The following is a 56,704-nucleotide window of genomic DNA, read 5'->3' on the forward strand; positions in this document are numbered from 1 at the left end:
GCGAGGACCTTCAGACGCTCGAGCACCGCGTCCTCCTCGCCGGGGAGCACGCGGACGTCGATGGTCGCCTCCGCGGTGTCCGGGATGACGTTGGCCTTGTAGCCGGCGGAGAGCATCGACGGGTTCGCGGTGGTGCGCAGCGTCGCCGCGATGAAGCGCGAGGCGGTGCCGGTCGCGAGCGCCAGCTCCTCCGGAGTGCTGCGCTGCGGGTCGTGGCCGAGGATGCGGGCGACCTCGCCGAGCAGCTCGCGGGTGGTGTCGGTGAGGCGGGTGGGCCACTCCTCGCTGCCGATGCGGGCGATCGCCTGGGCGAGGCGGGTGACGGCGTTCTCGCCGTTGATCTGCGAGCCGTGCCCGGCCGTGCCGCGGGCGCGCAGGGTGAGCCAGAGCAGCGCCTTCTCGCCGGTCTGCACGAGGTAGGCGCGCTTGCCGCCGAGCTCGATCGAGTAGCCGCCGACCTCGCTGATCGCCTCGGTCGCGCCGGCGAAGAGCTCGGGACGGGTCTTGACGAGGTGGCCGGAGCCGCGGACGCCGCCCGCCTCCTCGTCGGCGAAGAAGGCGATGACGAGGTCGCGCGAGGGCTTCCGGCCACCGCCGAGGATGTCGCCGAGGGAGGCGAGGATCATCGCGTCCATGTTCTTCATGTCGACCGCGCCGCGGCCCCAGAGCATGCCGTCCTTGATGACGCCGCCGAACGGATCGACGCTCCAGTTGTCCGCGATCGCCGGGACGACGTCGAGGTGCCCGTGCACGACGAGGGCGCCGCGCTCGCGGTCCTCCCCCGCCACCCGGGCGACGACGCTGGTGCGGCCGGGATCGGAGTCGATCAGCTCGGGCTCGAGGCCGAGGTCGCGCAGGCGGGCGGCGACGTACTCCGCCGCCTCGCGCTCGGGCTCGGCCTTGCCGTCGCCGTAGTTGCTGGTGTCGAAGCGGATGAGGTCCCGCGCGATGATCGCGGTCTCGTCGAGATCCGACTCGGAGGGGGCGGCGGCGCTGTCGGAGGACGTCATGCCCCCACGCTAGCGGGCGGGCTCGAGGCACCCCTCTCCCCCGGTGTCATCCGAGGCGTTCGAACCGTGCTAATGTCTTCTTCGGCCGCGGAAACGCAGGCCGGAAACAACACTCGTCCGGGTGGCGGAAATGGCAGACGCGCTAGCTTGAGGTGCTAGTGCCCGTATAGGGCGTGGGGGTTCAAGTCCCCCCTCGGACACACGCAGAACCCCTCGATCTCATGGAGATCGGGGGGTTCTTCTCGTTGGTGGCGGCGGATCGTGCATCCGTGACCGCGAGCGATGCGGTCAGAGGTCGAGAAGACCTTGAGCCGTGCTCCAGACGGTGTCGCTCGTCGCATCGTCCAGGTCGGTGTCGACGAGCCTCTCCAGCAGGAGTTCCGGGTCGATGAGACCGTGCCGGACCAGGGCGGAGACGAAGGACCGGTCCTTGTCCCGGTTCGCGACAAGCTTCGCCACGCACAGGTCGTGCGGGTCGAGGCACCAGCCGATCCGCCCGCGGGTGTTGTCGTTCTGCACTCGAAGGAGACGGCCCTCCCAGCCGCGAGGCAGGACCGCCGTCCTCCGGCCGACGCCGTCCAAGTGGAACCCGTGCGTGGCGTCGAACGAGGACAGCTCGCCGGCGACTCCGCTGAGTCTCGTCGCCAGCGTTTCACTGTCGGTGTCGTTCAGCGGGAGGACGTCGAGCTCGTTCGATGCCGTCGCCTCGACGGGCAGCTCCGACTCGCTCCAGGTGCCCAGCACCGACTGGGAGCCGATGATGATCACCTCGTCGGCCTGGATGATCTCCGTCGCTGCGCGGATCCCGTGCTCCAGCTCGGCCCGGTTCACGCGCTCGCCTCGAGCAGCGCCGATCGCTCCTCGTCGGGGATCAGCCCGGCGAGCGGTGACACGGAGCGCAGGTCGTGAGCGTGCTCCGTCTCCACGAGCAGGGCCTCGATCTGCGTGGAGAGAGGACTACGGAGCAGCTCTGCCCACTCGTCCAGCCACTCGTGCGCATCCCCGCGGACCTTGCCTCGCAGTTGCTCGAGCCGTGCTTCCGCCCGAGGACGGAAGTCCGGAGAGCGGTCGAGGAGTTCCAGCGCGGCGCGGTGGAGCTGGACGGAGCGAGTGGTCTCGCGACGCAGTGACCGATCACGGTCGCGACGATCCGCCTCGACCTCGGCCAAGACAGCCGCATGGGAGGGGAGGGCGCGCCTCAGGAGACGACGCGCGGCGAGCGCCGTCGTCCGGTCGGTCCGTCGCGCGAGCGCGGCGATGCTCAGACCGATCGGCACCGGTCCCTCGCTGACGAACGGCCACCGCTCATCGGGGACGTGATGAAGGATCACGGAAGTCGATGACGGGCCCGCTGCGGCGACCTCTTCTCGCAGCTGAGCCTTCAGCCGGACGGAGACGAGCAGCTCGAGGCGGCTGACGTCGCGCGGGCCCGCTCGGGGGTCCGATGCTCCGACGGGGAGCAGCTCCCGCTCCCCCCGCAGCTGGTCGACGAGTTCCGTGGGAAGCTCCAGGGACTCCGGCGGCAGAAGCTCGGCGGTCCACGAGCGCGTCACCGCCACAGGATCCTCCGCGCTCTCGAGCCGCTGGATCATCCGGGTGATGCGACTCCGCTCGGACCTCGTCAGGGCCGGGTCCACAGCACCCGAGAGCGCGGCGACGAGTCCCCACGCCATCCGGTCGCCGAGCGGGCGAGACACGCGCGGCGATGGGACGTCCTGATTACCCCTGATGACATGCACGCCTCCGACCTTCTCGGCCCGGATGCGCCCCTCAGCGATGAGCTGACGGATGCGCGCCGCACTGACGCCGCGCTCTCGCGCGACATCGGCGACGGACTTCAACTCTTGCTCGGTCATGGAACAAACTCTATCGATACCGCAAGGGAAGTGCACCGCTCGATTTCGGCGAACGCGAACACAGCAGTGCGGAGTCGAGCACCGAGGGTCCGCTCCCTTGACCTTCGACAGCGTCGCTCCTAGGCTCTCGCCGGGTGAGAAACCGAATGAAACAGTTTCTTTTTCTTTTGTGCAGGTCTCACCTCTCACCCGGCGTCGTGCCGGATGCCTCGAACGAACGGACGCACCATGACGACCACCTCCTTCACCTCCGGCTGGACGGTCCGGGCGCCGCGCGGGCCGTTCGCTGCCGTGCAGGGCGGGGTCGACGACTCCGTCGCGGTGACGCTGCCGCACGACGCGCTCCGCGACGCCGAGCGCTCGCCGGATGCGGTCTCCCAGGGCGGGACCGCCTACTACCCGGGCGGTGCCTACAGCTACGTCACGACGTTCGAGGTGCCGGCGGAGTGGGCGGGCAAGGTCGTACGGCTGGAAGTGCAGGGCGCGTACCGGCACGCGATGGTGTTCCTCAACGACGAGTTCGCGGGGAACCGCGCCGACGGCTTCGCGCGCTTCTTCGTGGAGTTGACCCCGTTCCTCCGCTTCGGCGAGACGAACACGCTGCGGATCGAGGTCCGCTCGGGCCAGGACTCTCGCTGGTACGCCGGCGCCGGTCTGCACCGGCCGGTGCTGCTGCACGTCGACGAGCCCGTGCACATCGAGCCGGACGGCGTGCGGATCACGACCGTGCGCGTCGAGGACGACCAGGCCGTCGTCGAGGTCGCGACGAGCATCGTCAACCGCGGGCTCACGACGTCGTCGCTCACAGTGTCGACCGAGCTCACCGGGCCGGCCGGCGACGTCGTGGAGAGCGCGACGACACCGGTCACCGTCGCCCCCGGCCGCACCGCCCTCGTGCGCCAGCGCCTCTACGTGCAGGAGCCCGCCCTCTGGAGCGTCGACTCCCCCGCCCTGCACAGCGCCCGCACGAGCATCGGCGTCGGCGACGAGGTGGTCACCGTGCACGGCATCCGGACCGTCACCATCGACCCGCGGAAGGGGCTGCGGATCAACGGCGAGAGCGTGCTGCTGCGCGGCGCCTGCATCCACAGCGACAACGGCGTCCTCGGCGCCGCCTCGATCGCCCGTGCGGAGGAGCGCCGGATCCAGCTGCTCAAGGAGGCCGGCTTCAACGCGATCCGCATGGCGCACAACCCCGCCTCGCCGTCGATGCTCGACGCCTGCGACCGCCTCGGCATGCTCGTGATGGACGAGGCCTTCGACATGTGGGTCCGCGGCAAGACGCACCACGACCACTCGCTCGACTTCGCGCAGTGGTGGCGGGCCGATCTGGAGTCGCTGGTCGCGAAGGACTACAACCACCCCAGCGTGATCCTCTACTCGATCGGCAACGAGATCGTCGAGGTCGGCACCCCGCACGGCGCAGTGCTGGCCCGGGATCTCGCCGAGCACGTGCGCGCGCTCGACCCGACCCGCCCCGTCACCAACGGCGTGAACCCGACGCTGGCGGTGCTCGACGAGCTGGACAGCATCCTCGCCTCGGAGCAGGGGCTGAACGAGCTGATGGGCGAGGCCGGTGCCGGGATGATGGCGGCGATCGGCTCCTCCGACGCCGTCACCCGCCGCACCGCGGAGTCGAGCGCGGCGGTCGACGTGCTCGGACTGAACTACGCCGACGGCCGCTATGCGAGCGACGCGGAGCTGTTCCCGCAGCGTGTGATCGTCGGGTCCGAGACGTTCCCCTCGCAGATCGGCGAGCTGTGGCCGAAGGTGCTGGCGAACCCGAACGTGATCGGCGACTTCACCTGGACCGGCTGGGACTACCTCGGCGAGGTCGGCATCGGCGCCACCTCCTACGCGGAGGACCCGACGGCGAACGGCGCGCTGGAGCGCGAGTACCCGTACCTGACGGCGTGGTGCGGCGATCTCGACATCACCGGGTGGCGGCGACCCGCCTCCTACTACCGCGAGATCGTCTTCGGGCTGCGCTCGGAGCCGGCGATCGCGGTCGTCCGACCGGAGCGGCACGGGCAGACGGTGACGATGCAGTCGCCCTGGGCGTGGAGCGACTCGGTCGACTCCTGGACATGGCCCGGCTTCGAGGGCTCCCCCGTGACCGTCGAGGTGGCGGCGGACGCGGACGAGGTGGCGCTGCTGGTCGACGGCATCGAGGTGGGGCGCTCGGCCGCCGGGGCGGTGCGGCCGATGCTGGCGTCGATCGAGACGGTCTACCGGCCGGGCACGCTGACCGCGATCGCGTACCGGTCCGGGAGCGAGACGGGGCGCAGCTCGCTCGTCTCGGCGTCCGGGTCTGCGGTGCTGACCGCGACGGCGGACCGGACGCAGCTGCGGGCGGACGACACCGACCTCGCATACATCGCAATCGAGCTGCGCGATGCGGGCGGCGTGCTGGTCACCGGCGCTGACCGCGTCGTCTCGGTCACCGTCGAGGGCGCGGGCGTGCTCGCGGGCTTCGGAAGCGGGGCACCCGCCACCACCGAGCGCTTCGACGCCGCATCGCGGACGACGTTCGACGGCCGCGCACTCGCCGTGGTCCGTCCGACCGGCTCGGGGCCGATCACGGTGCTCGTCTCCTCCGACGGACTCGACGACGTCCGGATCGAGCTCTCCGCGAGCTGAAGATCGCCAGCGCAGGCTCTTCCCTTGCGCGGGCGGCGCGTCCCGTGCTGATCGAGTAGCCCGCAGAGCGGGCGTATCAAGATCCACCCTCACCAGAAGCGGAGTCTGCAGACCCGCCGTGCTGAGGACGGTGGGTCTCGATACGCCCCTGCGGGGCTCCTCGACCAGCAGGGGCGCGTCAGGCGGCGACGACTCCGGCGGGCGACCAGCCGAGGGCCGGGGCGATCGACTCGGCGACGGTCCGCAGCAGGCGCGCGTTGTACTCGACGCCGAGCTGGTTGGGGACGGTGAGCAGGAGGGTGTCGGCCTCCTGGACGGCGACGTCGGCGGCGAGCTCCTCGGCGAGGCGGTCGGGCTCGCCGGTGTAGCTGCGGCCGAAGCGGGCGCGGACGCCCTCGAGGGAGGCGACCTGGTCGCGCTCGCCGCGGCCGCCGAAGTAGAGGCGGTCGAGGTCGGTCGTGATCGGGAGGACGCTGCGCGACACGGAGACGCGCGGCGACCGCTCCCAGCCGGCCTCCGCCCAGGCCGAGCGGTACTCGCGGATCTGCCGCGCCTGGAGCTCGTCGAAGGGGATGCCCTCCTCCTCGAGCAGGAGCGTGGAGGACTGCAGGTTCATGCCCTGCTCGGCCGCCCAGCGCGCCGTGGCGAAGCTGCCGGCGCCCCACCAGATGCGGTCCTCGAGGCCCGGGGAGCGGGGCTCGATCGCGAGCGGGCTCGACATCCCGGTGCGCGCGGGATCGGTCTCGGCGACGGCGGCGCCGGACAGCGCCTCGCGGAAGAGCTGGACCTTGCGGCGCGCGAGGTCCGCGTCGGTCGTGCCCTCCGAGGGGACGTAGCCGAACGCCTCGGAGCCGCGCAACGCGGTCTCGGGCGATCCCCGGCTCACGCCGAGCTCGAGCCGGCCGCCGGAGATGAGGTCGGTCGCGGCCGCCTCCTCCGCCATGTAGAGCGGGTTCTCGTAGCGCATGTCGATGACGCCGGTGCCGATCTCGATCCGGCGGGTGCGTGCGGCGATCGCGGCCAGGAGCGGGAACGGCGAGGCCAGCTGCGGAGCGAAGTGGTGGACGCGGACGTAGGCGCCGTCGATGCCGATCTCCTCGGCCGCCTCCGCGAGCTCGATGGTCTGCAGGAGGACGTCGCGCGCAGTGTGCGTCAGCGACCCCTCGACGGACTGGTAGTGGCCGAAGGAGAGGAAGCCGATGCGGGAGACCATGCCTGCTCCAGCGTCGGTGGCGCTCCGGCTATTCCCGGCGGCGGAGGACCCGGAGCGCGTCCGTCCGGCTCAGCTCGCCTCGAAGTCGGCGGAGACGGAGGCCGAGACCTCGATGTCCTCCGGCTTCAGCGTCAGCTCCTCCTGCCCCTTGAAGGCCATGGCGCGGCTCATCACGGCCGAGCCGCCCTCGATCCGGGTGTGCGGGCGCAGCCCCGGCTCGAAGAGCGTGAGCACGCGGGGCTCACCGAGGCCGAGGGCGGAGGCGTAGGCGGCGGCGCGCTCGCGGGCGTCGCGCACCGCGGCCACCCGCACCTCGCGCTCGGCGCTCGCGCGCCGGGCGGCGGTGACGTCCCAGTCGACCCCGGCGACGGTGATGCCGGGGGCCTCCGAGACGGAGGAGACCCAGCGCCCGAGGGCGTCGAAGTCCCGGTACTTGACCCGGACGCTCGCGGCGGCGACGTGGAACGGCTCGGTGACGTCGGAGTCCTTGAGGTACCGCTGGATCGTCGAGACGGAGACCTGATCGGCCGACCACCAGGTCGCCGCGCCGGACGCCTGCTCGGCGCGGGCCTCCTCGCGCACTCGCGCGTGCAGAGCCGTCACTTCGGCGAGCGCCTGGGAGCGCGAGCGCGACTCGCGGCGGATCTCGAGGCGGACGGTGCCGCGTTCGGCGGGGTGGAAGTGCTGGGCGATCCCGGCGACGGTGATGGTGACCATGGCCTCATGGTGCCCCATCGGGCTGCGTCGGAGGTGCGGGCCGGACCCCGGGGTCAGCGGTGCAGGCCGAGGGCGCCGCGGAGGCGGTCGGCGAGCGAGAGCTCGATCGCGAGGTTGCTGAGGAGCTGGTCGCGGTGGGCGCCGCGCGCGGGCGGGACGACGGCGCCGGTGCGCGGGTCGGTGGTGCCGCGCAGGGCGCGCTCGCAGTCGGCGATCGTCTTCTCGATCAGCTCGAGGCGGCGGGCCAGCCGGTCCGACTGGTAGTGCTCGCTCGAGATGGGTCCGTCGAAGGGGTGGCGGGTGGTGGGGGTCGTGAGGGTCGCGGTGGCGATTGCTGCTGCACTCATGCTGATCCGATCCGTCGGGGCGCGTGGTGGGCGCCGTTCGTGTGGGACACAGGACAGCACGGGCGTCCGCCACCGGCGAGATCGGTGACACGATGCGCGCAGTGCTGGCACGAATCGTGCAGATACCTGGCGCGATTCGTTTTCCATGGCGCGAATCGTCCTAGCGAGCGGCCGCCGCTCGTCGAGCTCTCAGTCGCGGAAGACGACCAGCTGCTCGTTGCCGACGATCGCGAGGGTCCGGACGAGGCGGGTGTAGCGCTCGACGAGCTCCTCGACGGCGGCGCCCTGGCCGACCAGCGCGGCGATGCTCTCGGCGGGGAAGAGCGAGACGATCTCCATCGCGACCGCCCGGCCGTGCTCGAAGGAGAGGGCACGGGCGTACTCCAGGGCACGGGTCAGCTGCGGGCGGTCTCCCTCGGAGGTGATCGCCGCGGGATCGGCGTCGGCGGCGTGCGCGAGGACGGCGACGAACACCCGGGCGATCTCGTCGACCCGCAGGGCCCTGACCAGCGTGAGGAGGCGCGAGGACACCCGCGACACCCCGCGTGCCAGAAGCTCGCCGCTGAGGGCGCGCACCTCGATCACGTCGCCGCCGACGAAGTCGCCGGAGACGCGCTTGATGCCGGACGCGAACAGGCTCGAGCCGGACGCGATGCTGCGCTCGGCCTCGAGGTTGATCTCGACCCGGCCGCGCGAGGTCGCGACGCCGGAGATCCAGCGCTGCTCGACCGCGGGGTGGGCGTGCACGGCGCGGACGAGGGTGCCCGGGCCGGGACCGTCGATGGCGCCGAGGATGACCTCGGGCGTGCGGGCACCGGCGATGCGGGTCGAGACGCCGTTGTGCGCGGCGAGCTCGGCGGCCTTGAGCTTGGAGCGGATGCCTCCGCGGCCCGTCCCGCCCTTCTGCACGCCGATGCCGCGCAGCTCCGTGATCCCGAGCTCGTCGAGGTGCACGCCCTCCGCGATGCTGCCGGCGAAGACGCCGGGGACGTCGGTGAGCAGCAGCAGCAGATCCGCGCCGAGGAGCATCGCGAGGCCGCCGGCGACGCCGTCGTTGTCGGAGCCGGCGGAGTCGATGGTGTCGTTGCCGTTGACGATCGGCACGACCCCCGCGTCCAGGGCGTGACGGATCGCCTCCGCGACGTGCGCCATCTGCCGGGGTGAGGCGAGATCGGACTCGCCGATCAGGATCTGCGCGACGAGCGAGCCGGAGAGCTCGGCCACCGAGCGGTAGAAGCCCATCAGCACGGTCTGGCCGACGGCGGCGGCGAGGCGCGGGCTGATCGGGGCGTCCTGCGAGCGGGCGAAGAGCGCGCGACCGGAGGAGACGGCGCCGGAGGAGACCAGGACGACGTCCCAGCCGAGGGCGCGGGCGCTGAACGCGCTCTCCAGGGCGCTGGCGAGGAGCACCGGGTCCGGCCCGGACTGCTTGGTGACCGAGCTCGAGCCCATCTTGACCACGAGGGTCCGCCGCGGCGCCGGGAGGGAGGCGGGGTTCTCGGCGGCGGCGTCGGGCAGGGCGTCGGACATGGCTCCCATGGTAGGGGCGCGCTCGCGACGGACCCGCCCGATTTCCCTAGTACTGGTCGGTTTTCGGCGTATCCTTCTCGCGGAGCCGACGAGGGCTCCCCTTCGGAAGGACGCCCCCATGACATCGACGTCATCCCCCGCCGGCGCACAGCTCGACCAGCAGGTCGACCGCCGCTATCTCGATCCCCTGCGCCCTGTCGCCGAGCGGGTCGAGATCCTCCTCGGCCAGATGACGCTCGAGGAGAAGGCCGGGCTGTTCTTCCAGACCATGGTCGTGATGGGCGAGGGCGGAGCGCTCGCCGAGGACGGCGCGTTCGGGCTGCCCTCGACCGCGACGATGGTCCTCGAGAAGCGGATGTCGCACTTCAATCTGCTCGGCGGCGGGACCGCCACGGCGCGCGAGCTCGCCGAGTGGCACAACCGCGTCCAGGAGATGGCCTCCTCGAGCCGGCTCGGGATCCCCGTGACGCTCTCCACCGATCCGCGCCACTCCTTCACCGACAACCCCGGCACCGGGGCGCAGGCCGAGGCGTTCTCGCAGTGGCCGGAGCCGCTCGGTCTCGCCGCGATCGGCGACGAGGACCTCGTCGAGCGCTTCGGCGACATCGCGCGCCAGGAGTACCTCGCCGTCGGCCTGCGCGTGGCGCTGCACCCGCAGATCGACCTGGCGACGGAGTCGCGCTGGGCGCGGCAGGTCGGCACCTTCGGCGAGGACGCCGAGCTCACCGGGCGGCTCGGCGCCGCCTACATCCGCGGCTTCCAGGGCGAGGCACTCGGGGCGCAGTCGGTCGCGACGATGACCAAGCACTTCCCCGGCGGCGGGCCGCAGAAGGACGGGGAGGACCCGCACTTCCCCTACGGCCGCGAGCAGGTCTACCCGGGCGGCAACGCCGAGTACCACCTGCAGCCCTTCGTGAAGGCCTTCGAGGCGGGCACGAGCCAGATCATGCCCTACTACGGCATGCCGGTCGGGACCGAGCACGAGGAGGTCGGCTTCGGCTTCAACCGCTCGGTGATCACGGGGCTGCTGCGCGAGCGGTTCGGCTTCGACGGCATCGTCTGCACGGACTGGGGGCTGCTCTCGGACTCGGACATCATGGGCGACCACCACGTCGCGCGCGCCTGGGGCGTGGAGCACCTGTCGGTGCCGGAGCGGATGGCGAAGGCCCTCGAGGCCGGTGTCGACCAGTTCGGCGGCGAGTCGATCCCGGAGACGCTGATCGCCCTGGTGGAGGACGGGACGGTCGCCGAGGAGCGGCTGGACGTGTCCGTGCGGCGGCTGCTGCGGGAGAAGTTCGTGCTCGGGCTGTTCGACTCGCGCTCGGTCGACGCGGCGGCGGCGGAGGCGGTGGTCGGCTCGGCGGAGTTCCGGTCGGCGGGCGAGGCGGCCCAGCGCGCGGCGATCACGGTGCTCGCGCACGACGGCGTCCTGCCGGCGCGGCGGGGCCTCCGGCTCTACGTCGAGGGGATCGATCCGGCGGTCGCCGGGGAGTACGGCGCCGTCGTCGACACGCCCGACGAGGCGGAGCTCGCGGTGCTCCGGCTGCAGGCGCCCTTCGAGCGGCGTGCGACGGCGTTCGAGAACGTCTTCCACGCGGGCTCGCTCGACTTCCCCGACGAGGTCCTCGAGCACGTGCGGACCGTGGCGGCGCAGGTGCCGACGGTCGTCGACGTCTTCCTGGACCGGCCGGCGATCCTCACTCCGCTGGTCGATTCCGCCGCGGCGCTGCTCGGCGACTTCGGCGCGTCGGGGGCGGCGGTGCTCGACGTGGTGTTCGGAGTGTCGGAGGCCCGTGGAACACTGCCGATGGACCTTCCGCGCTCGATGGCCGCGGCGGCGGCCCGGCGGCCGGACGTGCCGTTCGACACCGTGGATCCGCTGTTCCGCTTCGGTCACGGACTGCGCGTGACGGGGTCCGCGGCGGGGTAGAACGGCGGGCCCGGGGCTCCTCCACAGGGGGAGCTCCCGGGCCCTCTCCACCGGTCCGGCACCCGGCGCGGCGGATGTCGGTGGCGATTGACATACTCGAACACATGTTCGAACATGGGTTGATGAGCCCCCCTTCACAGCACCCCTCCCCGGGGGTCGCCGACACCGCGGAACCGCTGCTGCGGCAGCTCGCGTCGGTGAAGGAGCTGCAGTCGCGGATCCGCGACATGCAGGCGACGACGCTCGAGTCGAAGAGCCTGGCGACGCTGCCGGCGTTCGCCTCCGTGCTGCCCGGCGGCTCGCTCAAGCAGGGCGCCGCCTACTCGGTCGAGGGCTCGATGAGCCTGGCGATGGGGCTGCTGGCCGGTCCGTCGTCCGAGGGCTCCTGGTGCGGCGTCGTGGGCGTCCCCGAGTTCGGTGCCGAGGCGGCGGCGGGCCTCGGGATCGACCTCGAGCGGCTCGTGCTCGTGCCCTCCCCCGCCGAGCACTGGCTGACGGTCACCGCGGCCCTGGTCGACGTCCTCACCGTCGTGCTCACCCGCCCGCCCGCCTCCGTCTCCTCGGCCGACGTCTCCCGCCTGGGGGCGCGGCTGCGCCAGCGCGGGGCGGCGCTCGTCGTCCTCGGCGAGTGGCCGCAGGCGGAGGCGCGGCTCAGCATCCGCAGCAGCCGCTGGGAGGGGCTCGGTGCCGGGCACGGCTACCTGCGCACCCGCGAGGCGCTCGTCGACGTCGTCGGCCGCGCCGGGACGCGGGTGCGCACCGTGCGGATGAGCATGCCCGGCACCGGACGTCCCTTCGGCGTGCTCGGCGGGCCCTCGCGCCTGCAGGAGCGCACCCTGCACGAGCGGGCGGTGTGAGATGAGCCGTACTGCAGGCGCTCTCGAGCTGCGCCGCACGATCCTCGTCTGGTGCCCCGACTGGCCCCTGCTGGCCGCCGCGGCGGACGCGGGTCTCGACGCGGAGACCCCGCTCGCGCTCACCGAGAAGAGCCGGGTGTTCGCCTGCTCCCCCGGAGCGCGGGCCGAGGGTGTGCGGCGCGGGATGCGGATCCGGGAGGCGCAGTCGCGCTGCACCGGTCTCGCCGTCCTCCCCTACGACCCCGTGCTCGACCACCGCGCCTTCGAGCCGCTCGTCCAGGCGCTGGAGGAGATCACGCCGGGTGTGCAGCTGATCCGGCCCGGGCTCTGCGCGATCCGCGCCCGAGGGCCGCGCCGCTACTACGGCAGCGAGCAGTCGGCGGCCGAGGCGGTGCTGAGCCGGCTCGCCGAGCTGGGCGTGCCCCTGGCGCGCGCCGGGATCGCCGACGGCCTCTTCGCCTCCGAGCTCGCGGCCAAGCACTCCGGTACCGCGGTGGCGATCGTGCCGGCCGGCGAGAGCGCCGCCTTCCTGGCGCCCCTGCCGCTCGACGCGCTCGAGACCGAGGCGGTCGGGGCGGCGCGCACCCGCACGACAGGCAAGGGCGAGGACCTCATCGCGCTGCTGCGCCGACTGGGCGTGCGGACGCTCGGCGCCTTCGCGCAGCTGCCGCGCGACGACGTCTCCGCGCGCTTCGGCCCCGACGGCGCACGGGCGCACGTGCTGGCCTCGGGTGCCGAGACCGAGACGGTCGTCCCGCGGCTCCCTCCCGAGCGGCTCGACCGCGTTCTCGAGTTCGAGCCGCCGCTGGACCGGATCGACCAGGCGGCCTTCGCCTTCCGCGTCCCGGCGGAGGAGTTCGTCGCCGGGCTCACCCGGGCTCAGCTGGTGGCGACCGCGATCAGGATCGAGGTCGTCAGCGACCGGGGCGAGGTGTCCTCGCGCAGCTGGCTGCACCCGCGCTGGTTCACCCCCGGCGACGTCGTCGACCGCGTGCGCTGGCAGCTCCAGGGCAACGGTGCCATCGACGCCGGGCTCGGCTCGCCGATCGCGCGGCTGTCGGTCGAGCCGGAGGCGGTCGACGCGATCGGCAATCACGAGCAGGGCCTCTGGGGCACGGCGCCGGAGGAGCGGGTGCACCACGGCCTCAGCCGCGTGCAGAGCATGCTCGGGCACGAGGCCGTCGTGACCGCGTCGGTGGGCGGGGGCCGGTCGCTGCGCGACCGCCAGCACCTGATCCCCTGGGGGGACAGGGAGCCGGGCGACGCCCGGCCCCGCGGGCTGCCGTGGCCCGGGGCGCTGCCGCCGCCCCTGCCGCCCACGGTCTTCGCCGAGCCGGCGGCCGTCCTGGTGCGCGGGCCCCGCGGCGAGACGGTCTCGGTCGACGACCGCGGCTCCCTCACCTCCGTCCCCGCCTACTTCGCGCCCGGCTCCTCGCAGGCCCGCCTGCAGCCGGTGACGGGCTGGGCCGGCCCCTGGCCGATCGACGAGCGGTGGTGGGACGCCCGCACGGCCGTCCGCTACGACCGCTTCCAGGTCGTCGACTCCGACGGCGTCGCCTGGCTGCTGCTCTGCCTCGACGGCGAGTGGGCGGCCGAGGCCCGCTACGACTGACTCCCCCGGCCGCCGACGGCCGCGATCCGATCCTCCCGAGCACGACGACCGAAGGAGCCTCCGATGGGCTGGAACAACCCCCCGATCCCCTGGTCGGAGTTCGAGCGCCGCCTCTCCAGCACGACGCGGAGCGACGGCACGACCGTCCGCGGCGACGGCGGCGACAGCCCGGCGTGGTCGCACAAGCGCCCCGCCTACACCCCGGGCGCCGACGTCCGGCCGCCGGACGAGAAGGTGCCCTACGCCGAGCTGCACGCGCACTCGCACTTCAGCTTCCTCGACGGTGCCAGCAAGCCGGAGGACCTGATCGAGGAGGCCGTCCGCCTCGGCATCGACACCCTCGCCCTCACCGACCACGACGGGCTCTACGGGATCGTCCGCATGGCGGAGGCCGCCCAGGACCACGGCGTCCGCACCGCCTTCGGCGCCGAGCTCTCGCTCGGGCTCCGCGCCCCGCAGAACGGCGTCGCCGACCCGGAGGGCACGCACCTGCTGGTCCTCGCCCGCCGCGAGGAGGGCTACCACCGGCTCGCGCGCGCGATCACCACCGCCCAGCTGGCGGGGGCCGAGAAGGGCAAGCCGAGCTACGACCTCGAGGAGCTCGCCCGGGCCGCCGAGGGCCACTGGATCGTGCTGACCGGCTGCCGCAAGGGAGCCGTCCGCCAGGCCCTGGTCGCGAGCGGCGAGGCGGCGGCCGAGGAGGAGGTGCGCGAGCTCGTCGCCCTGTTCGGCGCCCGCAACGTCCTGGTCGAGCTCTTCGACCACGGCGATCCGCTCGCCTCCCTGCACAACGACCAGCTCGCCGGCATCGCCGAGCGACTGCAGCTGCGCCTCGTCGCCACCGGCAACGTGCACTACGCCCGGCCCGAGGACCGCCCGCTCCAGACCGCGCTGGCCGCGGTCCGCGCCCGGCGGAGCCTCGACGAGATGGACGGCTGGCTGCCCGCTGCCGGCGGCGCGCACCTGCGCTCGGGCACCGAGATGGCCGAGCGCTTCTCCCGCTACCCCGGCTCGGTCGAGAACACCGTGCTGGTCGCGGACGAGATCGCCTTCGAGCTCGGCCGGGTGCGCCCCCGGCTCCCCCGGCAGGACGTGCCCGAGGGGCACACCCCGATGAGCTGGCTGCGCCACCTGGTGCAGCTGGCGGTGCCGACGAAGTACCCGGGCGCCGACTCCGACGTGCACGAGCGCCTCGAGAAGGAGCTCGCGGTGATCGAGGCCAAGGACTTCCCCGGCTACTTCCTCATCGTCCACGACATCGTGCACTTCGCGAAGGGCCGCGGGATCCTCTGCCAGGGCCGGGGCTCGGCCGCCAACTCGGCGGTCTGCTACGTCCTCGGCATCACCGCGGTCGACTCGATCTTCTACGGACTGCCCTTCGAGCGGTTCCTCTCCAGCATCCGCGACGAGGAGCCCGACATCGACGTCGACTTCGACTCCGAGCGGCGCGAGGAGGTCATCCAGCACGTCTACGAGAAGTACGGCCGGCTGAACGCGGCGCAGGTCGCGAACGTCATCACCTACCGGCCGAAGTTCGCCGTCCGCGACATGGCGAAGGCGCTGGGCTACAGCGCCGGGCAGCAGGACGGCTGGTCGAAGCAGATCGAGCACTGGGGCTCGATCACCGAGAGCCCCGAGCACGACATCCCCGACGACGTGGTCGCGCTGACCAAGAAGGTGCTCGGCACGCCCCGGCACCTGGGCATCCACTCCGGCGGCATGGTGCTCACCGACCGCCCGGTCGGCGAGGTCTGCCCGATCGAGCCCGCCCGGATGGAGAAGCGCACCGTCCTGCAGTGGGACAAGGACGACTGCGCCTGGATGGGCCTGGTCAAGTTCGACCTGCTCGGGCTGGGGATGCTCGCCGCCCTGCAGTACACCTTCGACCTCGTGGCCGAGCACGTCGGCGAGAAGTGGGACCTCTCGACGATCCCGCGCGAGGAGAAGGGCGTCTACGACCAGCTCTGCCGGGCCGACTCCATCGGAGTGTTCCAGGTCGAGAGCCGCGCGCAGATGGGCACCTTGCCGAGACTCCAGCCGCGGCGCTTCTACGACCTCGTGATCGAGGTCGCCCTGATCCGCCCCGGTCCGATCCAGGGCGGCGCGGTGCACCCCTACATCCGGCGCAAGCTCGGCGAGGAGCCGGTCACCTATCAGCACCCGCTCCTCGTCACACCGCTCAAGCGCACCCTCGGCGTGCCCCTGTTCCAGGAGCAGCTGATGCAGGTCGCAGTGGCGGTCGGCGACTGCAACGCGGAGGACGCCGATCTGCTGCGGCGCGCGATGGGCTCCAAGCGCGGCACCGAGAAGATCGAGTCGCTCCGCGAGCGGCTCTACGCGGGCATGGCGCGCAACGGGATCACCGACGAGGTCGCCGACGACATCTACCGCCGGATCCAGGCCTTCGCCAACTTCGGCTTCGCCGAGAGCCACGCGATCAGCTTCGCCCTGCTGGTCTACGCCAGCGCCTGGCTGCGCCTGCACTATCCCGCCGCCTTCACCGCGGCGCTGCTGCGGGCCCAGCCGATGGGCTTCTACGCCCCGCACACGCTGGTCGCCGACGCCCGCCGTCACGGCGTCCGCGTCGAGTCGCCCGACGTCAACCGCTCGCTCCCGCACCCCGGCCTCGAGGCGCTGGACGGCGCACCGTCGAGGCGCCGGGGCGGGGCGCCGCACGGGCAGGACTCCTGCCTCTCCGCCGAGCAGGCCCCGACGGGCCTCTTCGACCGGTCCCAGCACTTCGACACCGACGACCACCGCCGGGACGCCGGTTTCGTGATCCGCCTGGGCCTCGCCGGGATCAAGGGCATCGGCACCGCGCTGGCCGAGCACATCGTCGCCGAGCGGGAGCGCGGCGGGCCCTACGCGAGCATGGCCGACCTCTCGCGCCGCGTGGGCCTGAACGCGACCCAGCTCGAGGCGCTCGGCGCCGCGGGCTCGTTCGACTCCCTCGGTCTCCAGCGCCGGCAGGCCCTCTGGGAGGCGGGATCCGCGGCCGCGGACCGCCAGGAGTTCCTCCCCGACTCGATCGTCGCCGTCCAGCCGCCGCTGCTGCCGATGCTCTCGGCGCAGGAGCGGGTCGTCTTCGACTTCTGGGCCACCGGGATCTCGCCGGACGACCACCCGCTCCGGCACCTGCGCGAGAGCCTCACCCGGCGGGGAGCGCGCTCCACGGCCGATCTCCCCGGCACGCCCTCGGGTACCCGTATCGAGGTCGGCGGGGTCGTGATCCACCGCCAACGCCCCTCCACAGCCGCCGGTGTGACCTTCATGAACCTCGAGGACGAGCACGGGATCCTCAACGTCATCTGCTCCGTCGGAGTATGGAACCGCTACCGCCGCACCGCGCGCGAGGCTCCTGCACTTCTCATCCGCGGGATGCTCGAGCGCTCCGAAGAAGGGGTGACGAACCTCCTCGCCGACCGGTTCGAAGCGCTGTCGGTCAGCGCCCGGACCACCGCCCGCAACTTCCGATGACCGCCCGTCGGACCTCGACCGCCCCAGCACCGCGAGCGCTCCCGCGCCCGCACCACCCGCGAGAAAGCGACACCATGACGAACACGGACCACGCCCTCCACCCCTCGGCGCTCGACGTGCCGCTGCGCGACGACCGGGACCTGCGCGAGCGCGTCTCCTCGCTGATCGGGCCCGCCTACCGCCGCGCGCTCTGGCCGATCCTGCTCGACCGGGCCGGCTACCAGCTGCCGATCCTCTACCCGGTGGACGGCCTGCCCGTGCACCCCGACGAGGAGAAGACCGAGCGCATCGTCGCGACCCTCGCCAAGGCGGTCGCGCACCACGACGTCGGCTCGCTCGCGTTCGCACTCGAGCGCCCTGGGCGGGCGTTCCTCGGCGAGACCGACCGGGTGCTCGCCCGCCAGCTCAGCGCGGCCTGCCACCGGCGGGCGATGCCGCTGCGCGCCCTGCTGCTCGTGCACGACGACGGCGTGCGGATCATCGCCGACGCGGAGCACTCCGTGCCGGCCCGCTGACAGGTCTCCGGTGGGCAGCGGCGTGCGCGGGCGATGGACGGGGACTCAGGAGCGCGCCGACCCGACTCGACTCGGGACGGCGCGCGACCGACGCCTACTCGGCGTCGCTGAGCGTGATCAGCAGCGAGGACGCGCCGAGGTCGACCTCGGTGTCGCCCGGCGACACGGCGTACTCGCCCACGGCGAGGAGCGACTCCGCCACCTCGGGCAGCGGGACACGCGCCGACGCCTCGCCGACATTGATCGCGATCGTCACCCGGCCGCGGCCGAGGGTGAGCCAGCGCTCGTCCTCGTCGAGCTCGACGCGCACCGAGCCGAACCGCGGGTCGGTCAGCTCGGGGAAGCGACGGCGCAGCACCGCCAGCTCGCGGTAGACGGCGAGGATGCGCGCACCGCGCCCCTCCTCCGCCTCGGACCAGTCGAGCTTGGAGCGCTCGAAGGTCTCGGGGTCCTGCGGGTCGGGCACGACCTCCGGGTCCCAGCCCATCTTCGCGAACTCCTCGATGCGGCCCTTCGCCGTCGCCTCGCCCAGGTCCTTCTCGGGGTGCGAGGTGAAGAACTGCCACGGGGTCGACGCCGCCCACTCCTCGCCCATGAAGAGCATCGGGGTGAAGGGGCCGAGCAGCGTCAGCGCGGCGGCGATCGCGAGGCGTCCCTCGTCGAGGGTCGCGGTCAGCCGGTCGCCGATCGCGCGGTTGCCGATCTGGTCGTGGTTCTGGCTGCAGACCACGAGGCGCCACGTGGGCATCCGCTCGGTGTCGACGGGGCGCCCGTGGTGCCGGCCGCGGAACGTCGAGAGGGTGCTGTCGTGGAAGAAGCCGTGGGTGAGCACCTTGCCGAGCGCGCCGAGCGGCGCGAAGTCCTCGTAGTAGCCGGTCGTCTCACCGGTCAGGGCGACGTGCACGGCGTGGTGGAAGTCGTCGCTCCACTGCGCGTCGAGCCCGTAGCCGCCCGCCTCGCGCGGGGTGATCAGCTTCGGGTCGTTGAGGTCCGACTCCGCGATCAGCGTCAGCGGGCGCCCGACATCGGCCGAGAGCACGGCCACCTCGGCGGCCATCTCCTCGAGCACGTGCACGGCGCGCTCGTCCGAGAGCGCGTGCACCGCATCGAGGCGCAGAGCGTCCACGTGGTAGTCGCGCAACCACATCAGCGCGTTGTCGAGGATGTAGCCCCGGACGACGTCCGAGCCCTCCCCGTCGAGGTTGATCGAGCTGCCCCAGGTGTTGGCCTTCTCGTTCTTGAGGTACGGGCCGAACTCGGGGAGGTAGTTGCCGCTCGGGCCGAGGTGGTTGTACACCACGTCCTGCACGATGCCCAGGCCCGCGCGGTGCGCGGCGTCGACGAAGCGCTGATACGCCTCCGGTCCGCCGTACGCCTCCGAGACGGCGTACCAGAGGACGCCGTCGTAGCCCCAGTTGTGCGTGCCGTTCACCGCGTTGACCGGGAGGATCTCGATGAAGTCGACGCCGATCGAGCGCAGGTGCTCGAGCCGGCCGGCGGCCGCGTCGAGGGTGCCCTCCGGGGTGAAGGTGCCGATGTGCAGCTCGTAGATCACGGCACCGGCCAGCTGGCGACCCGTCCAGGCCTGGTCGGCCCACTCGAACGCGCTCGGGTCGTAGCTGCGCGAGAGCTCGTGCACTCCCCCGGGCTGGCGACGCGAGCGCGGGTCCGGGAACGGCCCCTTCCCGTCGACCAGGTAGCCGTAGTCGACCTCGCCCGTTCCGGCGACCGACCCGGAGACCCGCCACCAGCCCTCGTCGCCGAAGCGGGCCATCGCGACCGTTGCTCCCGCCCCGAGGGCGAGCTCGACGGAGGAGGCCTCGGGCGCCCACACGTCGAAGCGCTCGGGTCCGGAGACGGGAAGGGCGTAGCGGTAGGGCGTCGTGCTGATCACGGGGTTCTCCAGGGTCGTTCGAACGGGGTCGGCAGGAAGGGACTCGCCGGGTCAGGCGACCGGCGCGAGCAGGGCGACCGGGTAGCCGCCGCCGAGGATCTCCGACACGGCGGTCGGTCCGCCGGCGAAGGTGCGGCCGGTGAGGACGTCCTCGACCGGGCGCCCGGGCAGGACGATCAGGGTCTCGCCCCAGCCGCCCTCGGCCGCGAGGCGCGCGGGCAGGCGGGTGGCGACCGTCAGCGCACCGCCGCGGTCGAAGGCGATCACGTGCTCGGCCGCGGGGCCGATGGCGGGGACGGCGGCGTAGCGCGTGAACAGCTCCGGCCGGTCGCGGCGCAGGCGCAGGGCCCGCGAGGTCACGAGCAGCTTGGCCGCGCCCTCCGCGTCGATCTCGGGCAGCCAGCCGCTGTCGATCCTCTCCAGCAGGGCTCGGCGCTCGGCGAAGTCGACCGGGCGGCGGTTGTCGGGGTCGACGAGCGACGTCTCCCACAGCTCGCTGCCCTGATAGACGTCCGGGATGCCGGGTGCGGTGAGCTGGACGGCCTTGGCCGAGAGGCTGTTCGACCAGCCGTCGGCCGAGACGCGCGCCACGGTGTCCTCGATCAGACGGCGCACGGCCGCGTCGTCGAAGGCGGCGTCGACGGCAGCGTGCATCCGCTTCTCGAACGCCTCGTCCGGGGCGGTCCACTTCGTCGAGCTGCCGGCCTCGCGCGACGCCTTTTCGGCGTAGGCGTGCAGGCGCTCGCGCGACGCGGGCCATGATCCGACGATCGCCTCCCACAACAGGTGCTCCACCGGTCCGTCGCCGAAGCCGACCAGCCCGTGCAGCTCGCGGAGCGTCTCGGCCCAGGCCTCGGCGTCCTCCGCAAGGGCGGTGATGCGCGCGCGGGTGTCCTCGCCGCGCTTGGTGTCGTGCGTCGACAGCGTGGTGAGCGACGCGGGGAACGACGCCTGGCGGACGCCCTGGCGGCGGTGGAACTCCTCCAGGTCGATCGCGAACTCGTCCGGGTCGGCGCCGACCTCGTTGAGCGAGGTGAGGCGGCTGTAGCGGTAGAACGCCGTGTCCTCGACGCCCTTCGCCATCACCATGCCGGAGGTCTGCTGGAAGCGGACCGACACCGGAGTGCCGGTCTCCTCGAGCAGCGCCGCGACCTCGTCGATCGTCGCGGCGATCTCGGGGCGGCGGTGCCGCGCGTCGAGCCGCGCGTGCTCGAGGTGCTCGGCGCCGTAGGGCAGGTAGCTGCGGTAGACCGGGAAGGTCGCGAGCAGCTCGGCGATCGCGTCGTCCGCGCCGTCGACCTGCGGGATCAGGCGGGCCAGGCGGAGCACCTCGGAGCGGAGGATGCCGTCGGCGATGCCGCGCTTGGTGTCGTGGATCAGGTCGGCCCAGTCCACCGGCTCGCCGCCGTCGCCGAGCTCCGCGTCCAGGCCCTCGAGCACCGGGCGGGCGTCGGGGTCGACGAGGATGCGGTCGATGTCCGCGAGCGCGTCGTAGCCGGTGGTGCCCACGGTCGCCCAGTGCGCCGGCAGCTGCTCGTCACCCTCGAGGATCTTCTCGACCCACACCGGGGCGCCGTCGATGGCGCGAGCGAGGTCGTCCAGGTAGCCGCCCGGATCGGCCAGTCCGTCCGGGTGGTCGACGCGCAGGCCGTCGGCGAGGCCCTCGGTGAACCAGCGGACGATCTCGCGGTGCGAGGCCTCGAAGACCTCGGGCCGCTCGACCGTGATCGCGGCGAGGGTGTTCACCGCGAAGAAGCGGCGGTAGTTGAGCTCGGCGTCGGCGCGGCGCCAGTTGACCAGCTCGTAGCTCTGCCGGGCGTGAACGGTCCGGCCGGAGTCGCCGGGCTCGGCGGTGCCGGGCGCGATCGGCAGCCGGTTCTCGTAGTAGTGCAGCTCGTCGCCCACCACCTCGAGCGCATCGAGCTCGCTGTCGCTGTCGCCTTCGGAGGCCCCGTCGCCGAGGATCGGCACGCGCAGCTTGCCCGCACCCGCCGCCCAGTCGATGTCGAACGCCTCCGCGTAGCGGGAGTCCCGCCCGTGCTTCAACAGGTCCCACCACCAGGCGTTCTCCGCCGGAGTGGCGACGCCCATGTGGTTCGGCACGATGTCGATGAGGACGCCGAGGCCCTCCTTCTTCGCGGCCGCGGAGGCGTGGGCGAGGCCCTCGCCGCCGCCGCGGGCCGGGTCGACCTGCGAGTGGTCGACGACGTCGTAGCCGTGGTCCGAGCCGGGCTCGGCGGTCAGCAGCGGCGAGAAGTACAGCCAGTCGGCGCCGAGGGACCGCACGTAGTCGGCCACCTCGGCGGCCTCGTCGAGATCGAAGCCGGAGCGGATCTGGAGTCGGTAGGTGGAGGCGGGCAGTCGCAACGTCAGGCTCCTGTCGAGGGGGCGGTCGCGGAGTCGGTCGACTCCTCGTGGGGGCTGGTGTGGCCCGTGGTGGTGATGATCGGGATCGCCGAGGTGGCGGCGAGCGAGGCCAGCGAGGCGGCGACCGAGTGATCGACCTCGGGCTCGGGTGCGCTGTGCTCCTGGAGGATCACGAGCGACTTCGCCTGCACGGTGAGGATCGCGCCGGCGGGCCGCGGGACCGAATCGGCCTCCGCTCCGGCGGTGTCGACCAGGACGGCCCACTCGACCGCGTACTCGTCGGCCGGGATCGTGAACTCCACGTCGACATCGTCGGCGTTGAAGTACAGCAGGAAGCTGTCGTCGACGACCGGCTGGCCGCGCTCGTCGCGCTCGCGGATCCCGTTGCCGTTGAGGTAGATGCCGACCGACCGGTCCAGGCCCGAGTCCCAGTCTGACGGCGTCATCTCGGTGCCGTCGGCCTTGAACCAGACGATGTCGGGCAGCGGCTCGCCCGTGCCGCGCAGCACGGGGCGCCCGTCGAAGAAGCGGCCGCGGCGGAAGGTCGGGTGCTCGGCGCGGAGGCGGATCAGCGCCGCCGTGAACTCCACCAGCGGCCGGTCCGCCTTCTCCCAGTCGATCCAGGTCAGCTCGCTGTCCTGGGCGTAGGTGTTGTTGTTGCCGTTCTGCGTGCGGCCGAGCTCGTCGCCGTGCAGGATCATCGGCACGCCCTGCGAGATCAGCATCGTCGCCAGGAAGTTGCGCTGCTGGCGGGCGCGGAGGCCGAGCACCGTCGGGTCGTCGGTCGGGCCCTCGGCGCCGTGGTTCCAGGAGCGGTTGTGCGACTCGCCGTCGTTGCCGTCCTCGCCGTTCGCGTCGTTGTGCTTCTCGTTGTACGAGACCAGGTCGCGGAGGGTGAAGCCGTCGTGCGCGGTGACGAAGTTGATCGACGCGACCGGGTAGCGGCCGGAGCGGGCGTAGAGGTCGGCCGAGCCGGTCAGGCGCGAGGCGAACTCGCCCAGGGTCGAGGGCTCGCCGCGCCAGAAGTCGCGGACGGTGTCGCGGTACTTGCCGTTCCACTCCGTCCACTGCGGCGGGAAGTTGCCGACCTGGTAGCCGCCGGGGCCGACGTCCCAGGGCTCGGCGATCAGCTTGACCTGCGAGACCACCGGGTCCTGCTGGACGAGCTCGAAGAAGGTGGAGAGCCGGTCGACGTCGTAGAACTCGCGGGCCAGCGCCGAGGCGAGGTCGAAGCGGAAGCCGTCGACGCGCATCTCGGTCACCCAGTAGCGCAGCGAGTCCATGATCAGCTGCAGCGAGTGCGGGTGGCGCACGTTGAGGGTGTTGCCGGTGCCGGTGTAGTCCATGTAGTAGCGCTTGTCGTCGTCGACCAGGCGGTAGTACGCCTCGTTGTCGATGCCGCGGAACGACAGCGTCGGGCCGAGGTGATTGCCCTCGGCGGTGTGGTTGTAGACGACGTCGAGGATGACCTCGATGCCGGCGGCGTGCAGGGCCTTCACCATGCTCTTGAACTCCTGGACCTGCTGGCCCAGATCGCCCGTGGCGCCGTAGGTGTTCTGCGGCGCGAAGAAGCCGATCGTGTTGTAGCCCCAGTAGTTCGAGAGGCCCTTCTCCATCAGCGTCGAGTCGTTGACGAACTGGTGCACCGGCATCAGCTCGAGGGCGGTGATGCCGAGGTGCTTGAGGTGCGCGATCACGGCGGGGTGCGCGACGCCGGCGTAGGTGCCGCGCAGCTCCTCCGGCACGTCGGGGTGGCTCTTCGTGAGCCCCTTCACGTGCGCCTCGTAGATGACGGTGCTGTCGTACGAGGTGCGCGGACGGCGGTCACCGGCCCAGTCGAAGAACGGGTTGATGACGACGCCCATCATCATGTGCGGCGCCGAGTCCTCGTCGTTGGTCGAGTCCGGGTCGCCGAAGGTGTACGAGAAGAGCGACTGATCCCAGTCGATCTCGCCCGAGACGGCCTTCGCGTAGGGGTCCAGCAGCAGCTTGTTCGGGTTGCAGCGGTGTCCGCCGGCCGGGTCGTACGCGCCGTGGACGCGGTAGCCGTAGCGCTGGCCGGGCTGGACCTGCGGAAGGTAGCAGTGCCAGACGTACGCGTCCGACTCCAGCACCTCGACGCGCGTCTCGGTGCCGTCCTCCTCGAAGAGGCACAGCTCGACACGCTCGGCGGCCTCGCTGAAGAGGGCGAAGTTCGTGCCGCTTCCATCGAAGGTGGCGCCCAAGGGGTAGGCGGTTCCGGGCCAGGTCTCCACGAGACTCCTCTGAGTTCTGGTCTCGGGCGATCCGGGGGAGGCCGACGGGCGGTCTGCGGATGCCCGACGTCGGGGGTGATGGTCCGTCACCTTCGCGACGGACCGACTGCCCAGCTTAGCGAGAGGCTCCTCCCGCGCTTCCGGGGAGGCCACGCTCAGACAGTACGGACCTCGCTGTTCCGCGGCGAGGGCTGGACCGGATACCGCTCGTCCAGTAGTGCACGCCGCCTCAGTGCGAGCCGATCCGCTTCTCAGTGCGAGCCGATCCGCTTCCGCAGCAGATCGATCCGCGCCTGCAGCTGGGTCACGCTCGCCTGCGCCACCGCCGGGCCGCCGCAGAGCCGGCGCAGCTCGGTGTGCACCTGGCCGTGGGTCTCCCCCGTGTTGCGGGCCCAGAGCCCGACGAGCGAGTTCAGGAGGCTGCGCTGCTCCTTGAGCGTGCGGTAGAGCGGCGCGGGGATCTCGCTCTCCTTCGCCTCCACCGGGGCCTGAGCGCCGGCGCGACCGCCCGCGCGCTTCGCCTGGCGCTGCTGGCGGTGCTGCAGCAGCTCGCGCACCTGCTCGGGCTCGAGCAGTCCGGGGAGGCCGATGAAGTCGAGCTCCTCCTCGCTCTCGACCTCCACCTCCATGCCGAACTCCGCGCCCTCGTACATCACGCGGTCGAAGGTGGCGGCCGAGCCGAGCGACTCGAACCGGCCCTCCTCGAGCAGGTCGGAGGAGGCCTTGCTCTCGCGCTCGGCGTCGGCCATCAGGTCGGCCTCGGGGTACTCCTCATCGTCCGAGACGCGCCGGTCGAGCGCGTGGTCGCGCTGCTGCTCCATCGAGCCGGCGAGCGCGAGCAGCCCCGGCACGTTCGGCAGGAAGATCGACGCGGTCTCGCCGCGGCGCCGGGCCCGGACGAAGCGCCCGATCGCCTGCGCGAAGAACAGCGGCGTCGAGGCCGAGGTGGCGTACACGCCCACGGCGAGGCGCGGCACGTCGACGCCCTCGGACACCATCCGCACGGCGACCATCCACCGGCTGTCGCCCTTCGAGTACTCCTCGATCCGGTCGCTCGCCTCCTTCTCGTCGGAGAGGACGACGGTGACGGGCTCGCCGCTGATCTCGCGGAGCATCGCGGCATAGGCGCGCGCCGCGTAGTGGTCGGTCGCGATGACGAGACCGCCCGCGTCGGGGATCCCGCGGCGCACCTCGGTCAGCCGCGTGTTCGCGGCGCGCAGGACCGACGGGATCCACTCCCCCTTGGGGTCGAGCGCCGTGCGCCAGGCCTGCGAGGTGATGTCCTTGGTGTTGCCCTCGCCGAGCCGCGCCTCCATCTCGTCGCCGGCCTTCGACTTCCAGCGCATCTGGCCCGCGTAGACCATGAATAGCACCGGCCGGACGACGCCGTCGGCGAGCGCGCGGCCGTAGCCGTAGGCGTAGTCGGTCAGCGAGGTGCGGATGCCCTCCTGGTCGGGCAGGTAGCTGACGAACGGGATCGGCGCGGTGTCCGAGCGGAACGGCGTCCCGGTGAGCGAGAGGCGGCGGGCGGCCGGCTCGAAGGCCTCGCGGATCGCGTCGCCCCAGCTCAGCGCGTCGCCACCGTGGTGCACCTCGTCGAGGATGACCAGCGAGCGGCCGGAGAGGGTCAGCTCGCGGTGCAGCTCGGGCCGCACGGCGACCTGCGCGTAGGTGACGGCGACCCCGTGGTAGTGCCGGGCGTGCCGGCCCATCCGGTTGGTGAAGGTGGGGTCGAGCCGGATGCCGACGCGGTGCGCCGCCTCAGCCCACTGGCGCTTGAGGTGCTCGGTCGGCGCGACGACGGTGATGCGGTCGACGGTGCGGTTGTGCAGCAGCTCGGCGGCCAGGCGGAGGGCGAACGTCGTCTTGCCGGCGCCGGGCGTCGCGGCCGCGAGGAAGTCGCGCGGCTCGTGCTGGAAGTAGGCCTCGAGGGCCTCCGCCTGCCAGGCCCGCAGCTTGTTCGCAGTGCCCCACGGCGCCCTGCCGGGGAACGACGGGGACAGGTGCTCCGCGGCGGAGGTGCCGACCTGATGACCGAAGTTCGAGGGACTGTTCACGTGGACCGAGGCTAGCCGACACCTCCGACGCCGGGCGCCGGTCCGCGCGCCCGCGGGCGAGGCCCCGGCGTGTCGGGATCGTCCGAGCGACGGACCCCCTCCGCGCGCTCGGAGCGCAGAATGGAGGGATGGTCGAGCAGCGTCATCCGTGGTCCCGCTACGTCGCCCTGGGCGACTCCTTCACCGAGGGGATCGGCGATCCCGAGCCCTCCAGCCCCGGCGGTCACCGCGGGTGGGCCGACCGCGTCGCGGAGGTGCTCGGCAGTCAGAACGACGACTTCGCCTACGCGAACCTGGCGGTGCGCGGCCGGCTGCTGCAGCAGATCGTCGACGAGCAGATCGAGCCCGCCCTGGCGCTGCGCCCGGACCTGATCACCATCTCCGCGGGCGGCAACGACGTGATCCGCCCCGGCACCGACCCGGACGACATCGCCCGCCGCTTCGAGGAGGGCCTGGCCCGTCTGCGCTCCGACGGCGCGACGGTGGTGCTCTTCACCGGCGTCGACGTGAGCTTCTCCCCCGTCTTCGCGCGGATCCGCGGCAAGGTCGCGATCTTCAACGAGAATCTGCGCGCGCTCGCCGAGCGCTACGACTGCATCGTCGCCGACCAGTGGTCGCTGCAGGAGATCCAGGACGTGCGGATGTGGGCGCCGGACCGCCTGCACCTCAACCCGCACGGCCACCACGAGGTGGCGCGGATGGTGCTGAAGGCCCTCAACGTCGAGAACCCGCTCCGCCCGTTCGCTCCGGAGCCGGTGCCGACGCCGACCTGGCGGGCGGCTCGCCGGGAGGACGCGAAGTGGGCCCGCGAGTACCTCGTGCCCTGGGTGCTCCGCCGGGTGCGGCACCAGTCCTCCGGCGACTTCGTCACCGCCAAGCGGCCGGACGCCGGCCCGTACCTGCAGCGCCCGCCCGAGTCGATCCCCGGCACCCCCGTCCCCGGCAACGCGACCCCGGAGGAGGTCGCCGCCGACATCGCGACGGCCGGCGTCCGCATCGTCGTCGACGACGCCGACTCCTAGGCGACCCATGCTGGTCTGCAGCCGGGAAGCGGCGCCCCTTCATGCTGGTCGAGCAGCCGCGCAGCGGCGTATAGAGACCCGCCCGCCCGGCAGTGCTACCCGAAGAGCTCGCCCGGGTTCGTCACGCGCCAGCCGAACCCCGGGTCCTCGATCGTCCCGTCCGCGACGAGCGGCACCGGGTACGCCTGCCCGTTGACGTCCACGTTCACGGTCCCGACCTCCTGCCCGTCCGCGACGACCTCGACCGGGTCGAGCGACACGGTCGTGGTGACGGTGGTCGCTCCCCAGACGAGCAGCGACTGCGCCTCGCTGCTCTCGGCGACCGCCGACTCCCCCCACACGCTGGTGTAGCTGCCGAAGTCCTGCCCCTCCTCCGTCAGCGTCACCGTCCGGAAGCCCGCCTCGACGGTCGGGATGAGCGTCAGGACGTCCGCCGCGAGCTGCGGGTGCGTCCGCGCCCCCACCACGACGCCGACCATCGTGACCGGCCGGCCCTCGACCGTCGCGTCGAGCGAGAACAGCAGGCACGCGCCGGCCTCGTCGGTCGTGCCGGTCTTGATCCCGTCCACGCCGGCCTGCCCGAGGAGCGTGTTCGTGTTCTCGACCGTCCCCACTCCCGGGATGACCGCGGACGGCAGGGCGACGATCGGCGCGAGCACCGGGTCGCCGATCAGCAGCTCGCCGAGCACCACCATCTCGAGGGTCGTGCTGACGGTCGCCGGCGACAGCCCGCTGGTGTCCGCCACCACCGTGCCGGTGAGCCCGCGCTCGTCCAGCCAGGTGCGCGCAGCGGCGAGGTAGCCCTCCTCCGAGCCGAAGGCCCAGACGGCGAGCGACTTCGCGTAGTTGTTGGCGGAGGGCAGCATCAGCACGGTCAGCGCCTCGCGCTCCGTGAGCTCCAGCCCCGCCGAGACCGGCGCGACCGAGCCGTTCTCAGCGACCGAGTCGTTGTAGTAGCCGACGTCGGTGCTGGTGAATGCGATCGTCTCGCCGTCGGTCCCCTCCGCGATCGGCTTCGCCGACAGCACCACCAGCGCCGTGACGACCTTCGCGATGCTGCCGATCGGCAGCTGCCCGGTCGAGCCGTAGGTGGAGAGCATCCCGCCGTCCGCCGGCCCCTGCACGCCCACCGCCGAGATCGCCCCGGCGCCGTAGGCCGGCCAGGCGACGGCGGGCGCGTCGATCACCGTGGGCGGCGTCTCCTGGACGACCGCCGTCGCGACGGGCAGCTCGGCACCGGCCGCGTTCGCGGCGTACGCGCCGCTCGCGCTGACGAGCACCGCCGCGAGGACCACGCCGATCACGGCGAGCGGACGCGGGCGGCGACGCCGGGGAGCCTCGGGCGCGGGCGCAGCCGTGACGCTGCCCACGACGTCGATCGGCGAGCGGTCGGGGCGCGTCGGAGAAGTCACCCGGTCATCGTAGGCGGACCCCCGCCGGACCCCGCGGAGGCGGCGCGGGGCGGCCGCCCGCCGTTCCGCGCCGGACGTTCGGAGCAGACGGCTCAGCGCCCGCGGCTCAGCGCCCGCGCGTCAGCGCCCAGAGCGCGACGGCGCTCGCCGAGGCGACGTTCAGCGAGTCCACCCCGTGCAGCATCGGAATCGTCACCACGGTGTCGGCCGCGTCCAGCGCCGCCCGGCTCAGCCCGTCGCCCTCGGCGCCCAGCACGATCGCGACGCGCTCGGGCCGGGAGGCCGCGTACTCGTCCAGCGGCACCGCGTCGGGGGCGAGTGCCAGGGCCGCCACCGAGAAGCCCGCGGCGAGCAGCTCGGCCCGCGCCGGCCCCCACTCCGGGATCCGCGTCCACGGCACCTGCAGCACCGTGCCCATGCTCACCCGCACGCTCCGCCGGTAGAGCGGATCCGCGCAGCGCGGGCTCACCAGCACCGCGTCCGCGCCCATGCCCGCCGCCGCGCGGAAGACGGCGCCGACGTTGGTGTGGTCGACCAGGTCCTCGAGGATGACGACGAGCCGGGCGTCCTCGAGCAGCGACGCCATCGACGGCAGCTCCGGCCGCCGCATCGACGCGAGCACCCCGCGGTGCAGGTGGAACCCGGTCAGCTCCTCGATCATCGCGTCCGGCCCGACGAACACCGGCACGTCCGGGAAGCGCTCGAGCACCGCCGCCGCGTCCGGCAGCCGTTTCTCCTGCACCAGCACCGACTTCGGCACGTGCCCGGCGTCGAGCGCGCGGACGATCACCTTCGACGACTCCGCGATGTAGAGGCCGCCCTCGGGCTCGAGCACCCGGCGCAGCGCCACGTCGGTCAGGCGGTGGTAGTCGGCCAGGAGCGGGTGGTCGAGGTCCTCGATGTGCACGATCGGCATCCCGGAACCCTAGGGCACGGCGCGGTCTAAACTGGCCGACGGAGTGCCCGCGTGCGCGGGTGTCCGAGGGAGGCGTGGATGGAGTCGGGTCCGACACCGATCGCCGACGGCAGCAGTGCCGATCAGGCCGACGGCCGCAGCGCCGATCAGGCCGACGAGCAGCAGGCCGATCTGCAGCGGGCCGACGAGCAGCGCTCGGCCGCCCTCGACCGCACCGTCGAGCTCCTGGCCGGCCGCCGCATCGCCGCCGTCACCGGCGCGGGCGTCAGCACCGACTCCGGCATCCCCGACTACCGGGGCGCGGGAGCGCCCGTCCGCAGCCCGATGACCTACTCCCAGTTCGTCGCCGACCCCGACTACCGCCGCCGCTACTGGGCCGGCAGCCAGCTCGGCTGGCGCCGCTTCACCGCCACGCTGCCGAACGACGGGCACCGCGCCCTCGCCCGGCTCGAGGAGCGCGGCCTGCTCACCGGCGTCGTCACCCAGAACGTGGACGGCCTGCACGTGCGCGCCGGCTCGCAGCGCGTCGTCGACCTGCACGGCTCCGCCGACCGCGTCCGCTGCATGACCTGCGGTCAGTACTTCGCCCGCGACGCCGTCGCCGAGCGCATCGAGGCGCTCAACCCCTGGCTCGACGACCCCGACATCTCCTCGCTCAACCCCGACGGCGACGCCGAGGTCCACGACGTCTCCGCGATGACGGTCCCGGAGTGCACGGTCTGCGGCGGGATCCTCAAGCCCGACATCGTCTTCTTCGGCGAGTTCATCCCGACCGAGCGGTTCGAGGAGGCGCGCGCGATCGTCGCGAGCGCCGATGCGCTGCTCGTGGCCGGCTCGTCCCTCGTCGTCAACTCGGGCATCCGCTTCCTCGAGATCGCCCGGCGCGCGAAGATGCCGATCGTGATCGTCAACCGCGGCACCACCAAGGGCGACTCGCGGGCCGGCATCAAGATCGACGGCGGCACGAGCGAGGTCCTCCGCGCCCTCGCCGAGCGCCTCCCGTCGCGCTGACCCACCGCTCCCCCACCACCGAGAGGCCCTCGTGACCCAGCTCACCCTCGTCCGGCACGGCCAGACCGACTGGAACGCCGCCCGCCGCATCCAGGGCGCGAGCGACATCCCGCTCAACGACACCGGCCGCTCGCAGGCCAGGGCCGCCGCGCGGCTGCTCCGCGAGCGCGACTGGGACGTCGTCGTCGCCAGCCCGCTGCAGCGCGCGCACGAGACCGGCGCGATCATCGCCCGCGGTCTCGGCCTGCCCGAGCCCGAGGTCGTCGAGGGCGTCGCCGAGCGCGCCTACGGCGAGGCCGAGGGCATGACCGGCGACGAGCTCCGCGAGCTCTTCCCCGGCGGCATCGAGGGCGCGCGCATCCCCGGCTGCGAGACGCGGGCTCAGGTGGTGGAGCGCGCGACGGCCGCCCTGCTCGAGATCGCCGAGCGCTTCCCGCAGCAGCGCGTGATCGTCGCGACGCACGGCGCCGTCATCGGCAGCCTGCTCCGCGCCCTCAGCGAGGACGCGCTGCCCGCCCAGGGCACGACCGTCGGCAACGGCTCGCGGCACGACTTCGCGATCGTCGACGGCGCCCTGCAGATCGTCGCGGTCGACGACTCCGGCGACGTGGTCGTCGTCGACGCCGACCTGCAGTCCGACCTGGACGACGTGCTCAGCCCGACCGCACCCGCCTGACACGCCGGCTCTCGCCCGACCGGGCCGCCCGGCGGCGACCGGCGGAACTCAGCGCCCGACGCTCGTCAGCAGCTCCAGCAGCACCCGGGCCGAGTCGCGCCACGAGTACGCCGCCGCCCGCTCCCGCGCCTTCGCCGAGAGCGCGCGCCAGCGCTCCGGGTCCTCGAGCGAGCGCACGCCCTCCGCTATGCCCTTCGCGCTCGACGGATCCACGTAGACCGCGGCGTCGCCGCCGATCTCGCGGAAGATCGGGATGTCGCTGACGACGACCGGCGTGCCGAGCGCCATCGCCTCGACCAGCGGGATGCCGAAGCCCTCGTCCCGGCTCGCGGTCACCAGCGCCGTGGCGCGCGCGAGCGCCTCGCGGTAGGAGGCGTCGTCCGCCCCCTGGTGGAAGACCAGCTTCGCCGTCGGCGCGAGCGAGCGGAGGGTCTCCACCGTCTCGTCGCTCGCCCGGCTCATCAGGTGCAGCTCGTAGTCGGGCAGCAGCCGCATGGCGCGCGCCAGCGACTCCACGTTCTTGTAGGGCATGAACGAGCCCATGTAGACGAGCGAGCGCGCGTCGGAGCGGTCCGGCAGGGCCGCCGCGAGGGCCGCGCTCGCCTCGTCCGGCGCCGTCGCCGCGTTCGGCACCACGAAGACCGGCCTGGTCGTCAGCCGGTGCGTGCGGAGCAGCCCGCGGGTCGTCTCCGACACCGTCACGATCGCGTCGGCGCGCTGCAGCAGGCGCCGCTGCGGCCACCAGGCCAGGTGGTAGAGCCGCCAGAGCCCGCGCACCGGCAGCGGCAGATCGCGCGGCGGCGTGCGGTGGCGGTAGTAGATCAGGTCGTGCACGGTGAGCACGAGCCGGTAGCGCCGCCCGAGCGAGCCCATCGTCTGCATCGGCGAGAAGACGACGTCGGGCCGCAGCCGGTTCACCAGCAGCGCCACGAACGGCTCGAACGGCCCGGTCGGCGACGTCACGCGCTCCCACGGCAGATCCGGCAGCATCGCCAGCTGTCGACGATCGCTGATCAGCATCGTCACGTCGTGCAGCTTCGCCAGCTCCGTCACGATCTCGGCCGTGTAACGGCTGATGCCGTCGTGGCGCTCGAGCCGGGTGTACCGGCAGTCGACGACGATCCTCATCGGTCGATCCCCTCGTCCAGGGCCGCGCGGAGGACGGCGGCCGCCTCGTCCGGCGTCTCGTAGTGGATGAGGTGCCCGACCCCGTCGATCACGTGCAGGCGGCCGTGCGGCAGCGCCTCGAGCAGGCGGTACTGCGCGGAGAGCGGGGTGATGTCGTCCTGCGCCGCGGCGATCAGCAGCGTCGGCGCCGCGAGGCGCCCGGCGTACTCGCTGACGTCGTGCGACACCGAGGCCTGGAACGCCTCCAGTACCGTGTCGCGCGAGGCGAAGGCGCTGAAGTAGCGGTCGTGCTGGTCGTGCACGAAGCGGCGCAGCGGCCCGTCCTTCGTCTTCACCATCGCGAGGCTCATCACCCGCACGATCAGCGGATCGCCGAGCAGTCGCAGCCCGAGCGGGCGGGGCAGCACCGCCCCGAGGCGGTAGTAGAGCACCGCGAGCCGGGTCAGCACCCCGCGCGGCCCGGCCAGGGCCGGCGCGGCGATCGGATTGACCAGCACGAGCAGCGGCGTCTCCAGCCCGCCCGCGACGGCCGCCGCGGCGACGATCGAGCCGAAGGAGTGGCCGAGCACCACCGCGCGCCCGCGCAGCCCGAGCGCGTCGAGGAACTCGCCGAGCCACGCCGCGTAGCCGTCGACGTCGTGCGCGTGCGCCGTCATCGGCGGCGAGGCGCCGAAGCCGGGCAGGTCGGGGGCGATCACCCGGGCGTCCGCGCCGCCCGCGAGCAGCCGCGCGATCACCGGCTCCAGCCCGTGGTGCTCGCCGCGGAATCCGTGCACCAGGACCAGCACGGTCCCGGCGTCGGGGTCGCCGTAGCTCCAGTAGGCGGTGGCGGCCCCGGCGACGTCGACGGCGCTCTCGCTGATGGCGAGTCGCCCGAGGTCGGCGGCGTAGGGGGAGGCTATGGTCATGACGGTCCCCATCGTAGGGAAAGCCCGTCGAACTTCCCGCCGCAACGCCTTGCGGGCCCTCGATCCGAGCCGCAAGCATGAAGGCGCGTTCGCGCGCGACGCACCGCCCGTCCCCCGTCCTCCGCTCCGATCCCGGTGCGGCGCCGGTCACCCGCTCAGGCAGCAGCAGAAGGAGCACCGTGAGCTTCACGTCCCCGATCCAACTCCCCGGGCTCGCCCTCGATCCGCAGTGGTACCGCAGGGCCGTGTTCTACGAGGTCATGATCCGGTCGTACTACGACTCGAACGGAGACGGCGCCGGCGACATCAACGGCCTGGCGTCCAAGCTCGACTACCTGCAGTGGCTCGGCATCGACGCGCTCTGGCTTCCGCCCTTCTACATGTCGCCGCTGCGCGACGGCGGCTACGACGTCTCCGACTTCAAGGCGATCCTCCCCGAGTTCGGCACCATGGAGGACTTCCGCGAGCTCGTCCGGAAGGCCCACGAGCGCAACATGCGCATCGTGATGGACTTCCCGCTGAACCACACCAGCGACCAGCACGAGTGGTTCCAGCAGTCCCGCTCCGACCCCGAGGGCCCCTACGGCGACTTCTACGTCTGGAACGACACCGACGACAAGTACCCGGACATCCGGATCATCTTCGTCGACACCGAGGACTCGAACTGGGCCTTCGACGCCGAGCGCCGCCAGTTCTACTTCCACCGTTTCTTCTCGCACCAGCCCGACCTCAACTTCGAGAACCCGGCCGTGCACGAGGCGATCCACGACGTCGTCAAGTTCTGGCTCGACCTCGGCGTCGACGGCATCCGGCTGGACGCGATCCCCTACCTCTACGAGTCCGACGAGGGCAACGGCGAGGGCGAGCCGCCCACCCACGACTTCATCAAGAACCTCCGCACGATGGTCGACCGCGACTACCCCGGCCGCATCCTGATCGCCGAGGCGAACCAGTGGCCGCGCGAGGTCGCCGCGTTCTTCGGTACCGAGGAGGAGCCGGAGTGCCACATGGCCTTCGATTTCCCGGTCATGCCGCGCATCTTCTACTCCCTCCGCGCGCAGACCGCGAACGAGCTCAAGAAGGTGCTCTCCGAGACCTTCGACATCCCCTCCGGAGCCGCCTGGGGCGTCTTCCTCCGCAACCACGACGAGCTCACCCTCGAGATGGTCTCGGAGGAGTACCGCCAGGCCATGTACGGCTGGTACGCCTACGACCCGCGGATGCGCTCCAACATCGGCATCCGGCGCCGGCTGGCGCCGCTGCTCGACAACTCGCGCGCCGAGCTCGAGCTGATCAACGCCCTGCTCTTCTCGCTCGCCGGCAGCCCGTTCCTCTACTACGGGGACGAGATCGGCATGGGCGACAACATCTGGCTGAACGACCGCGACGCCTCGCGCACGCCGATGCAGTGGACCCCGGACCGCAACGCCGGCTTCTCGGCCGCCGACCCGGGCAAGCTCGTCCAGCCGATCGTCCAGTCGCTCGTCTACCACTACAACCAGGTCAACGTGGAGGCGCAGCTCGCCCAGTCGCGCTCGCTGCTGCACTGGATGCGGAACGTGCTGCACGTGCGCCGCGGCCACCCCGCCTTCGGCCTCGGCTCGATGCGCGTGCTCGAGACCGACCACGAGTCGGTGCTCGCGTTCGTCCGCGACTACGCGGGCTCCGGCACCGCGATGGGCGACCAGCCGGAGGAGGTGCTCTGCGTCTTCAGCTTCAACCACAACCCGGTCTCGGTCACGATCACCGACCCGGAGAACGGCGGCTCCACGCTGACCGACCTCTTCGGCGGCGGCCGCTTCCCCGGCTTCTCCGAGGACGGCGCGCTGACGATGACGCTCGGCACCCAGGGCTTCTTCTGGCTGCACGTCGCGAAGGCCGGCCAGGCCCGCGACGGTCTCACCCGCTGATCCGGCCTTCGCCCGTCCGACCGCGCAGCACGCCGCGGGGCCTCCCGACGATGTCGGAGGCCCCGCCTAGGCTGTCGGCGTGAGCACCACCGAGACGAATCAGGCACCCACGCTCTTCGACGAGAGCCTGCTCGACGAGGCCCGCGCCGCCGGCGCCTCGCAGGCCCCGGCCGGCTCCGACGGTGCCCGCTGGTACGACCGCCTGGCCGTGTTCGACCTCGAGACGACCGGCATCGACGTCCGCACCAGCCGCATCGTCACCGCGCACGTCGGCGTGATCGACGCCGACGGCACCCCGGTCGAGGGCACGACGTGGCTCGCCGACCCCGGCGTCGAGATCCCCGCCGGCGCGAGCGCCGTGCACGGGATCAGCACCGAGCACGCCCAGGAGCACGGCCGGCCCGCCGGCGAGGTCGTGGCCGAGGTGTCGGAGGCGCTGCGCTCGCTCCTGGCTCGCGGCATTCCCGTCGTCATCTACAACGCCCCCTACGACCTCTCGCTGCTCGCCTTCGAGGCGCGGCGCTGGGGCGTCCCGGTGCTGATCGATCCGAGCCCCGTCATCGATCCGCTCGTCATCGACAAGGCGCTCGACCGCTACCGCAAGGGCAAGCGCACCCTCGTGCAGGCGGCCCTGCACTACGGCGTCCCGCTCACGGAGGCGCACGACGCCGGCGCCGACGCGATCGCCGCGGGCCGGGTCGCCCAGGCGCTCGGCCGCGCCTTCGCCGAGGAGCTCGGCGGCGGCGCCGAGGCGCTGCACGCGCTGCAGGTCGACTGGTGCCGCACCCAGGCCGAGTCGTTCCAGGAGTACATGCGCCGCGTCCGCGACGAGAGCTTCGTCGCCGACGGCGCCTGGCCCGTCCGGCACTGAGCGCGCGGCACTGAGCGCTCGTCCGGCACCGGCGCCGCCGCTCAGGTGAGCGTGCGCCCCTCCGCGAGCAGCGCGACGTACTCCGCGATCCGCCGCTCCCGCGTCTCCGGCCGCTTCAGCTGCGACAGCCGGAACAGGAACGCGAAGCGCTTCTGCCCGCCGACGGTCGCGAAGAAGGCCGCGGCTCCCGGATCCGCGGCCAGTGCCGCCGTGAAGTCGTCCGGCACCTCGGCGCCGCGCTGGCGGTAGGCGGCGTCCCAGCGCCCGTCCGCCCGCGCCCGCTCCACCTCGGCGAGGCCGGCCGGCAGCATCCGGCCCTCCTCGAGCAGCCGCGCCACGTGGTCGCGGTTCACCTTCGACCACGGGCTCGCCCGGCGCCGCGGCGTGAACGCCTGCAGCTTGAACTGCTCGTCGAACGCCCCCGCCTGCCCGTCGATCCAGCCGTGGCAGAGCGCGACGTCGAGCGCCTCCGCGTAGGTGATGCCCGGGTCGACGGCCGCCTTCTTCCGCAGCTTCAATCGCACGCCGCCCGGGTCGGGTTCACCGCGGAGGTAGGCGTCCCACTCCTCGGGCGTCGTGAGCGGCAGGATCGGCTTGTCGGCGAAGGACACCATGCCCGGACGCTACCGCCTCCGGCCCCTCGTGTCATCGTCGCCGTCACCGCGTCCGTCGCTCCGTCACGAGGACATGCGGCAGCCCCCACGCGCAACCGCTCGACCGCCTGTCCGCGCGTCGGTTGGATCGGAGGACACCGGGACCACCCGAGTCCCCAGCAAGGAGCAGTCATGCCCACCATCCGCACGGTCACCGTCCTCGGCAGCGGAGTCCTCGGCTCCCAGATCGCGTTCCAGGCGGCCTTCCACGGCTTCGCCGTCACCAGCTACGACGTCTCCGACGAGGTGCTCGCCACCGCCCGCGAGCGCTTCCGCGGGCTCGCCGGCGTCTACGAGTCGGCCCAGGTCGCCGGCGGGATCCCCGGCGGCGCCGCAGGCGCCCTCGAATCCCTCCGCCTCACCTCCGACCTCGCCGAGGCCGTCGCGGACGCCGACCTCGTGATCGAGGCCGTCCCCGAGGACCTCGCGCTCAAGCAGGAGCTCTACGGCCGCCTCGGCGCGCTCGCCCCCGAGCGGACGATCTTCGCGACCAACTCCTCGACGCTGCTCCCCAGCGATCTCAAGGAGTCGACCGGCCGCCCCGACCGCTTCCTCGCCCTGCACTACGCCAACCACGTCTGGGTGCAGAACACCGCCGAGATCATGGGCACAGCCGACACCGACCCTGCCGTGATCGATGCGGTCGTCGCGTTCGCCGTCGAAAGCGGACTCGAGCCGATCCGCCTGCAGAAGGAGAAGGCCGGCTACCTGCTCAACTCGCTGCTCGTGCCGCTCCTGAACGCCGCGAGCGGCCTGCTGATGGGCGGCTACGCGGACCCCGCGACCATCGACAAGACCTGGCGGATCGGCACCGGCGCCCCGCTCGGTCCGTTCCAGATCTTCGACGTCATCGGCCTCAGCACGGCTCACCACGTCGCCGCGGCGGCCCCTGACGAGGCCTCCCAGGCCTTCGCCGCCCATCTCGAGACCGAGTACCTGAACAAGGGCAGGCTCGGCACCGCCACCGGCGAGGGCTTCTACCGCTACTGATCCGCCCCGGCGACCGCTGCGCGAGCGGTGGTCGATCCAGCGCGAAGGGACGCCCGCAGACGTGCTGGTCGAGTAGCCCCGCAGGGGCGTATCGAGACCCGGCGTCCTCGGCAGAGCGGTCTGCAGAATCGTCTTCAGGCGCGGGTGGATCTCGATGCGCCCGCTGCGCGGGCTACTCGATCAGCAAGGGGGCCAACGACGAAGGGCCCCCGACCGCGAGGTCGAGGGCCCTTCGGAGGCGGGAGGCCGGAGCCTACTTGCCGAAGTTCTTGTAGCGCGAGTTGAACTTCTCGACGCGGCCGGCCGAGTCCATGATGCGCTGCTTGCCCGTGTAGAACGGGTGCGAGGCGGACGAGATCTCGACGTCGATGACGGGGTACGTGACGCCGTCGAGCTCGATCGTCTTGCTGCTGGTCGCCGTCGAGCGGGTGAGGAAGGTCTCACCGGAGGCGAGGTCGCGGAACACGATGGCCTCGTACTTGGGGTGGATGTCGGTCTGCATGATCGTGTCCTGTCGCTTGTGGTCCTGAACCGCGCCTGTCGTCGACGGGTGCGGGTGGATGAGTGGCGGGCGCACCGCGAACGGGCCCGAACCAGCTATCGAGAATAGCAGACGGCCGGCGCCGCGGGGAGGTGCGGCACGCGATCGGACGAGCCCGCCCTCAGCGGGCGCGGGCCGAGTAGCGCCCGTTCTCGTGGGTCAGCGCGATGTCGAGCCCGAACGCGTCGGCGAGGGTCGCCTCCGTGAGCGCCTCGGCCAGCGGTCCGGCGGCGACGACGGCGCCGTCGCGGAGCAGCAGCGCGTGCGTGAAGCCGGCGGGGATCTCCTCGACGTGGTGGGTCACCATCACGATCGCCGGCGAGGCCGGGTCCTGTGCGAAGCCGCCGAGCAGCTGCACGAGCTCCTCGCGGGCGCCGAGGTCCAGGCTGCCGGCCGGCTCGTCGAGCAGCAGCAGCTCCGGGTCGGTCATGATCGCGCGGGCGATCTGGACGCGCTTCTGCTCGCCGTCGGAGAGGGTGCCGAAGGTGCGGTCCGCGAGGTGGTCGAGCTTCCACTCCACCAGGACGCGGCGCGCACGGCGCTCGTCGATCTCGTCGTAGCCCTCGTTCCAGCGGCCGGTGACCGCGTAGGCGGCGGTCATCACGACGTCGAGCACCGTCTCGCCCGCGGGCAGGCGGCGCGCCATCGCGGTCGACGCGTAGCCGATCCGGGGGCGCAGCTCGAAGACGTCGGTGCGGCCGAGCGTCTCCTCGAGCAGGTGCGCCGATCCCGTCGACGGGTAGTTCTGCGCCGCCGCGATCTGCAGGATCGAGGTCTTCCCGGCACCGTTGGAGCCGAGGATCACCCAGCGCTCCTCCTCGGACACGGTCCAGTCGACGTGGTCGAGGATCCGCTTGCCGTTCCGGACGAAGGACACATCGACGAACGAGACAACGCTGGGCATGCGGACCAGTCTAAAGGGAGCGGGCGCCGGGCTCAGACGAGCGAGTCGTAGATGGCACGGGTGTCCCGCGCGATCTGCGTCCAGCTGAAGTCGCTCTGCGCGCGCAGGCGGCCGGCCTCGCCCATCCGCTTCGCGGCGGCCGGGTCGGCGACGACCTCGGCCATCGCTGCCGCGAGGTCGGCGACGTAGCGGTCCGGGTCCACGGGGGTGCCCGTGCCGTCCGTCACCTGCTCGATCGGCACGAGGCGCCCGGTGACGCCGTCGACGACGACCTCCGGGATGCCACCGGTCGCGGTCCCGACCACGGCGGCGCCGCACGCCATCGCCTCGAGGTTCACGATGCCGAGCGGCTCGTAGATCGACGGGCAGACGAAGGTCGTCGCCGCGGTCAGCACCGCGGAGAGCTCGTGGCGCGGCAGGTGGCGGTCGATCCAGACGACGCCGGTGCGCTCCTGCTGGAGCCCCCGGACGAGCGCGGTGACCTCGGCCATGATCTCGGGGGTGTCCGGGGCGCCGGCGCAGAGCACGAGCTGCACCTCCGGCGGCAGCATCGCGGCCGCGCGCAGCAGGTAGGGCAGCCCCTTCTGCCGGGTGATCCGGCCGACGAAGACGACGGAGGGACGCGACGGGTCGATGCCCAGCTCGGCGAGGACGGCCTCGTCCTCCACCGGGTGCCAGGCGTCGAGGTCGATGCCGTTGTAGACGACGTGCACCTTCGCGGGGTCCAGCGCGGGGTACGAGCGCAGGATGTCGTTGCGCATCCCGCCGGAGACCGCGATCACGGCGTCCGCGTTCTCGTACGCCTCGCGCTCGATCCAGCTCGAGACGCGGTAGCCGCCGCCGAGCTGCTCGGCCTTCCACGGGCGCAGCGGCTCGAGGCTGTGCGCCGAGACGACGTGCGGGATGCCGTGCAGCAGTTGCGCGAGACGTCCGGCCGCGTTGGCGTACCAGGTGTGCGAGTGCACGAGATCGGCGCCCGCCGCGTCCTGCGCGATCTGGAGATCGACGCCGAGGGTCTGCAGCGCGCCGTTGGCCTCCGCCAGCTCCGCGGGAACGGGGTACGCGAAGGCGCCCTCCTCGTCCCTCGGCGCGCCGAAGCAGCGCACCACGACCTCGATGTCGTGGCGGAGGGCCTTGGTGAGCTCGGCCACGTGCACGCCGGCTCCCCCGTACACCTCGGGCGGATATTCCTTGGTCAGCAGATCGACTCGCACCCCCGAACCGTAGTACAGGGCGATCCTCCGCCGACACCCGCAGCCACGCGACTGCGCAGGACCTCTACTGTGGGGGCATGCAGTCAAAGAAGATCTTCGGCATCGTCCTCGCCGGCGGCGAGGGCAAGCGGCTCATGCCCCTCACGGCCGACCGGGCCAAGCCCGCAGTGCCGTTCGGCGGGCAGTACCGCCTGATCGACTTCGCGCTGTCGAACCTGATCAACTCGGGTCTGACGCAGATCGTGGTGCTGACGCAGTACAAGTCGCACTCGCTCGACCGCCACGTCTCGCAGACCTGGACGCTGTCGGGGCTGCTCAACTCCTACGTCGCGTCCGTCCCGGCGCAGCAGCGGCTCGGCAAGCGCTGGTTCAGCGGCTCGGCCGACGCGATCCTGCAGAGCCTCAACCTGATCCGCGACGAGAAGCCCGACATCGTCGTCGTGGTCGGCGCGGACCACGTCTACCGCATGGACTTCTCGCAGATGATCGAGGCGCACATCAAGTCGGGCGCCAAGGCGACCGTCGCGGCGATCCGCCAGCCGATCGAGCTGGCCGACCAGTTCGGCGTCATCCAGCTCGCCGGCGACGAGGCGGGCGACGGCATCGTCCCGACCAAGATCGCGGAGTTCCTCGAGAAGCCCAAGGACGCGGTCGGCCTCGCCGACTCGCCGCACGAGGTCCTCGCTTCGATGGGCAACTACGTCTTCGACGCCGACGCGCTGATCGACGCGGTCATCCGCGACGGCGAGCTCTCCACCTCCGACCACGACATGGGCGGCGACATCATCCCCGACTTCGTCGCGCGCGGCGAGGCCGGCGTCTACGACCTCAAGCTCAACGAGGTCCCCGGCTCCACCGATCGCGACCGCTACTACTGGCGCGACGTGGGGACGATCGACTCGTTCTTCGAGGCGCACCAGGACCTCATCTCGGCGCTCCCGGTCTTCAATCTCTACAACCAGCAGTGGCCGATCTTCTCGTCGCAGCTGAACTCACCGCCCGCGAAGATCGTGCGCGACGGCAAGGGCAACCTCGGCACGACCGTCGACTCGGTGGTCTCGCTGGGCACCGTCATCTCCGGCGCGCACATCGAGCGCAGCGTCGTCGGCCCGTGGGCGGTCATCGAGTCGAACGCCACGGTCTCCGACTCGGTCGTCTTCGACAAGGTCCGGATCGGCCCGGACGCCGTGGTCGCCCGCGCTATCCTCGACAAGGACGTCGTCGTCGAGCCCGGCGCGCGAGTCGGCGTGGACCACGACCACGACCGCGAGCGCGGGTTCACCGTCACCGAGTCGGGCATCACCGTCGTCGGCAAGGGCGTCGTCGTCCGCCCGTAGCACCCCCGCGGGTCGAGAGCACTGCGCTTCCGCGCGTCCGGTCAGGCCGGCGCGCGGACCCGACCGATTGGCCCGTCCTTGAGTGAGCCGCTGCGCACACCCGCCCGCTTCCTGGTCGTCGTCGACGCCGACTCGACGCTGCTGCAGGACGAGGTGATCGAGCTCCTCGCCGCCCACGCGGGCTCCGAGGAGCGCGTCGCCGCGATCACCGAGCGCGCGATGCACGGCGAGATCGACTTCGGCGAGAGCCTGCGCGAGCGCGTCGGCACCCTCGCCGGCGTCCTCGACGACGTCTGCGCCGGAGTGAGCGGGCGCGTCCGGGTCACCCCAGGGGTGGAGGAGCTGATCGCCGGCATCCACGCCGCCGGTGGTCGGATCGGCGTCGTCTCGGGCGGCTTCCACGAGGTGCTCGACCCGGTCGCCGGAGCGCTCGGCCTCGACTTCGTCCGCGCGAACCGGCTCGGCAGCCGCGACGGCCGCCTCACCGGCGCCGTCGAGGGTCCCGTGATCGACGCCGCCGCGAAGGCCGCCGCCCTCTGCGAATGGGCCGCCCTGTCCGGGGTCCCGCTCGAGCGGGCGATCGCGGTCGGCGACGGCGCGAACGACCTCGAGATGATGCAGGTCGCGGGTCTCGCCGTCGCCTTCAACGCGAAGCCCGTGGTCCGCGAGCGCGCCGACCTCGTCATCGACGGCCTCGATCTCAGCCAGCTGCTGCCGGTCCTCGGTCTCCGCGGCTGACACTCGGAGGGCGGCGCCTCAGCCGCCCGCCGTTGCGACCAGGACCGCCGCGCCCAGGGCCAGCGCCCAGCTCACCAGCGAGCCGACCAGGAAGTACTCCGCCTTCGAGCCGCCCTCGCCGTCGCGGGAGATCTCCGGGAACCGCACGATGCCCTTCGCCGCGAAGACGGCGCCGGCCAGCCCGATCGCTCCGGCGAGGGTGAGCCCGGCCACGAGGAGGCGCTCGAGCGGCCCGATGGCGCGACCGCCGCGGAGGTCCGGGACTCGCACCTCCTCGGGCGCGGGCCGGGCGAAGCGGGCGCGGAGCGAGAAGCGAGTGCGCGCGGCGACCGGCTGCGGCAGCTCGCGGTAGAGCGCGGCGCGCACGACGACGTTGCCGCTCTCGAGGAGGAAGAGCGCGGCGCCCCCGGCGAGCAGCGCCTGCGCGATCGGCGGGACGGGTCCGGAGCGCCCGAGACCCGCGTACGCGTCGACCAGCGGGCCGGCGGCCGGGCCCGCCGCGCGGTCGACCACGGCGAGCACGAGCACCGCGACGATCAGGCCGACGGCGGGCCGGAGCCCTCCGGGCGGCCGGGTGCCGGCCGCGGTGGTCGTGAGCAGCAGCCACGCGCCGGCCAGCGCGACGACGAGCACGGTGCCGAGCGGTGCGGCACCGAGGCCGAGCACCGCCGAGAGCGCGGCCGCCGCCCAGAGCACGACGATCGCCGCGGCGGCGACGGGTCGGCCGAGGTGCGTCCGCGCGAGGTCGGCCAGACCGACGAGCCCGAGCAGCAGCGCGGTCAGCACGCGTCCGCCAGCAGCCGCGCACCGGTGAGCAGGGCCCCGGCACCCGCGCGGCGCAGCGCCTGCGACACCGCGGACTGCGTGATCGACTCCTGCTCGGCCAGGACCTTCTGCGGAAGACCGCGCGCCGTGCCGAGCACGAGCCGCCGGTCGCGGTCGCTCATCTCGCCGACGAGGGCGTCACGGGCGAGGAGGTAGGCGTTCACCGCGGCCTCCTGCGCGTCGGGCGAGTCCGAGCCGATGAACCAGCCGCGCGCCGTCGGCACCGCACCGTCCTCGAGGGCGTGCGCCCGCTCGATGGCCGCTCGCGCGCGCCACCAGCCGGGCCCGTCCTGCAGATCGCCGGCGACGCCCGAGCCGACCACCCTGATCTCGCCGCGGCCGAGGCCGACCCGGCAGTCCACCCCCGGCGGCAGCACGAGCCGCGCCTGGAGCGTCGCACCGAGCGCTGCCGAGACGGAGGCGTAGACCGCCTGGAACTCGTCGCCCACCGTGGGGTGCAGCGGCTCGACAGCGGGGACCGCCGCGTCGACCTCCGCGAAGCCGCGCTCGATCTCGCGCTGAACGACGGATCGCTCGGCGATCTCGCGCGAGTCGACGAGGTCGAGCACTACCGCGACGACGGAGGAGTCGGACATCGCATAAGCATAGAGCTGATATCCGCCGGATATAAGCTTTGCGCTGATACGGTCAGTGCCCCATCCCGAGGCCGCCGTCGACGGGGATGACCGCGCCGGAGATGTAGTCCGCCTCGTCGCCGGCGAGCCAGCGCGTCACCTTCGCGACCTCGGCGGCCGTGCCGTAGCGGGCCAGGGGGATGCTCTTGCGGTACTCCGCCTGCTGCTCCGCCGGGAGCTCCGCCGTCATATCGGTCTCGATGAAGCCGGGCGCGACGACGTTCGCCGTGATGTTGCGGGCGCCGAGCTCGCGGGTCAGCGACCGGGCGAAGCCGACCAGCGCGGCCTTCGACGAGGAGTAGTTGATCTGGCCGGGGCCGCCGTAGAGGCCGACGACGCTCGAGATCAGGACGATGCGGCCGAACCTCTGCTTGAGCATCGCCTTCGACGCCCGCTTGACGACCCGGAAGGCCCCGGTGAGGTTGGTGTCGATGACGGAGGTGAAGTCCTCCTCGGACATGCGCAGCAGCAGCATGTCGCGGGTGATGCCGGCGTTCGCGACGACGACCTCGACCGGGCCGAGCTCGGCCTCGATCTGCGAGAAGGCGGCGTCGATGGAGGCGGCGTCGGTGACGTCCGCGACGACGGTGAAGGACCCCTCGGGACCCGAGCCGGAGCGGGCGGTGACCGCGACCCGGTGACCCGCCGCCACGAACTCCTCGGCGATGGCGTAGCCGATCCCCCGGTTGCCCCCGGTGACGAGGACGGTGCGCGGCGTGGTCATGGGTGTCCCTCTCCGCCGGTGCACGGGCGGCTCCGGACGACCCCTACATCCTAGAGGCGGGATGCGCAACACATCCGCTGAGAGGGAACGTCCGGGGTCCGCCCGGTGCCCACGACGTAGTCTTATCGGGCTGTGAAATCACGCGAATCGCTCACCTCCCTCCCGCCGTCGCCCAGTGCCGCGCGTCGCTCCCGCGCGATCAAGTACTCCATCGCCATGGGCATCAGGATGGTCTGCGTGATCTGCCTGATCTTCGCCCAGGGCTGGTGGCTGCTCTTCTTCGCGCTCGGCGCGATCGTGCTCCCCTACTTCGCCGTCGTGCTCGCCAACGTCGGCAGCGCCGGTGAGAGCGGCACGGTGGAGCGTCCCGGCGCGATCGTGCTGTCCCGGCCCGTGCCGCCGTACGTCCCGCCGACCGCGCACGACGCGGCTCCCTCCGCCGACGCGCCCGAGGGCGGCGACCCGACCGAGGGACGACGGTGATCCCGCTCGGCGGCGCGCCCGATCGGCACGCCTGCTCGCGCGCCGGATGCTCGCTCACCGCGACCTGGGCGATCGAGTGGCGGAACCCGCGCATCCACGCGGAGGACCGGCGGAAGACCTGGCTGGCCTGCGGGGAGCACCTCGACTACCTGCGCGAGTTCCTCGCCGCGCGGGAGTTCCCGCTCGAGGTGAAGCCGCTGCTCACGGTCGACCGCGGAGCGGCACTGTGAGCGCCGCGGCGACGCGGCCGTCCTGGCGCTTCGCCTTCTCGCGCCGCTGGTTCGGCTACCTGGCGCTCACGATCGTCTTCGCCGTGGCCTGCGTGCTGCTCTCGCGCTGGCAGGTCGCCCGCCTCGACGAGGCCGCGAGCACCAACCGGCTCGTCACCGCCAACTGGAACGCGGACCCCGTCGCGCTCGACGGCCTCCTCCCCGCGGAGGCGGGCTGGGACGACGCCCTCGAGTACCGGCCGGTCGAGGTCTCCGGCGTCTACGAGACCGAGGGCCAGACCCTCGTCCGCAACCGGCCCTACAACGGCAACCCCGGCTTCGAGATCCTCACCCCGCTGCGCCTCGCGGACGGCAGCGTCTTCGTGGTCGATCGCGGCTGGGTCCCGGTCGGCTCCGAGCAGGACTCCCCCGACGTCGTCCCGGCCCCGCCGGAGGGCGAGGTCACGGTGACCGCCCGCCTGAAGCCGGGCGAGGGCCGCATCGAGGGCCGTGGCGCCCCCGCCGGTCAGATCGCCACGATCCAGCTCGACGACCTCTCGGCCCAGCTCGACGAGCCGCTGCGCACCGCCGGCTACGGGCTGCTGGTCCAGGAGGACCCCGCGCCGATCGAGGAGCGGCCGCTCGCCGCGATCAAGCCGGTCGCCGACGAGGGCCTGCACATCAGCTACGCGATCCAGTGGGTGCTGTTCGCGATCATGGGCTTCGGCGGTCTCGCCTGGGCGATCCGGCACGAGTACCGGATCCTCAACGCGGACGACCCCGAGGTCATCGCCGCCGAGGAGCGCCGCGAGCAGCGCCGCCTCCGCCGCGGACGCACGGACGCCGAGATCGAGGACGAGCTGCTCGACGCCCGCTGAGCGCCCGGGCGTCTCGAGCTCATGCTGGTCGAGTAGCCCCGAAGGGGCGTATCGAGACCCGCAGCCGGGTCTGCAGACTCGAGCTCTGACGCTGGTGGATCTCGATACGCCCGCTGCGCGGGCTACTCGATCAGCATGACGGCTCCGAGACCTCGACGGCCGAGCCTCAGGCCAGCATGATCAGGTCGAGGTAGTCCGCGGTCCAGTGGTCCTCGGTGCCCTCGGGCATGATCAGCACGCGCTCGGGGTTGAGCGCCTCGACAGCGCCCTCGTCGTGGCTGACCAGGACGACCGCGCCCTCGTAGTGGGCGAGCGCGTCGAGGATCTCCTCGCGGCTGGCCGGGTCGAGGTTGTTGGTGGGCTCGTCGAGAAGCAGCACGTTGGCACCCGAGACGACGATCATCGCCAGCGCGAGCCGGGTCTTCTCGCCGCCGGAGAGGACGCCCGCCGGCTTGTGCGAGTCGTCCCCGGTGAAGAGGAACGAGCCGAGCACGCGGCGGGCCTCGGTCTCGGTGAGGTTGGGGCTCGAGGAGACCATGTTCTCCAGCACCGAGCGCTTGACGTCGATCGTCTCGTGCTCCTGGGCGTAGTAGCCGATGCGCAGGCCGTGTCCGGCCTCGATCACGCCGGTGTCCGGCGCGTCGACCCCGCCCAGGATGCGCAGGAGCGTCGTCTTGCCCGCACCGTTCAGCCCGAGGATGACGACCTTCGAGCCGCGGTCGATGGCGAGGTCGACGGAGGTGAAGATCTCGAGCGAGCCGTAGCTCTTCGAGAGGTTCTGCGCCTGCAGCGGGGTCCGGCCGCAGGCGGACGGGGTCGGGAAGCGGAGCTTCGCGACGCGATCGACGGCGCGCACCTCCTCGAGGCCGCTGAGCATCCGCTCGGCGCGGGCGACCATCTGGTGCGCGGCTGCGGCCTTCGACGCCTTCGCGCCGAAGCGGGCGGCCTGCAGCTGCAGAGCGCCGGCCTTCTTCTCGACGTTGACGCGCTCCTTCTTGCGGCGCTCCTCGTCGGCCGCGCGCTGGCGGAGGTAGTTCTTCCAGTTCATGTTGTAGACGTCGATCACCTGGCGGTTCGCGTCGAGGTAGAAGACGCGGTTGACGGTCTCGCCGACCAGCTCGATGTCGTGGCTGATCACGATGAAGCCGCCGCGGTAGTTCTTCAGGAACTCGCGCAGCCACACGACCGAGTCGGCGTCGAGGTGGTTGGTCGGCTCGTCGAGGATGAGCGTCTGCGCATCGGAGAACAGGATCCGGGCGAGCTCGATGCGGCGGCGCTGGCCACCGGAGAGCGTCTTGAGCGGCTGGTCGAGGATCCGGTCCGGCAGGTTGAGGTTGCTCGCGATCGACGCCGCCTCGGCCTCGGCCGCGTAGCCGCCGAGCGAGAGGAAGCGGTCGGTGAGGTTGCCGTACTTCTTCATCCCGGCCTCGCTGACGGCCGTCTCGCTGCTCGACATCGCGACCGTGGCCTCCTGCATGCCCAGCACCAGCTGGCCGAGGCCGCGGGCGTCGAGGATGCGCGTGCGCGCCAGCTCCTCGGGGTCGCCGGAGCGCGGGTCCTGCGGCAGGTAGCCGATCTCGCCGCCGCGGTCGACCGAGCCCTTCGCCGCGATGAGGTCGCCGGCGAGGACCTTGGTCAGCGTCGTCTTGCCCGCGCCGTTGCGGCCGACGAGGCCGACCTTGTCGCCGTCGCCGACTCTGAAGGACACGTTCTCCATCAGGAGTCGGGCGCCGACTCGGAGTTCGAGGTCGTGCACGCTGAGCACTGTGCTGTCCGTTCCCGCCAAGAAATGGCGTTCGGTTCGGGAGGTGTGGGGCAAGAGGCCGCGAAGCGGCAGCCCCCTAGTATATTTCCTGAGCCGCGGGGCGGATCCACGTCCGCTCACCGCGGACGCGCTCGCTCCTCGCTCTCGGGCGACACGGTCTTTGGAGAACAGACATGTCCAGCTACTCTCTCGCCCCGTCGCGACCGGTCCTGGCGGACCGGCTGCTCACCCGCTCGCTGGTCACCGATCTGGTGCTCGTCCTCGCCGCCGCCGCGTTCACCGCGGCCATGGCGCAGCTGTACATCCCGATGTGGCCGGTCCCGATCACGGGTCAGACCTTCGCGGTCCTGCTCGTCGGCACCACGCTCGGCGCCCTCCGCGGCGCGCTCTCGATGGGCGTCTACGCCCTCGTCGGCGCCCTCGGCGCCCCGATCTTCACCGAGGGCTCGAGCGGCTGGGCCGTCCTGGCCGGTCCGACCGGCGGCTACATCGTCGGCTTCGTCCTCGCCTCGATCGTCACCGGCCGGCTCGCCCAGCGCGAGTGGGACCGCCGCGTCGTCGGCACGCTGGTGACCTTCCTCGCCGGCACCGCCACGATCTACCTCGTCGGACTCCCCTGGCTCGCCACCGCGCTCGGCTCGATGGGGTACCCGGCCGACCTCGGCTCGGTGCTCACCGCCGGTCTCGTGCCCTTCCTCGTCGGCGACACCCTGAAGATCGTGCTCGCCGCCGCGCTGCTGCCCACCACCTGGGCGCTGCTCGGCCGCCGCAAGGGCTGACCCGCCCCGCACGCACGACGAAGGGCCCGGAGGATGATCCTCCGGGCCCTTCGCCGTTGCTGCTGCCGCTGATCGCGCGGCGAGGCTCTAGATCGAGAAGCCGAGCGCGCGCATCATGTCGCGGCCGTCCTCGGTGATCCGGTCCGGACCCCACGGCGGCATCCAGACCCAGTTGATCCGGAAGGCCTCCACGACGCCGTCCAGCGACTCCGCGGTCTGCTCCTCGAGCACGTCCGTCAGCGGGCAGCCCGCCGAGGTCAGCGTCATGTGGATGACCAGCGCGTCGTTCTCGTCGTCCCAGCCCAGGTCGTAGATCAGGCCGAGGTCGACGACGTTGACGCCGAGCTCGGGGTCCATGACGTCCTTGAGCGCCTCCTCGACCTGGTCGAAGAGCTTCGGGTCGAGCGTGGTGACCGCCATGATCAGACCGTCGCCGGGGCGAGGAAGCGGTCGTAGCCCTCGTCCTCGAGTCGGGTGGCGAGCTCCTTGCCGCCCTGCTCGGCGATGCGGCCGGCGACGAAGACGTGCACGAAGTCCGGCTGGATGTAGCGCAGGATCCGCGTGTAGTGCGTGATCAGCAGGACGCCGAGACCGGTCGAGGCGTGGGCGCGGTTGACGCCCTCCGACACGATCTTGAGAGCATCCACGTCGAGGCCGGAGTCGGTCTCGTCGAGGACGGCGAACTGCGGGGCGAGCAGCTCGAGCTGGAGGATCTCGTTCCGCTTCTTCTCGCCTCCTGAGAAGCCCTCGTTGACGTTGCGCGCCGCGAAGGACGGGTCCATGCGCAGGTCGGCCATCGCCTTCTTGACGTCCTTGGTCCAGGTGCGGATCGCCGGAGCCTCGCCCGCGATCGCGGTCTTGGCCGTGCGGAGGAAGTTGGTGTTGGTGACACCGGGGATCTCGACCGGGTACTGCATGGCGAGGAAGAGACCGGCGCGGGCGCGCTCGTCGACCGTCATGTCGAGGACCTCGACGCCGTCGAGGGTGATCGAGCCGCCGTCGACGTGGTACTTCGGGTGCCCCGCGATCGTGTACGCGAGGGTGGACTTGCCGGAGCCGTTGGGGCCCATGACGGCGTGGATCTCACCCTGGTTGATGGTGAGGTCGACACCGCGGAGGATCTGCTTGGTCCCCTGCTCGGTCTCGACACTGACGTGGAGATCGCTGATCTGGAGAACGGACATTCAGACTTCCTTCGTGACGGTCGGGTCGATGTAGACGTCGCCGTCGATGACCTCGACGACGAAGACGGGAACCGGCTCGAAGGCCGGCAGGTTCAGGGGGGCGCCGGAGCGCAGCGAGAACGCCGAGCCGTGGGCCCAGCACTCGAGGGTGTCGTCCTCGACGAAGCCCTCGGCGAGGGAGACTTCGCCGTGGGTGCAGGTGTCGCCGATCGCGTGGATCTCGCCCGCGGTGTCCTGGACGATCGCGATGGCGATGCCGTCGACGACGTAGCGGACGGCCTGGTTGGGGATCAGCTCCGAGGCGGCGCAGATCTTCGCGGCGTCGCTCATGCGGACACCTCCGGCGAGTACGCGCCGGTCTGTCCGGCGCTGCCTGCAAGCTCGGCCTCGATCGCGAGCTGGAGGCGGTCCTCGAGCTCGGTCACGCCGATCTGCTGGACGATCTCGCTGAGGAAGCCGCGGACGACCAGCCGGCGCGCCTCGTCCTCGCGGATGCCGCGCGACTGCAGGTAGAAGAGCTGCTCGTCGTCGAAGCGGCCGGTCGCCGAGGCGTGGCCCGCTCCGGCGATGTCACCGGTCTCGATCTCGAGGTTCGGGATCGAGTCGGCGCGCGTGCCGTCCGAGAGGACCAGGTTGCGGTTCTGCTCGTAGCTGTCGGTGCCGTTCGCGCTCTGGCGGATCAGCACGTCGCCGATCCACACCGTCCGCGCGCCCTGGCCCTGCAGCGCGCCCTTGTAGGTGACGCGGCTGCGGGTGTCGGGGGCGTCGTGGTCGACGTAGACCTGCTGCTCGAGGTGCTGGCCGCCGTCGGCGAAGTACAGGCCGAGGAGCTCGCCGTCGGCGCCGCGCTCGACGAGGTGCGCCGAGGGGTTCACCCGGACGATCGAGCCGCCGAGCGTGACGACGATGTGCTTCACCTTCGCGTCGCGGCCGACGCGGAGGAAGTGGTTCGCGAGGTGGCGGGCGTCGTCGGCCCACTCCTGCAGCGTGACGATCGTCAGCTGCGCGCCCTCGCCGACGAGGACCTCGACGTTCTCGGCGAGCGTCGCTTCGCCCTCGTTCTGCAGCACGACGACACCGCGCGCGTACGGCGCGGCCTCGATGATCGTGTGCGCGGCACGGGGAGCGGAGCCGAGTCCCGTGCGCACGAGGGTCGCGACCTTCTCGTCCTCGCCGGTCACCCGGATCGAGAGCGCCTGCTCGAACTGCGACCAGGCGTTCGCGGCGGCGCGGTCCTCGGGGAGGCCCGCAGTGCCGATCCGAGCGTCGTCGCGCCCGACCCAGGAGACGTCGACGCCGTCGACGGCCGCCGACTCCAGCGGAGTCGGCGAGCCGTCGAGCGGTCCGTCGATGAGGTCGCCGAGGCGGGCGACCGGGGTGAGCTTCCAGGCGATCTCGCGCCCCGTGACCGTCTCGAACGCGTCGACGTCGGTGGACGCGAAGCGCTCGGAGCGGGTCTGCACGGGCGTGAACGCCCCGTCGGAGTGCGCGGCGATGCCCAGTCGCGCGGCGGCGTCCGCGCCGTCGATCGCAGGGGACGTCGGGGCGCTCGTGGGGACCGTCATCAGGCGGTGGTTCCTTTCGAAGGGTGCTGGCCGCCCGTCTCGGGCGGCCTGGGGAGGAGAGGGGCGAGCGTCAGCCGACGCTGCCCTCCATCCCCATCTCGATGAGCTTGTTGAGCTCGAGGGCGTACTCCATGGGCAGCTCGCGAGCGATCGGCTCGATGAAGCCGCGGACGATCATGGCCATCGCCTCGTCCTCGGGCATGCCGCGCGACATCAGGTAGAAGAGCTGCTCCTCGCTGACCTTCGAGACCGTGGCCTCGTGGCCGAGCTGGACGTCGTCCACACGGATGTCGATCGCCGGGTAGGTGTCCGACCGCGAGATCGTGTCGACCAGGAGCGCGTCGCAGCGCACCGTGTTCGCGGAGTGGTGCGCGTTCGCGTCCACCCGGACCTCGCCGCGGTAGCCGGCCCGGCCGCCGCCGCGGGCGATCGACTTGGAGACGATCGACGACTGCGTGTACGGCGCCATGTGGATCATCTTCGCGCCGGCGTCCTGGTGCTGGCCGGGGCCCGCGAACGCGACGGAGAGGGTCTCGCCCTTGGCGTGCTCGCCGACCAGGAAGATCGACGGGTACTTCATCGTGACCTTCGAGCCGATGTTGCCGTCGATCCACTCCATCGTCGCGCCCTCGTGCGCGATCGCACGCTTGGTGACGAGGTTGTAGACGTTGTTCGACCAGTTCTGGATCGTCGTGTAGCGCACGCGGGCGTTCTTCTTCACGATGATCTCGACGACGGCCGAGTGCAGCGAGTCCGACTTGTAGATCGGCGCCGTGCAGCCCTCGATGTAGTGGACGTAGCTGCCCTCGTCGGCGATGATCAGCGTCCGCTCGAACTGGCCCATGTTCTCGGTGTTGATCCGGAAGTAGGCCTGCAGCGGGATGTCGACGCGCACGCCCTTCGGGACGTAGACGAACGAGCCGCCGGACCAGACAGCCGTGTTCAGCGCGGCGAACTTGTTGTCGCCGGCCGGGATGACGGTGCCGAAGTACTCCTCGAAGATCTCGGGGTGCTCGCGCAGCGCGGTGTCCGTGTCCATGAAGATGACGCCCTGCTCCTCCAGGTCCTCGCGGATCTGGTGGTAGACGACCTCGGACTCGTACTGAGCGGCGACGCCGCCGACGAGGCGCTGGCGCTCCGCCTCGGGGATGCCGAGCTTCTCGTACGTGTTCTTGATGTCGTCCGGGAGGTCCTCCCAGGTCTGCGCCTGCTTCTCGGTGGAGCGGACGAAGTACTTGATGTTGTCGAAGTCGATGTCCGACAGGTCGGCGCCCCAGGTGGGCATCGGCTTGCGCTCGAAGAGGGCGAGCGCCTTCATGCGCCGCTCGCGCATCCAGGCCGGCTCGTTCTTGAGCGCGGAGATGTCGGAGACGACCTCGGGCGAGATGCCGCGGCGCGCGGAGGCGCCGGCGGAGTCCGAGTCGGACCAGCCGAACTCGTAGACGCCCAGGCTCGCGAGCTCGGGGCGGTCGATCAGGATGTCTGACATAAGTACCTCGTTTCCTACCCACTGGTAACCGGTCGGGTTCCGGAGTCATTCCCCGAGGGGGATCCGGGGAGCACATCCGGGCCGATCGCGTCATCGAGTCGATGGGCGGAGCGGAGCGGTGCGTCCCGGGAAGTCCTGAGGCTTGCGGTGGCGCTCCATCGGGCCGTCGGTCCGGGCCTCGCCCCCTCGGGCGAACGACGCGTCGCGCCGAACCTGAACCAACTACTCATCCTACGGAAGCCGTGCCCCCAGTGGAACCTCTGCACCTGGGTGTCGGCCGGGCGGCACCGATCCCGTGCCGCCAGACCGGCATGACCACACCCGTGTCGGTGGTCCGTGCTGGAGTGTCTCCATGACCGACGACGACAGGATCCCCGCCCGCCCCCGACTCCTCCTAGCGCTCGCCCGCACCGGGCTCGAGCCCGGTGCCGCAGCCGACTTCGACACCCTTGCCGAGGCGCTCGCCCGGGGTCTCCCCCTGCGGAGGCTCCCGATCGCGCTGCTGCGGCTGCGACGCCACCTCCATCCGGCCGGCGAGCGCGGCCGCCGTGCTCAGAGAGCGGGTGCCAGCTCCTCCGCCGGCTGCCGGCGCTGAGCACGGACCGTGAAGAGCCGCGGATTGACGTCGAGCAGCACCCGCACGGCGCCGACCCAGACGAGGGCCGAGCCGAGGAGGTGCACCGCGACGAGCGCCTCGGGCAGGGCGAGGAGCGACTGGGCGACGCCGACGAGCGCCTGCAGCCCCACCACGACGAGGAAGGCGACCACGCGGCGCCGGGCCAGCTCGGAGCCGGGCAACCGCGCCAGCAGCGCCAGGAGGGCGACGGCGAGCACGAGCGTCGCGGTGCCGAGCACCCCGTGCACGACCGTCACGCTCTCCCAGTGGAACCGCATCCGCGGGACCTCGGCGGAATCGCCCGCATGCGGGCCGGTGCCGGTCACGAGGGTGCCGACGGCGATCACGAGCAGCGTCACCGCGATGAGGGCGATGCTCACCCCGCGGGTGAGGGCGTCCGGTTCGAACGCGACGGACTGCGAGCGGTGCGCGCGGTGCCAGGTCAGCGCGGTCGTCGTCAGCAGGGCGATCGCGAGCATGAAGTGCCCGGCGACGATGTACGGGTTCAGCCCCGAGTGCACGGTCGCACCGCCGGCGAGCGCGTTGGCGACGACGAGCCAGAACTGCGACCAGGCGAGCCGGGTCATCGTGCGGTCGCGCGGCTTCTGCAACCGGGCCGCGGTGATGGCCCAGCCGACGGCGACGACCAGCACGCCCGTGAAGGCGCGGTTGGTGAACTCGATGAAGCCGTGGATCCCGAGCTCGGGCGTGGAGGTGAGCGAGCCGGCGTCGCAGGCCGGCCAGGTCGGGCAGCCGAGGCCCGAGCCGGTGAGGCGCACGACTCCGCCGAAGAAGATGATCAGGATGCTCGCGATCAGGGCGGCGGTCGTCCCCCAGCGCAGGGCGCGGGGGCTCAGCGTGACGCGCTCGGCGAGGAACGAGAACGGCGTGATCATCAGAACGGCAGCAGCGGATCGATGCCGACGGCGAGGAAGAGCAGCGTGAGGTATCCGATCGAGCCGTGGAAGACGCGCATCGGCGAGACGTGCTCATGACGGATCGCGAGGCTGTAGAGGCGGTGCGTCTCGGCGATGAACCAGACGCCGCTGGCCAGGGCGACGACGGTGTAGACGACTCCCATGTCCGCCACCGGGATGAGCAGCAGCGAGCAGGCGACGGTGGCCCACGCGTAGAGGATGACCTGGAGGCCGACGATGGTGCGCCCGCGCACGACGGCGAGCATCGGCACGCCCGCGGCGCGGTAGTCCTCGCGGTACTTCATCGACAGCGGCCAGTAGTGCGGCGGCGTCCAGAGGAAGATCACCGAGAAGAGGATGATCGGCGCCCAGTCGAGCGAGTTCGTGACGGCGGCCCAGCCGATCAGCACGGGCATGCAGCCGGCGATCCCGCCCCAGACGATGTTCTGCGGGGTGCGGCGCTTGAGGAACAGCGTGTAGAAGAGCACGTAGATGAGGATCGCGGCGAGCGAGAGCGACGCGGCGAGCCAGTTGGCCGTGAGGCCGAGCCAGACGATCGACAGCACGCCGATGGTGGTCGCGAAGACCAGCGCCTCGCGGTCGGAGACCTCGCCGGTGACCAGCGGGCGGTTCCGGGTCCGCTTCATCACGCGGTCGATGTCGCGGTCGATGTAGCAGTTGAACGCGCCGGCCGACCCGGCGCTGAGCGCCCCGCCGATGAGCACGTTCAGCACCAGCAGCAGGTTCGGGATCCCGCCCTGCGCCAGGATCATCGTGGGCGCCGTGACCACGAGCAGCAGCTCGATCACGCGCGGCTTCGTCAGCGCGACGTACGCCCTCACCTTGCGCGACAGGGGCGACCGGACGGGCCCTCCCCGCTCGATCGCGGTGGTCTCTGCGACTAGGTCCATTGCTCCTCTAACGATCGATGATCCCGAACGAGTGTAATGCGCGGCGGATGGGGGCGAGCCCGGAGTGCACGCTTGTCCAATCGGGAGCCGACATATGCGAGGCGCAACCCCCGATCCCCGGCGCACCCCCCTCCGTATACTCGGAACTGCTCGCCAGAGCGCCCGGCCCGCACCCGAGTTCCGCCCGACTGATCAGTCGCGCGAGGCCGAACGGGGCGTCGTCGGAAGCATCGTGTCGAAGTCGTCATGCGCGCTCCACCATGCGAGAGGGCGGACGGTCCCCGTCTGCCCCACGTCTCGAGAAGGGTCAGTACCTAGTGTCAGAACTGCAATGGGATTCCATTGACGAGAAGGCAGTCGACACGGCGAGGGTTCTCGCCGCGGATGCGGTCGAGAAGGTCGGCAACGGCCACCCCGGCACCGCCATGAGCCTCGCGCCGGCCGCCTACCTCCTGTTCCAGAAGGTCATGCGCCGCGATCCGTCCGACGCCACCTGGATCGGCCGCGACCGCTTCATCCTGTCGGTCGGCCACTCCTCGCTGACGCAGTACGTCCAGTTCTACCTGGGCGGCTACGGCCTCGAGCTCGACGACCTCAAGGCGCTGCGCACCTGGGGCTCGAAGACCCCCGGCCACCCCGAGTACGGCCACACCGACGGCGTCGAGATCACCACCGGCCCGCTCGGCCAGGGTCTCGCCTCGGCCGTCGGCTTCGCCTACGCCGCGCGCTTCGAGCGCGACCTGTTCGACCCCGAGGCCGCCGTCGGCACCTCGCCGTTCGACCACTTCGTCTACGTCATCGCCGGCGACGGCGACCTGCAGGAGGGCGTCACCAGCGAGGCCTCCTCGCTCGCCGGCCACCAGCAGCTCGGCAACCTCGTCGTCATCTACGACTCCAACCAGATCTCGATCGAGGACGACACCAACATCGCCTTCACCGAGGACGTCAAGGCGCGCTACGAGGCCTACGACTGGCAGGTCCAGGTCGTCGACTGGAAGAAGACCGGCGAGTACCACGAGGACGTCGCCGAGCTGCACGCCGCGATCGAGGCCGCCAAGGGCGAGACGGACAAGCCGTCGCTCATCATCCTGCGCACGATCATCGGCTGGCCCTCGCCGAAGAAGCAGAACACCGGCAAGATCCACGGCTCCGCCCTCGGCGCCGACGAGCTGCGCGGCCTCAAGGAGGTGCTCGGCTTCGACCCCGAGAAGACCTT

Annotated in this window: 49 protein-coding genes and 1 tRNA gene (2 of these 50 only partly in view); 20 read left to right on the forward strand and 30 right to left on the reverse strand. The window is 72.0% G+C overall.

Annotated elements, in window-relative coordinates; translation table 11 throughout:
* Window positions 1–1,010: the 5' portion of a M20/M25/M40 family metallo-hydrolase gene (locus HRK28_RS17310; protein WP_173252536.1), read on the reverse strand. The gene continues 319 nt to the left of window position 1, outside the view; 1,010 of the gene's 1,329 nt are visible here — the first part of the coding sequence; the start codon lies at window positions 1,008–1,010; the stop codon falls past the left edge of the window.
* Window positions 1,011–1,125: 115 nt separating this feature from the next.
* On the opposite strand from HRK28_RS17310, the gene HRK28_RS17315 reads away from it, so the two are divergent.
* A tRNA-Leu gene (locus HRK28_RS17315) sits at window positions 1,126–1,210 on the forward strand.
* An 88-nt stretch (window positions 1,211–1,298) separates the two neighbouring features.
* Here the strand turns inward: HRK28_RS17315 and HRK28_RS17320 are convergent.
* Window positions 1,299–1,841, reverse strand: coding sequence for a DUF6036 family nucleotidyltransferase (locus HRK28_RS17320; protein ID WP_123735754.1), 543 nt, complete (start codon window positions 1,839–1,841; stop codon window positions 1,299–1,301).
* Entirely contained in the window at window positions 1,838–2,866 is a 1,029-nt protein-coding gene (locus tag HRK28_RS17325; RefSeq protein WP_173252537.1) for a hypothetical protein, read from the reverse strand. The genes HRK28_RS17320 and HRK28_RS17325 overlap by 4 nt, the downstream gene beginning before the upstream one ends.
* A gap of 228 nt (window positions 2,867–3,094) precedes the next feature.
* Here HRK28_RS17325 and HRK28_RS17330 point away from each other — a divergent pair, with 228 nt between their 5' ends.
* Window positions 3,095–5,506 carry a glycoside hydrolase family 2 TIM barrel-domain containing protein gene (locus tag HRK28_RS17330; RefSeq protein ID WP_173252538.1) on the forward strand — a complete coding sequence of 804 codons (2,412 nt, stop codon included), beginning with the start codon at window positions 3,095–3,097 and terminating at the stop codon, window positions 5,504–5,506.
* 178 nt (window positions 5,507–5,684) lie between these two features.
* Here HRK28_RS17330 and HRK28_RS17335 read toward each other — a convergent pair whose 3' ends face one another.
* From HRK28_RS17335 to proB, 4 genes are all read right to left on the reverse strand, one after another.
* On the reverse strand, window positions 5,685–6,719 hold the full coding sequence (locus tag HRK28_RS17335) for an LLM class flavin-dependent oxidoreductase (protein ID WP_160089655.1): 1,035 nt from the start codon (window positions 6,717–6,719) through the stop codon (window positions 5,685–5,687).
* A 69-nt stretch (window positions 6,720–6,788) separates the two neighbouring features.
* Window positions 6,789–7,436 carry an SIMPL domain-containing protein gene (locus HRK28_RS17340; protein ID WP_160089657.1) on the reverse strand — a complete coding sequence of 216 codons (648 nt, stop codon included), beginning with the start codon at window positions 7,434–7,436 and terminating at the stop codon, window positions 6,789–6,791.
* A gap of 53 nt (window positions 7,437–7,489) precedes the next feature.
* The gene (locus tag HRK28_RS17345; protein WP_160089659.1) at window positions 7,490–7,783 is read right to left on the reverse strand and encodes a hypothetical protein; all 294 of its coding nucleotides are present in this window, start codon (window positions 7,781–7,783) and stop codon (window positions 7,490–7,492) included.
* Window positions 7,784–7,972: 189 nt separating this feature from the next.
* Window positions 7,973–9,313 carry a glutamate 5-kinase gene (proB, locus tag HRK28_RS17350; protein WP_173252539.1) on the reverse strand — a complete coding sequence of 447 codons (1,341 nt, stop codon included), beginning with the start codon at window positions 9,311–9,313 and terminating at the stop codon, window positions 7,973–7,975.
* Between the two features lie 118 nt (window positions 9,314–9,431).
* On the opposite strand from proB, the gene HRK28_RS17355 reads away from it, so the two are divergent.
* The 5 genes from HRK28_RS17355 to HRK28_RS17375 all read left to right on the forward strand — a co-directional run bounded on the left by HRK28_RS17355 (window position 9,432) and on the right by HRK28_RS17375 (window position 17,704).
* Window positions 9,432–11,243: a glycoside hydrolase family 3 protein gene (locus HRK28_RS17355; RefSeq protein WP_173252540.1), complete on the forward strand. Its 1,812-nt coding sequence runs from the start codon at window positions 9,432–9,434 to the stop codon at window positions 11,241–11,243.
* A gap of 122 nt (window positions 11,244–11,365) precedes the next feature.
* Window positions 11,366–12,100, forward strand: a complete 735-nt coding sequence (locus HRK28_RS17360; RefSeq protein WP_160089665.1) for a hypothetical protein — start codon at window positions 11,366–11,368, stop codon at window positions 12,098–12,100.
* A 1-nt stretch (window position 12,101) separates the two neighbouring features.
* Window positions 12,102–13,712, forward strand: a complete 1,611-nt coding sequence (locus HRK28_RS17365) for a DNA polymerase Y family protein (RefSeq protein ID WP_160089667.1) — start codon at window positions 12,102–12,104, stop codon at window positions 13,710–13,712.
* A 63-nt stretch (window positions 13,713–13,775) separates the two neighbouring features.
* Window positions 13,776–17,189, forward strand: coding sequence for an error-prone DNA polymerase (locus HRK28_RS17370; protein ID WP_173252541.1), 3,414 nt, complete (start codon window positions 13,776–13,778; stop codon window positions 17,187–17,189).
* Between the two features lie 74 nt (window positions 17,190–17,263).
* The gene (locus HRK28_RS17375) at window positions 17,264–17,704 is read left to right on the forward strand and encodes a hypothetical protein (RefSeq protein WP_123704248.1); all 441 of its coding nucleotides are present in this window, start codon (window positions 17,264–17,266) and stop codon (window positions 17,702–17,704) included.
* 94 nt (window positions 17,705–17,798) lie between these two features.
* On the opposite strand, the gene treZ is transcribed toward HRK28_RS17375, so the two are convergent.
* From treZ to HRK28_RS17395, 4 genes are all read right to left on the reverse strand, one after another.
* The gene (treZ, locus tag HRK28_RS17380; RefSeq protein WP_367948466.1) at window positions 17,799–19,598 is read right to left on the reverse strand and encodes a malto-oligosyltrehalose trehalohydrolase; all 1,800 of its coding nucleotides are present in this window, start codon (window positions 19,596–19,598) and stop codon (window positions 17,799–17,801) included.
* 51 nt (window positions 19,599–19,649) lie between these two features.
* Window positions 19,650–21,965 (reverse strand): malto-oligosyltrehalose synthase, encoded by a 2,316-nt coding sequence (gene treY, locus HRK28_RS17385; RefSeq protein WP_173252542.1) that lies wholly within the window; start codon window positions 21,963–21,965, stop codon window positions 19,650–19,652.
* A gap of 2 nt (window positions 21,966–21,967) precedes the next feature.
* On the reverse strand, window positions 21,968–24,220 hold the full coding sequence (gene glgX / locus HRK28_RS17390) for a glycogen debranching protein GlgX (protein ID WP_160089673.1): 2,253 nt from the start codon (window positions 24,218–24,220) through the stop codon (window positions 21,968–21,970).
* A 251-nt stretch (window positions 24,221–24,471) separates the two neighbouring features.
* Window positions 24,472–26,277 carry a DEAD/DEAH box helicase gene (locus tag HRK28_RS17395; RefSeq protein ID WP_160089675.1) on the reverse strand — a complete coding sequence of 602 codons (1,806 nt, stop codon included), beginning with the start codon at window positions 26,275–26,277 and terminating at the stop codon, window positions 24,472–24,474.
* Window positions 26,278–26,405: 128 nt separating this feature from the next.
* On the opposite strand from HRK28_RS17395, the gene HRK28_RS17400 reads away from it, so the two are divergent.
* Window positions 26,406–27,299, forward strand: coding sequence for an SGNH/GDSL hydrolase family protein (locus HRK28_RS17400; RefSeq protein WP_173252543.1), 894 nt, complete (start codon window positions 26,406–26,408; stop codon window positions 27,297–27,299).
* 95 nt (window positions 27,300–27,394) lie between these two features.
* Here HRK28_RS17400 and HRK28_RS17405 read toward each other — a convergent pair whose 3' ends face one another.
* Both HRK28_RS17405 and HRK28_RS17410 read right to left on the reverse strand, forming a co-directional pair.
* A complete protein-coding gene (locus HRK28_RS17405) occupies window positions 27,395–28,711 on the reverse strand; it encodes a D-alanyl-D-alanine carboxypeptidase (RefSeq protein ID WP_173252544.1) in 1,317 nt (438 codons plus the stop codon).
* A gap of 106 nt (window positions 28,712–28,817) precedes the next feature.
* A complete protein-coding gene (locus HRK28_RS17410; protein ID WP_173252545.1) occupies window positions 28,818–29,627 on the reverse strand; it encodes an RNA methyltransferase in 810 nt (269 codons plus the stop codon).
* A 78-nt stretch (window positions 29,628–29,705) separates the two neighbouring features.
* Here HRK28_RS17410 and HRK28_RS17415 point away from each other — a divergent pair, with 78 nt between their 5' ends.
* Both HRK28_RS17415 and HRK28_RS17420 read left to right on the forward strand, forming a co-directional pair.
* Window positions 29,706–30,638, forward strand: a complete 933-nt coding sequence (locus HRK28_RS17415) for a Sir2 family NAD-dependent protein deacetylase (RefSeq protein WP_173252546.1) — start codon at window positions 29,706–29,708, stop codon at window positions 30,636–30,638.
* Between the two features lie 31 nt (window positions 30,639–30,669).
* The gene (locus HRK28_RS17420) at window positions 30,670–31,314 is read left to right on the forward strand and encodes a histidine phosphatase family protein (protein WP_173252547.1); all 645 of its coding nucleotides are present in this window, start codon (window positions 30,670–30,672) and stop codon (window positions 31,312–31,314) included.
* A gap of 48 nt (window positions 31,315–31,362) precedes the next feature.
* On the opposite strand, the gene HRK28_RS17425 is transcribed toward HRK28_RS17420, so the two are convergent.
* Together HRK28_RS17425 and HRK28_RS17430 are read right to left on the reverse strand one after the other, a co-directional pair.
* Window positions 31,363–32,442 carry a glycosyltransferase family 1 protein gene (locus tag HRK28_RS17425; RefSeq protein WP_173252548.1) on the reverse strand — a complete coding sequence of 360 codons (1,080 nt, stop codon included), beginning with the start codon at window positions 32,440–32,442 and terminating at the stop codon, window positions 31,363–31,365.
* Window positions 32,439–33,350 carry an alpha/beta fold hydrolase gene (locus HRK28_RS17430; protein ID WP_160089689.1) on the reverse strand — a complete coding sequence of 304 codons (912 nt, stop codon included), beginning with the start codon at window positions 33,348–33,350 and terminating at the stop codon, window positions 32,439–32,441. The genes HRK28_RS17425 and HRK28_RS17430 overlap by 4 nt, the downstream gene beginning before the upstream one ends.
* Window positions 33,351–33,529: 179 nt before the next feature.
* On the opposite strand from HRK28_RS17430, the gene treS reads away from it, so the two are divergent.
* The gene (gene treS / locus HRK28_RS17435) at window positions 33,530–35,260 is read left to right on the forward strand and encodes a maltose alpha-D-glucosyltransferase (protein WP_160089691.1); all 1,731 of its coding nucleotides are present in this window, start codon (window positions 33,530–33,532) and stop codon (window positions 35,258–35,260) included.
* Between the two features lie 202 nt (window positions 35,261–35,462).
* On the forward strand, window positions 35,463–36,131 hold the full coding sequence (locus HRK28_RS17440; protein WP_254305015.1) for a 3'-5' exonuclease: 669 nt from the start codon (window positions 35,463–35,465) through the stop codon (window positions 36,129–36,131).
* 41 nt (window positions 36,132–36,172) lie between these two features.
* Here HRK28_RS17440 and HRK28_RS17445 read toward each other — a convergent pair whose 3' ends face one another.
* Complete coding sequence (locus HRK28_RS17445; protein ID WP_160089695.1) at window positions 36,173–36,745, reverse strand: YdeI family protein; 573 nt, start codon at window positions 36,743–36,745, stop codon at window positions 36,173–36,175.
* A gap of 171 nt (window positions 36,746–36,916) precedes the next feature.
* On the opposite strand from HRK28_RS17445, the gene HRK28_RS17450 reads away from it, so the two are divergent.
* Window positions 36,917–37,774: a 3-hydroxyacyl-CoA dehydrogenase gene (locus HRK28_RS17450; protein WP_173252549.1), complete on the forward strand. Its 858-nt coding sequence runs from the start codon at window positions 36,917–36,919 to the stop codon at window positions 37,772–37,774.
* Between the two features lie 253 nt (window positions 37,775–38,027).
* On the opposite strand, the gene HRK28_RS17455 is transcribed toward HRK28_RS17450, so the two are convergent.
* The 3 genes from HRK28_RS17455 to glgA form a co-directional block, all read right to left on the reverse strand.
* Window positions 38,028–38,276, reverse strand: coding sequence for a type B 50S ribosomal protein L31 (locus HRK28_RS17455; RefSeq protein WP_123446296.1), 249 nt, complete (start codon window positions 38,274–38,276; stop codon window positions 38,028–38,030).
* Window positions 38,277–38,436: 160 nt separating this feature from the next.
* Window positions 38,437–39,219, reverse strand: a complete 783-nt coding sequence (locus tag HRK28_RS17460) for an ABC transporter ATP-binding protein (RefSeq protein ID WP_160089699.1) — start codon at window positions 39,217–39,219, stop codon at window positions 38,437–38,439.
* Window positions 39,220–39,251: 32 nt separating this feature from the next.
* A complete protein-coding gene (glgA, locus tag HRK28_RS17465; protein WP_160089701.1) occupies window positions 39,252–40,433 on the reverse strand; it encodes a glycogen synthase in 1,182 nt (393 codons plus the stop codon).
* Window positions 40,434–40,510: 77 nt separating this feature from the next.
* Between glgA and HRK28_RS17470 the strand changes: the two genes are divergently transcribed.
* Both HRK28_RS17470 and serB read left to right on the forward strand, forming a co-directional pair.
* Window positions 40,511–41,770 carry a glucose-1-phosphate adenylyltransferase gene (locus tag HRK28_RS17470; protein WP_123446293.1) on the forward strand — a complete coding sequence of 420 codons (1,260 nt, stop codon included), beginning with the start codon at window positions 40,511–40,513 and terminating at the stop codon, window positions 41,768–41,770.
* A gap of 78 nt (window positions 41,771–41,848) precedes the next feature.
* Window positions 41,849–42,508 carry a phosphoserine phosphatase SerB gene (gene serB / locus HRK28_RS17475; RefSeq protein ID WP_160089703.1) on the forward strand — a complete coding sequence of 220 codons (660 nt, stop codon included), beginning with the start codon at window positions 41,849–41,851 and terminating at the stop codon, window positions 42,506–42,508.
* An 18-nt stretch (window positions 42,509–42,526) separates the two neighbouring features.
* Here the strand turns inward: serB and HRK28_RS17480 are convergent, their stop codons facing one another.
* From HRK28_RS17480 to fabG, 3 genes are read right to left on the reverse strand one after another with little or no spacing between them, the layout of a single operon-like run.
* The gene (locus HRK28_RS17480; protein WP_160089705.1) at window positions 42,527–43,294 is read right to left on the reverse strand and encodes a hypothetical protein; all 768 of its coding nucleotides are present in this window, start codon (window positions 43,292–43,294) and stop codon (window positions 42,527–42,529) included.
* Window positions 43,288–43,929 (reverse strand): SatD family protein, encoded by a 642-nt coding sequence (locus HRK28_RS17485; RefSeq protein WP_173252550.1) that lies wholly within the window; start codon window positions 43,927–43,929, stop codon window positions 43,288–43,290. The genes HRK28_RS17480 and HRK28_RS17485 overlap by 7 nt, the downstream gene beginning before the upstream one ends.
* Window positions 43,930–43,981: 52 nt before the next feature.
* Window positions 43,982–44,692, reverse strand: coding sequence for a 3-oxoacyl-ACP reductase FabG (fabG, locus tag HRK28_RS17490; RefSeq protein WP_160089709.1), 711 nt, complete (start codon window positions 44,690–44,692; stop codon window positions 43,982–43,984).
* A 132-nt stretch (window positions 44,693–44,824) separates the two neighbouring features.
* Between fabG and HRK28_RS17495 the strand changes: the two genes are divergently transcribed.
* The 3 genes from HRK28_RS17495 to HRK28_RS17505 are packed head-to-tail and all read left to right on the forward strand — an operon-like array spanning window position 44,825 to window position 46,262.
* Window positions 44,825–45,175 carry a DUF3099 domain-containing protein gene (locus tag HRK28_RS17495; RefSeq protein WP_173252551.1) on the forward strand — a complete coding sequence of 117 codons (351 nt, stop codon included), beginning with the start codon at window positions 44,825–44,827 and terminating at the stop codon, window positions 45,173–45,175.
* Window positions 45,172–45,405, forward strand: coding sequence for a hypothetical protein (locus HRK28_RS17500; RefSeq protein ID WP_217274949.1), 234 nt, complete (start codon window positions 45,172–45,174; stop codon window positions 45,403–45,405). Before HRK28_RS17495 ends, HRK28_RS17500 begins: the two co-directional genes overlap by 4 nt.
* Window positions 45,402–46,262 (forward strand): SURF1 family protein, encoded by an 861-nt coding sequence (locus HRK28_RS17505; protein ID WP_173252552.1) that lies wholly within the window; start codon window positions 45,402–45,404, stop codon window positions 46,260–46,262. Before HRK28_RS17500 ends, HRK28_RS17505 begins: the two co-directional genes overlap by 4 nt.
* 166 nt (window positions 46,263–46,428) lie before the next feature.
* Here HRK28_RS17505 and HRK28_RS17510 read toward each other — a convergent pair whose 3' ends face one another.
* Window positions 46,429–48,027, reverse strand: coding sequence for an ABC-F family ATP-binding cassette domain-containing protein (locus tag HRK28_RS17510; protein WP_123704293.1), 1,599 nt, complete (start codon window positions 48,025–48,027; stop codon window positions 46,429–46,431).
* Between the two features lie 173 nt (window positions 48,028–48,200).
* On the opposite strand from HRK28_RS17510, the gene HRK28_RS17515 reads away from it, so the two are divergent.
* On the forward strand, window positions 48,201–48,806 hold the full coding sequence (locus HRK28_RS17515) for a biotin transporter BioY (RefSeq protein WP_160089715.1): 606 nt from the start codon (window positions 48,201–48,203) through the stop codon (window positions 48,804–48,806).
* 87 nt (window positions 48,807–48,893) lie between these two features.
* Here the strand turns inward: HRK28_RS17515 and HRK28_RS17520 are convergent, their stop codons facing one another.
* The 7 genes from HRK28_RS17520 to HRK28_RS17550 form a co-directional block, all read right to left on the reverse strand.
* Window positions 48,894–49,226 (reverse strand): metal-sulfur cluster assembly factor, encoded by a 333-nt coding sequence (locus HRK28_RS17520; protein ID WP_123446284.1) that lies wholly within the window; start codon window positions 49,224–49,226, stop codon window positions 48,894–48,896.
* Window positions 49,227–49,228: 2 nt separating this feature from the next.
* Entirely contained in the window at window positions 49,229–49,990 is a 762-nt protein-coding gene (gene sufC, locus HRK28_RS17525; protein ID WP_160089717.1) for a Fe-S cluster assembly ATPase SufC, read from the reverse strand.
* A complete protein-coding gene (locus HRK28_RS17530; protein WP_160089743.1) occupies window positions 49,991–50,320 on the reverse strand; it encodes a non-heme iron oxygenase ferredoxin subunit in 330 nt (109 codons plus the stop codon).
* Window positions 50,317–51,555, reverse strand: coding sequence for a Fe-S cluster assembly protein SufD (gene sufD, locus HRK28_RS17535; RefSeq protein WP_160089745.1), 1,239 nt, complete (start codon window positions 51,553–51,555; stop codon window positions 50,317–50,319). The genes HRK28_RS17530 and sufD overlap by 4 nt, the downstream gene beginning before the upstream one ends.
* Window positions 51,556–51,625: 70 nt before the next feature.
* Window positions 51,626–53,044, reverse strand: coding sequence for a Fe-S cluster assembly protein SufB (gene sufB, locus HRK28_RS17540; protein ID WP_123446280.1), 1,419 nt, complete (start codon window positions 53,042–53,044; stop codon window positions 51,626–51,628).
* Between the two features lie 552 nt (window positions 53,045–53,596).
* Window positions 53,597–54,556: a heme A synthase gene (locus HRK28_RS17545; protein WP_173252553.1), complete on the reverse strand. Its 960-nt coding sequence runs from the start codon at window positions 54,554–54,556 to the stop codon at window positions 53,597–53,599.
* The gene (locus HRK28_RS17550; protein ID WP_173252554.1) at window positions 54,556–55,488 is read right to left on the reverse strand and encodes a heme o synthase; all 933 of its coding nucleotides are present in this window, start codon (window positions 55,486–55,488) and stop codon (window positions 54,556–54,558) included. The genes HRK28_RS17545 and HRK28_RS17550 overlap by 1 nt, the downstream gene beginning before the upstream one ends.
* A 317-nt stretch (window positions 55,489–55,805) precedes the next feature.
* On the opposite strand from HRK28_RS17550, the gene tkt reads away from it, so the two are divergent.
* Window positions 55,806–56,704, forward strand: partial view of a transketolase gene (gene tkt / locus HRK28_RS17555; RefSeq protein WP_160089751.1) — the 5' portion only. It continues 1,195 nt past the right edge of the window; 899 of the gene's 2,094 nt are visible here — the first part of the coding sequence; it begins with the start codon at window positions 55,806–55,808; its stop codon lies beyond the right edge, outside the window.

This window comes from Rathayibacter sp. VKM Ac-2835 (genome assembly GCF_013266705.1).
Classification (GTDB): Bacteria; Actinomycetota; Actinomycetes; order Actinomycetales; family Microbacteriaceae; genus Rathayibacter.

What these genes read in the sequence shown, in the direction of transcription:
- HRK28_RS17325 (WP_173252537.1), bottom strand. Translation starts at nt 2,866, where the DNA reads ATGACCGAGCAAGAGTTGAAGTCCGTCGCCGATGTCGCGCGAGAGCGC.
- HRK28_RS17330 (WP_173252538.1), top strand. Translation starts at nt 3,095, where the DNA reads ATGACGACCACCTCCTTCACCTCCGGCTGGACGGTCCGGGCGCCGCGC.
- HRK28_RS17335 (WP_160089655.1), bottom strand. Translation starts at nt 6,719, where the DNA reads ATGGTCTCCCGCATCGGCTTCCTCTCCTTCGGCCACTACCAGTCCGTC.
- HRK28_RS17340 (WP_160089657.1), bottom strand. Translation starts at nt 7,436, where the DNA reads ATGGTCACCATCACCGTCGCCGGGATCGCCCAGCACTTCCACCCCGCC.
- HRK28_RS17345 (WP_160089659.1), bottom strand. Translation starts at nt 7,783, where the DNA reads ATGAGTGCAGCAGCAATCGCCACCGCGACCCTCACGACCCCCACCACC.
- proB (WP_173252539.1), bottom strand. Translation starts at nt 9,313, where the DNA reads ATGTCCGACGCCCTGCCCGACGCCGCCGCCGAGAACCCCGCCTCCCTC.
- HRK28_RS17355 (WP_173252540.1), top strand. Translation starts at nt 9,432, where the DNA reads ATGACATCGACGTCATCCCCCGCCGGCGCACAGCTCGACCAGCAGGTC.
- HRK28_RS17360 (WP_160089665.1), top strand. Translation starts at nt 11,366, where the DNA reads ATGAGCCCCCCTTCACAGCACCCCTCCCCGGGGGTCGCCGACACCGCG.
- HRK28_RS17365 (WP_160089667.1), top strand. Translation starts at nt 12,102, where the DNA reads ATGAGCCGTACTGCAGGCGCTCTCGAGCTGCGCCGCACGATCCTCGTC.
- HRK28_RS17370 (WP_173252541.1), top strand. Translation starts at nt 13,776, where the DNA reads ATGGGCTGGAACAACCCCCCGATCCCCTGGTCGGAGTTCGAGCGCCGC.
- HRK28_RS17375 (WP_123704248.1), top strand. Translation starts at nt 17,264, where the DNA reads ATGACGAACACGGACCACGCCCTCCACCCCTCGGCGCTCGACGTGCCG.
- HRK28_RS17400 (WP_173252543.1), top strand. Translation starts at nt 26,406, where the DNA reads ATGGTCGAGCAGCGTCATCCGTGGTCCCGCTACGTCGCCCTGGGCGAC.
- HRK28_RS17410 (WP_173252545.1), bottom strand. Translation starts at nt 29,627, where the DNA reads ATGCCGATCGTGCACATCGAGGACCTCGACCACCCGCTCCTGGCCGAC.
- HRK28_RS17415 (WP_173252546.1), top strand. Translation starts at nt 29,706, where the DNA reads ATGGAGTCGGGTCCGACACCGATCGCCGACGGCAGCAGTGCCGATCAG.
- HRK28_RS17425 (WP_173252548.1), bottom strand. Translation starts at nt 32,442, where the DNA reads ATGAGGATCGTCGTCGACTGCCGGTACACCCGGCTCGAGCGCCACGAC.
- HRK28_RS17430 (WP_160089689.1), bottom strand. Translation starts at nt 33,350, where the DNA reads ATGACCATAGCCTCCCCCTACGCCGCCGACCTCGGGCGACTCGCCATC.
- HRK28_RS17445 (WP_160089695.1), bottom strand. Translation starts at nt 36,745, where the DNA reads ATGGTGTCCTTCGCCGACAAGCCGATCCTGCCGCTCACGACGCCCGAG.
- HRK28_RS17450 (WP_173252549.1), top strand. Translation starts at nt 36,917, where the DNA reads ATGCCCACCATCCGCACGGTCACCGTCCTCGGCAGCGGAGTCCTCGGC.
- HRK28_RS17455 (WP_123446296.1), bottom strand. Translation starts at nt 38,276, where the DNA reads ATGCAGACCGACATCCACCCCAAGTACGAGGCCATCGTGTTCCGCGAC.
- HRK28_RS17460 (WP_160089699.1), bottom strand. Translation starts at nt 39,219, where the DNA reads ATGCCCAGCGTTGTCTCGTTCGTCGATGTGTCCTTCGTCCGGAACGGC.
- HRK28_RS17470 (WP_123446293.1), top strand. Translation starts at nt 40,511, where the DNA reads ATGCAGTCAAAGAAGATCTTCGGCATCGTCCTCGCCGGCGGCGAGGGC.
- HRK28_RS17485 (WP_173252550.1), bottom strand. Translation starts at nt 43,929, where the DNA reads ATGTCCGACTCCTCCGTCGTCGCGGTAGTGCTCGACCTCGTCGACTCG.
- fabG (WP_160089709.1), bottom strand. Translation starts at nt 44,692, where the DNA reads ATGACCACGCCGCGCACCGTCCTCGTCACCGGGGGCAACCGGGGGATC.
- HRK28_RS17515 (WP_160089715.1), top strand. Translation starts at nt 48,201, where the DNA reads ATGTCCAGCTACTCTCTCGCCCCGTCGCGACCGGTCCTGGCGGACCGG.
- HRK28_RS17520 (WP_123446284.1), bottom strand. Translation starts at nt 49,226, where the DNA reads ATGGCGGTCACCACGCTCGACCCGAAGCTCTTCGACCAGGTCGAGGAG.
- sufC (WP_160089717.1), bottom strand. Translation starts at nt 49,990, where the DNA reads ATGTCCGTTCTCCAGATCAGCGATCTCCACGTCAGTGTCGAGACCGAG.
- HRK28_RS17530 (WP_160089743.1), bottom strand. Translation starts at nt 50,320, where the DNA reads ATGAGCGACGCCGCGAAGATCTGCGCCGCCTCGGAGCTGATCCCCAAC.
- sufD (WP_160089745.1), bottom strand. Translation starts at nt 51,555, where the DNA reads ATGACGGTCCCCACGAGCGCCCCGACGTCCCCTGCGATCGACGGCGCG.
- sufB (WP_123446280.1), bottom strand. Translation starts at nt 53,044, where the DNA reads ATGTCAGACATCCTGATCGACCGCCCCGAGCTCGCGAGCCTGGGCGTC.
- HRK28_RS17545 (WP_173252553.1), bottom strand. Translation starts at nt 54,556, where the DNA reads ATGATCACGCCGTTCTCGTTCCTCGCCGAGCGCGTCACGCTGAGCCCC.
- HRK28_RS17550 (WP_173252554.1), bottom strand. Translation starts at nt 55,488, where the DNA reads ATGGACCTAGTCGCAGAGACCACCGCGATCGAGCGGGGAGGGCCCGTC.